The sequence below is a fragment of the Pseudomonas sp. EA_105y_Pfl2_R69 genome (assembly GCF_963970915.1).
Classification (GTDB): Bacteria; Pseudomonadota; Gammaproteobacteria; order Pseudomonadales; family Pseudomonadaceae; genus Aquipseudomonas.
On sequence record NZ_CAXAOO010000004.1, the window covers coordinates 342709 to 399256 of the forward strand.

Genomic DNA, 56548 nt, shown 5'->3' on the forward strand with positions numbered 1-56548 from the left:
TCACGTCGTTGAACTCGCTGTAGCACATATGGGTGTGGATCTGGGTTTCATCGCGCACACCCGAGGCGCACAGACGGAAGGCCTCGGTGGCCCAATCCAGATAACCCGGCCATTGCGCCTGACGCAGCGGCAGGCCTTCGCGGAACGCCGCTTCATCGATCTGCACGATCTTGATCCCGACCGCTTCCAAATCCTGCACCTCGTCGCGGATGGCCAGGGCCAGCTGGCGCGCCTGCACCTCGCGGCTGACATCCTCGCGCGAGAAGGACCACATCAGCATGGTCACAGGCCCCGTCAGCATGCCCTTCATCACCTTGCGAGTGAGACTCTGGGCGTACTTGATCCACTCCACCGTCATGGCCTTGGGCCGGCTCAGGTCGCCATAGATCAGCGCTGGCTTGACGCAGCGCGAGCCATAGCTCTGCACCCAACCGAAGCGAGTAAAGGCGTAGCCGTCCAGTTGCTCGGCGAAGTACTCGACCATGTCATTGCGCTCGGCCTCACCGTGCACCAGCACATCCAGGCCGAGGTTTTCCTGCACTTCGACGGCGTGGCGAATCTCGCTGTGCATGGCCTCTGTGTAGTCACCCACTGACAGTTTGCCGGCCTTGAATGACTGGCGCGCCAGACGGATCGAGGCGGTCTGCGGGAACGAGCCAATGGTAGTGGTCGGGAACGCCGGCAACTGCAGACGTGAACGTTGCTGTTCGATACGCGTGGCAAACGGCGACTGTCGCTGGCTGTCGGCGGCGCTAATGGCCGCCAGACGCGCCTGCACGGCCGGTTTGTGGATACGTGGCGACTGCGCGCGACTGGCCTGCACGGCGCGGCTTTCCGCCAGTGCGGCCTGCACCTGGACGTTCTGCGGGTCATTCAGGGCCGTCGTCAGCAACGCGACTTCCTCGCACTTCTGTACGGCGAAGGCCAGCCAGCTTTTCAGCTCATCATCCAGTGTGTCTTCACGATTCAGATCCACCGGGCTGTGCAGCAGCGAGCAACTCGGTGCCACCCACAGGCGCTCGCCCAGCCGCTCCTGGGCCTGTTGCAGGATATCCAGGGCCTGGTGCAGATCCGTGCGCCAGACATTGCGGCCGTTAACTACGCCCAACGACAGCACCTTGTAGGCCGGCAAGCGATCAAGGATGCTCGGGAACTGCTCCGGAGCGCGCACCAGGTCGATATGCAGACCATCCACCGGCAGGCTGGCGGCCAGACCGAGGTTGTCTTCAAGGCCGGCGAAATAGGTGGCGATCAGCTTCTTGCCCGGCTCACGCTGCAACAGGTTGTAGGCGCGCTCGAAGGCATTTTTCCAGTCTTGCGGCAAATCCAGCACCAGAATCGGCTCATCGATCTGCACCCACTCCACACCCTGGGCGGCCAGGCGCTGGAGGATTTCGCCGTAGACCGGCAGCAGACGCTCCAGCAGTTCAAGCCGGTCAAAATCGCTGCCCTTGGCCTTGCCCAGCCACAGATAGGTCAGCGGGCCGATCAGCACCGGTTTGACCTTGTGGCCCAGGGCCTGGGCTTCCTCTACCTCGTCAAACAATTGCTCCCAGCTCAGCTGGAACTGCTGATCGGCGGTGAACTCCGGCACCAGGTAGTGGTAGTTGGTATCAAACCACTTGGTCATCTCTTGGGCGTGGGCACCACCGCAACAGGCGTTCTGGCTGACGCCGCGCGCCATGCCAAACAGAGTATCCAGGGTCGGTTTGCCGTCTGCCGGGCGGAAGCGCTCGGGGATCACGCCGAAGGTCAGCGAGTGGCTCAGCACCTGGTCGTACCAGGCGAAATCACCGACCGGCAGCAACTCGATGCCGGCGTCCTTCTGCAACTGCCAGTGGGTGGCGCGCAACTCGCGGCCGACGGCACGCAGGCCGGCTTCGTCCAGTTCGCCCTTCCAGTGGGCCTCCAGGGCTTTTTTCAATTCGCGGTCGCCACCGATGCGGGGGAAACCAAGGGAATGGGCCAGGGCCATGTCGTAACGCTCCATAGATCAACAAGATGGGGGACATTCTCAACAACCCCGCTTCGTGAGACAAACTCAACATATTCGTCTTGATCTATAGTTCTACTCATGTAGGGTGGATGACGTTGTTTTCATCCACCACTTGAACAGACACCTCAATGGTGGATGGGTGAAGCGTCATCTACGCGCCCCGATCCACCCTACCCCGAGGCCCCCCATGCTCGAACTCCGCCACTTGAAAACCCTGCACGCCCTGCGCGAAAGTGAAAGCCTGGTGGACGCCGCCGAGCGTCTGCACCTGACCCAGTCGGCGCTGTCGCACCAGTTCAAGGAGCTGGAGGAACGCCTGGGCATGCCGCTGTTCGTGCGCAAGACCAAGCCGGTGCGCTTTACCAGCGCCGGCCTGCGCCTGCTGCAGCTGACCGATGCGGTGCTGCCCCTGCTGCGCAGTGCCGAACGCGACCTGGCGCGCCTGGCCGGCGGCACCGCCGGACGTCTGCATATGGCCATCGAGTGCCACAGCTGCTTCCAGTGGCTGATGCCGACCATCGACCAGTTCCGCGACGCCTGGCCGGAGGTGGAGCTGGACCTGGCCTCGGGCTTCTCCTTCGCCCCGCTGCCGGCCCTGGCCCGTGGCGACCTGGACCTGGTGGTGACCTCGGACCCGCTGGAGCTGGCCGGGATCACCTATGTGCCGCTGTTCACCTACGAGGCGATGCTCGCGGTGGCCAACCAGCACCCGTTGGCCAGCAAGCCGTTTATCCAGCCCGAAGACCTTGCCACGGAAACTCTGATCACCTACCCGGTGGAGCGCGACCGCCTGGACATCTTCACCCGCTTCCTCGAACCCGCCGACGTCGAGCCGGCCCAGGTACGCACCTCGGAGCTGACGGTGATGATGATGCAACTGGTGGCCAGCGGTCGCGGCGTCTGCGGCCTGCCCAACTGGGCGCTGCACGAATACAGCTCGCGCGGTTATGTCACGGCCAAACGCCTGGGCGACAAGGGCCTGTTCGCCACCCTGTATGCCGGCATCCGCAGCGACATGCTCGACTCGCCGTTCATGCGCGACTTCCTGCTCACCGCCAAGGACACCTCCTTCGCCAATCTGGAAGGGGTCAGTGTGGCGCGCTAAAGGGCCACACCACCCCCTAGGGTGCGCCGCGCGCACCAGCGGCCGCCGCCGTGCATTGGCATAATGCCCATCGCAAAGATCGCGGCCACGCCGGTGCGCAGGCATCCCCTCTCTGGCTCGGATGCCGGCGCGCCCTGGGTAAAAAACGCTCGCTACAGCCATGATCTGGATCAATTGCGCCGGAGCGCCCCTGCGCTTTAATCAAAGTGACAACAGCCAAACAGACGCGGAAACCGAATCCCATGATCCAGGCGATGCGCAGCCGCCACAGAGCACTCAGCAGACATCTGCTGGCGCTCTGGTGCGTGCTGCTTATCGCCTGTTCCTTTGCCCATATTCAGGTCGCCAGCGCTCACGCCCACGACGATGCCGGGATTGCCACCTACGGCAGCCACGAGCATAGCGCCCAGGATCAGGGCGCAACGGAAACCTGCAGCGCCGTGCAAAACGCGCCGCTCAACCAGCAACTGCTCACGCTCCTGGGATTGACCGCCCTGTTCGCCCTGGCCGGCCGCCTTGGCCTGCTCAGCGACCTGCTGCGGCGCATCGGCAGCGTGCAGGTCGTCCCGTTATTCTGTCCCGGCCTACCCGCGCCCATTCGCAAGCGGCTGCATCGCTATAACGAGTAGCGCCACTCTCCCCCGCTATAACCCGCAGCCGCACTGCACCGGCCCCACGCCGTGCATAGCGCTGCATTCCCCGGTTTTTGGAGAGTGCCTCATGTCCCATACCCCTCATCGCGCCTCAGCAGCCAACAACCCCTGGCGTTTCTGGCCGGCACTGGCGGTCTTCGCCGCCATCGCCCTGTTTCTCCTCTGGGAAGAGCACCAGGCCCATCTACTCGGGATTCTGCCCTACCTGATCCTGCTGCTCTGCCCATTGCTGCATCTGTTTATGCGTCGCGGCCATGGTCGGGACAAAGACGGCCCCCACGACCACCACTGACCGGGAGGCACAGCATATGCAACAGACAGCCTCGGCCTATGGCCTCTGGGGCCTGGTGATCGTCAACTCGCTGATGTTCATCATCTTCGCCTTCAACTTCTTCAAGCCCAGCAGCCCACGGGACTGGCCTACCTTCGCGGCCGTCGTGCTGATCATGCTGGGCTTTCTGCTGCAGTGGCCCACCTTGCTGACCCTGCTGATGTTCCCGGTGCTGGTGCTGATGTACGTGCACCTGGCGCGCCAGGAAGAGCGCTGGGCCGAAGCCAGCTTCGCTGGCCGCTGGCACGCCTACAGCGCCCGGGCACCAGCCTTTTTCCCGCATCTGGGCACCCCCTCTGTCGGCAAGGAGCAGCAGCCATGAACGCAGTCGAACCCGGACTCAAGCGGCAAAGCGCGGTACTCATAGTGCCCGGCATGGGCAGCGACCACTGCGCCGGTCTGGTCAGCCAGTCGCTCAAGCGCCTGCCGGGTATCGCCGGGCTGAGTACCAGCATCGCCAGCCACAAGGTGCGCATCGAATTCGATGCCGGCCAGACCGACCTGAATGCGCTCAAGCAGGCCGTGGAACAGGCCGGCTATCAGGTGGCCAAGGCGGTGCTGGCCAGCACCGCAGGCGAACCCACAGGGGCCGAAGAGGAAGAGCAGTACCTGCGCGACGCCTGGCGGCGCATGTGGGTCGCCGGCGTACCCACGACCCTGATCATGCTGTTGATGGCCTTGCCCATGGCCGGCGTAGCGGTGCCCGGCTACCTGGCCATCGTGGTGGCGCTCGCCGCCATCCCGGTGTTTATCGCCGGGGCCAGCACCCATGTGTCGGCCTGGAAGGCGCTGCGCAACCGCACCGCCAACATGGATGTACTGATCAGCCTGGGCAGCCTGCCGCCCTACTTTATCGGCCTGGTGGGGTTCTTCTACCCCATGACCTCCTTCGTCGAGATGGCCGCCACCATCACCACCTTTCACCTCATCGGCCGTTACCTGGAGGCCCGCGCCAAGGGTCGTACCTCCCAGGCGATTCGCAAGATGCTCGAGCTGGGGGCCAAGAGTGCGGTGCTGCTGCGCGAGGGCGTCGAGGTGCAGGTGCCGATCGAGGCGGTGGTGGTCGGCGACCTGATGCTGGTACGCCCCGGCGAAAAGGTCCCCAGCGACGGCGAGGTGGTCGAGTGTAACAGCCATATCGACGAGTCCCTGGCCACCGGCGAATCGCTGCCGAAGGAGAAGGGCCCGGGCGATCCGGTGATCGGCGCGACCCTGAACAAGGAAGGCCTGCTCAGAGTGCGTGCGACCAAGGTCGGCCAGGACACCTTCCTCGCCCAGGTGATCGACCTGGTGGAACATGCGCAGAGCTCCAAGGTGCCGATCCAGGAGTTCGCCGACCGCATGACCGGGCGCTTCGTGCCCGTGGTGATCGTCATCAGCCTGCTGAGCCTGGCCGTCTGGCTGATCGCCGGCGAATCCTTGCGCGGCATCCTGGTCTGGGGCGCTGCCTGGCTGCCCTGGGTCGATGCCGAGCTGTCGGCACCGCTGGTGGCGCTGCTGTCGGCGGTCGCGGTGCTGGTGATCGCCTGCCCCTGCGCCCTCGGCCTGGCCACCCCGACCGCGCTGATGGTCGGAGCCGGCCGCGGGGCCGAGCGCGGCATCCTCTACCGCTCCGGCAGCGCCATCCAGATGTTCAAGGACATCAGGGTGATGGTCTTCGACAAGACCGGCACCCTGACCCTGGGCAAGCCGGTGATCACCGACTGCCTGGCCGACGCTGGCGGTGAGGCCAACGAACTGCTGCGCCTGGCCGCCAGCGTCGAGTACGGCTCCGAGCACCCGATCGCCCAGGCCATGGCCGAACGCCTCAAGGAACTGGATCTGGCCCGGGGTGCGCTGAGCGAATTCCAGGCGCTCAACGGCCTGGGCGTGCAGGGCCAGGTGGATGGCCAACTGATCCGGATCGGCAACGCCCGCTGGATGCAGGACTGCCGGGTGGACACCGCCACCCTGGCCGGCCAGCTGGAAACCCTGGAGAACCAGGGCAAGACCGCGCTCTACGTCGCCAGTGGCGAGCAACTGATCGGCGTGATCGCCGTGGCCGACACGCTCAAGGAGGACGCCCGGGCGGCCATCGCCGCACTGCGCGACATGGGCATCCATACCGTCATGCTGACCGGCGACAACCCGCGCGCCGCCGCCCATATCGCCGCCCAGGTGGGCATCGACAGCGTGCACGCCAATGTCCTGCCCAGCGGCAAGGTCGAGGTCATCCGTCAACTACAGGGCGAATACGGCCAGTGGGTGGCCATGGTCGGCGACGGCATCAACGACGCCCCGGCGCTGAAGCAGGCCAATGTCGGCATCGCCATCGGCAGCGGGGCCGACGTGGCCATGGAGGCCGCCGACGTGATCCTTATCGGTGGACGCCTGGGCGGCCTGGTGGAGGCCGCGCAGCTGTCGCGCCTGACCTTCCGCAAGATCGTCGAGAACCTGATCTGGGCCTCGGCCTACAACGTCGCCGCCATCCCCATCGCCGCGGTCGGCCTGCTCCACCCGATGATCGGCGTGATCGCCATGACCGCCAGTTCGCTGTCGGTAATCGCCAATTCCCTACTGCTCAAGAGATCCCCCTTGAGCGTTATCCGCAAGACACCCTAAACCACCCAGGAGAAACACCATGAAAAACGTCACCTACAAGGCCCTGACCACCCTCGCCCTCGCCGGCGCACTGCTGGCCGCCCCGACCTTCGCCGAGGATGCCCATCACCCCGAGCAGCTGGCGCAGAACCAGCAAGACATGCCCATGGGCCAAGGAATGGGGCCAGGCAAGGGCATGATGGACTGGTCGCAGATGCAGGAGATGATGCGGCAGATGCACGGCACCACCAACCCCCAGGAACGCCAGAAGATCCGCAACGAACACCGCCAGGCCATGCGCTCGCAGATGGGCATGATGAATCAGCGCATGCAGCAGAGCCAATGCCCGCTGGCCAAGGATGCGCCCATGCAGCAGCAATGCCTGAAGGACATGCACCAGAACATGCAGAACATGCTGCAGATGATGGAGCAGATGCTGGAAAGCCAGGCCATGCCGAACGGCCAGTGAGCCCAGCTGCACCTGCCGGACGGCCTATCGTTGCAGCCGTGCAGCGGGGCCATCTGGCGGACCGGAGATCGTGCACAGGGACTCGCCACTCGGCGGTTATCCTGCTTTGCGCCGCAACGGCACAAGCCGATTGATTCGTTCTGGGCGGCGCGATTCTAACCACTGGCAAAGCGTGCCGGAGGGACAGCAGCATGAACACTTGGCGGATACCCCTGATACTCGCGAGCCTGACACTGGCCCTGGGGCTGGCCTGGCTGACCCAGGGCACGGGGGTGCTGCGTAACGACAGCACCCGCAACCTCTATATCCCCGAACCACTGACCATGCCCCTGCAGGTTCAGGTGGCGTACAACCCGCAGCACATCTTTTTCCGCTACCGCTGGCCAGCCGAGCGGGCCCATGTCTACCACGACATGCTGCGCTTTGCCGACGGCCAATGGATTCGCCATGGAGCCTCGCGCGCCGGTCCCGACCCCGACGGCACCTATGAGGACCGCGTGACCATGCTGGTGGACGACGGCAGCGTGCCCGAGTTCGGCCGTTACGGCGGCTATATCACGGTCGGTGCCAATGCCCGTTTCTTCACCGATGAGGCCGAACCGGCCGAAGTGGCCGCGCACCCGCACCTAGGCCAGACCCTCGGCGAGTCGGAGGTGCGCAAGTACCTGCCGGCCAGCCGCCACGACAGCGCCGACTGGCGCAGCGTGGTGGATGCCGCTGCCCTGCAGGATCAGCGCCAGGCGGGATATTTTCTCGATCTCTGGCACTGGCGCGCCGGGCGGGCCAATGCCCTGGGCCTGTCGGATGACCAGCTGGTCGCCGAACACCGCCTCTCCGATGGCGGCCGCGGGCCCTACACCAGCAACTGGGATGGCGAGGCCAAACAGCCACTGTGGATGTTCGCCGCGCATATCCGCCCCAGCCACGCCCTGCGCTGGGAAGAGGTGCAGACCGAGCGGGTCGACTTCGATGGCATCTACTACCTGGCCGAGTCCTTCGCCGTGCCCTTCGACCCAGACCATAACTGGCAGAACGGCGATGTTATACCGCGCAACCTGCTGCGCGAAGGCAGCGGCTCGCGCGGCGATATCCGCGTGCACGGCCAGGCGCGCTGGGCCGAGGGCTACTGGGACGTGACCCTGGTGCGCGAGCGCGATACCGGCCAGCCGCTGGAGGACAAGATGTTCCTCGACCAGAGCCGCTACGATGTCGGCTTTGCCGTGCATCGCAACGCCAGCGGCAGCCGCTGGCACTATGTTTCCCACCCCTACAGCCTTGGGCTGGGCCGCACGGCCGATATCCAGGCCGTGGCCTTTACCGGCGAGCAGCCACCCTGGTCGCAAAGCTGGTTCGAAACCACCCTGTTCTACCCCGGCCAGGTGAACTGGCCGCTGCTTAACAGCCGTGCCCACGCAGGCAGCCTCGATATTGCCGAAGGCAAACCGGTGCGCCCACGCCATAGCGAAGAGCAACTCGCCCACTATGGCGTGGAAATGGAATTCAATGACGCCATCATCCGCCAGTGGGGGCTGACCCTGCTGGTCGGCCTGTGGCTTCTGGCGGGGGCACTGATCGGGCTGTGGCCCGCCTTCTCGACCCGCAACTCGGGAGACCGCCCATGACCGGCATACACCATATGCTTGTGCATTTCCCCATCGCTTTCTGGGCCCTGGCCACCCTGCTAGTGTTGCTGGCCGTTCTGGGGCGCGGCCGAGCCGCGCAAATCGCCCAGGCCAGCCTGCTACCGCTGCTGCTATTGAGCCTGCTCGCGGCGGTGGTGGCCATCGTCAGCGGCTTTCTGGTATGGCCCTGGCAGGCCAACCTATACAGCCCGATGGTGCGCAACCATATCCTGATGGCGTTCTGGGCACTGGCGGTGTGGAGCATACTGGCCGCGCTGCTGTGGCGCGCCGGCAAGACGGCGTTCAATGGCAAGCAAGGCTGGACGCTGGTCTTTCTCGCCCTGCTCGGTAGCGGGCTGTTCGCCGTCACCGGCACCCTGGGCGGCCACCTGGCCGGTGCCCCCACCGCCTTCTCCCAGCTGATCGCGGCATTGGGCTGGAAGCTCTACAACACCTTCTACTTGCCTACCTGGGCGCTGCTGCTCCTGGCACTGGTCGGTCTGGGCTGCGCGCTGCTGGGCATGCTGGGCCGTCGCCGCAGCAGCTGAAGCGACTGGCTCAGGCTTCGGGCGACTCGGGAGCAGCCTGCTGCGCTCGGCGAAAAGGGCGCAGCAACTGCCCCAGATAGCTCCTGGGGTAGTCACGCTCGCGCAACCCGACCTCGGCGTTGCCGAGCCGATCGGCGCTGTCGTGGTAGCTGCCCAGTAACCTGTCCCAGATCAGCAGAAATTCGCCGAAATTCACCTGGGCGTCCTCGAAGTCGCGCTTGTGGTGCCAGCGGTGCATCTGCGCCACCGCCAGCAACCGCCGCAGCGGGCCGAGGTCGTAGTCCAGATTGGCGTGCTGGAAGGCCAGGTGCACGGTCAGCAGGGCGAACCAGGTGGCGCTCAGTTCAGCCGGTGCCCCGAGCAATGCCACCAGCAGCAGGCCGGGGCCGGCCAGCAACAGCGCGCTCAGGGGATGCCGACGCTCGCCATTGACCCAGTACAGCCGTTCGGCACTGTGGTGCGGGGCATGCAGCTGCCACAGCCAGGCGAACCTATGGCTGGCGCGATGCATCAGGTACAGGCTGCAATCGATCAGCAGCACCACCAGCAGCAACTGCGCCCACCAGGGCCAATGCCGGGGAAACAGCTCCAGACTCAGCCAGGGGCCGAACAGGCCCAGCAGCAGACTGCCGAGCTGGATCAGGCTGAGGTTGACCAGCAGGTGGATAAAGTCGGTCAGGCTGTCGTCGTGGTCTTCCAGCCAGGCCCGGCGAAAGGGCTGCAGGCGCTCCAGCAGGGCGACCGCCAGCACGGCCAGGGCGACGATCGGCAGGCTCGCCGGCCAGGCGGCAATGTCGCGGTAGAGCAGACTCAGCAACAGGACGGCGCTGCCGCCAAAGATCAGCGGGTAACTGCCCCAGCGGATCAGCAGGGTCAATGGGGTCGGGATTGTGGGCATGACGGGTTCCTCGCAGGTGATTGCAGTCACTGTGCAACCGGCGAGGTCCGGAACGCTTGAACGAAACGGCTAGGTGATGGCCTTGCTGACGATGCGAGAGGCGGTGCACCCTACGCGGCCAGGTGCTTTATGCACGCAGCTGCACCCGGCCCAAGGCCGAGGACGGGTCTAGGCCCAGCAGGCTGCGAAAACTGCGGGAGAAATGCGCGGCATCGGCAAAACCGGCGGCATGGGCCGCGGCCGTGAGGTTATGCCCGCCGCCAACGGCCTGCAGGGCGCGGATCAGGCGGTGCCACTTGCGGTAGCTGCGCAGCGGCAGGCCACTGCTGGCGGTGAACCAGTGGGAGAAACGACTGGGCGACAAATGCACCTGCTGCGCCAGCTGCTGCAGATTGCAGTCGGGATCGTCGAGCAGCGGCAGTAGCCGCAGCAGACGCGGATCGAGGGGTGCTGCGGGCGGCAGTTGCAGGTACAGGTTAAGCGCCTGGCGCAGCTCCGCTGCCGGCATATCCACCTGCTGCAGGGCCTCCAGCAGGACACCCGGATCACCCAGCGCGAGGCGTTGCAGTGGCTCGTTCAGGCGCAAGGCGCGCGCCTCGGCGCAGAACGGATCCAGGTAGATCGACAGCAACCGACTCGCCTCGATGCGGTGCTCCAGCCCGGCGCGGATTGCCACCGCCGGCGCGCACAACTCCCCGCCGGCACTGACAACCCGCACCGGTGCCTCCAGGCCGATAGCCAGTTGCACGGCCATATGCCGATGGCACTGGTTATTGCCGGCCTGGCCGAGGAACAGCCCTACGCCCGGGGTGATCCAGGCCTGACCGACCCAGGCGATATGGGCCTGCGTTCTCATCCCGACACTCCAACGGGCGTTCCGCCCACTTAACCAGGCCTACAGGCTACTCGGACCTTGGCGCTATTACTGCCCCCTCTAACCCAGTGATTTCGCCCTCGGTACCCATGCCCCGAGGCTGCAGCTTGCGGCGACGCATCAATCTATAGGCCGCCGGCAACACGAACAGCGACAGCAGCGGCGCGCTGAGCATGCCGCCGACCATGGGCGCGGCGATGCGGCTCATCACCTCGCTGCCGCTGCCGCCGCCGAGCAGGATCGGCAACAGGCCGGCGATGATCACCGCCACGGTCATGGCCTTGGGCCGCACCCGCTGCACCGCGCCTTCGCGGATCGCCTCGACCAGCGCCTGCTCGCTGCTGTCGCCGGCTGCCTCGCGTTCGGCCCAGGCGTTCTTCAGGTACAGCAGCATGATCACGCCGAATTCCGCCGCGACCCCGGCCAGGGCGATAAAGCCGACCCCGGTGGCCACCGACATGTGATAACCGAGCAGGTAGAGGAACCAGACCCCGCCGGTCAGGGCGAACGGCAGCGTGGCCATGATCAGCAGCGCCTCGCTGAAGCGGCCGAAGCACAGGTAGAGCAGGACGAAGATGATCAGCAGAGTGGCCGGCACCACCAGCTTGAGCCGCGCGTTGGCCCGTTCGAGGAACTCGAACTGCCCCGAATAGCTCAAGCTGATGCCCGGTTGCAGAGTGACCTGCTCGTCGATGGCGGCGCGCAGATCGGCCACCACCGAGGCCAAATCGCGGCCGCGCACATCCACATAGACCCAGCCCGAAGGCCGCGCATTCTCGCTCTTGAGCATCGGCGGGCCGTCGCTGACCCTGATTCGCGCCACCGTGCCCAGGGTGATCTGGCTGCCCCGGGGGGTGTAGATCGGCAACTGCTCGAGCCTGCCCAACGAGTCGCGCCATTCGCGCGGATAACGCACGCTGATGGGGAAGCGCGCCAGGCCTTCGATGGTCTCGCCGACATTCTCGCCGCCGATGGCGCTGGAAACGATCGACTGCACGTCGGCGATATTCAGGCCGTAACGCGCCGCCGCCGCCCGGTCGATATCGACATCGATATAGCGCCCGCCGGTCAGCCGCTCGGCCAGGGCCGAACTGACCCCGGGCACGTCTTTGGCGACCTTCTCGATGGCCTGGGTAGCGGCATCGATCTGCGCCAGGTCGCTGCCGGCGACCTTGACCCCGATCGGGCTCTTGATCCCGGTGGCGAGCATGTCGATGCGGTTGCGGATCGGCGGAATCCAGATATTGGTCAGCCCCGGCACCTGCACCACCCGGTCCAGTTCTTCCACCAATTTTTCCGCGGTCATGCCGGCGCGCCATTGCTCGCGCGGCTTGAACGCGATGGTGGTCTCGAACATTTCCAGCGGCGCCGGGTCGGTAGCGGTCTCGGCGCGGCCGGCCTTGCCGAACACATGGGCGACTTCCGGCACGGTCTTGATCATCCGGTCGGTCTGCTGCAGCAACTGCGCGGCCTTCTGCGCCGACAAGCCGGGCAGCGCCGAAGGCATATACAACAGATCGCCCTCGTCCAGCGGCGGCAGGAACTCGCCGCCCAGTTGCGACAGCGGCCACAGGGTGCTGAGAAACACCAGCGCCGCGACCGCCAGGGTGGCCTTGGGCCGACGCAGCACGGCGTCGAGTGCCGGCTGGTAGAGTCGGATCAGCCAGCGGTTCAGCGGGTTGCGCGCCTCATCGGGAATCCGTCCGCGAATCCAGTAGCCCATCAGCACCGGCACCAGGGTCACCGACAGTCCCGCGGCAGCGGCCATGGCATAGGTCTTGGTGAAGGCCAGCGGGCCGAACAACCGGCCTTCCTGGGCCTGCAGGGTGAACACCGGAATGAACGACAGGGTGATGATCAGCAGGCAGAAGAACAGCGCCGGGCCGACCTCCACCGCCGCATCGGTAATCACTCGCCAGTGCTGGGCGCCCTTGAGCTCCTCGCCGGGATGCTCCTGGCGCCAGGCTTCGATCTTCTTGTGCGCGTTTTCGATCATCACCACCGCGGCGTCGACCATGGCGCCGATGGCGATGGCGATGCCGCCGAGCGACATGATGTTGGCGTTGATGCCCTGCTGCTGCATGACGGTAAAGGCGATCAGCACGCCGACCGGCAAGGACACGATGGCCACCAGCGAGGAACGCAGGTGCCAGAGGAAGGCCGCGCAGACCAGCGCCACCACGATGAACTCCTCCACCAGCTTCTCGCCGAGGTTGCGCACCGCGCGGTCGATCAACTGGCTGCGGTCATAGGTGGTGACGATTTCCACCCCCTCGGGCAGGCTGCTTTTCAGTTCCTCGAGTTTGGCCTTGACCGCGTCGATGGTGCTGCGCGCGTTCTTGCCGCTGCGCAGGATCACCACGCCGCCGACCACCTCGCCCTCGCCATCGAGTTCGGCGATGCCGCGGCGCATCTCCGGGCCCAGCTGGATATGCGCCACCTCGCCGAGGGTCACCGGCACGCCGCCGACATCCAGGCGCAGCGGGATGGCGCGAAAGTCGCTGAGGGTTTGCAGATAACCCGAGGCGCGCACCATGAACTCGGTCTCCGCCAGCTCCAGCACTGCGCCGCCGGTTTCCTGGTTGGCCCGGCCGATGGCCGCCGTCACCTCGGCCTGGGTGATGCCCAGGCTGGCCAGCTTGATCGGGTCGAGTTGCACCTGGTACTGCTTGACCATACCGCCGATGGTCGCCACCTCGGCGACGTTGGCCAGGGTCTTCAGCTCGAACTTGAGAAACCAGTCCTGCAGCGCGCGCAACTGCGCCAGGTCATGCGTGCCGGTGCGGTCGACCAGGGCGTACTGGTAGATCCAGCCGACCCCGGTGGCGTCCGGCCCCAGCGACGGTTTGGCGCTGGCCGGCAAACGGCTCTGGATCTGGCTGAGGTATTCCAGCACCCGCGAACGCGCCCAATAGAGGTCGGTGTCGTCCTCGAACAGCACATAGACGAAGCTGTCGCCGAAGAACGAGTAGCCGCGCACCGTCTTCGCCCCCGGCACCGAGAGCATGGTGGTAGCCAGCGGATAGGTCACCTGGTTCTCGACGATCTGCGGTGCCTGGCCCGGATAGGGCGTGCGGATAATCACCTGCACGTCGGACAAATCCGGCAGCGCATCGATGGGCGTGTTTTGCAGCGACCAGATGCCCCAAGCGGTGGCGAACAGCGTCGCCAGCAGCACCAGGAAACGGTTGGCCACCGACCAGCGGATCAGCGCGGCGATCATGGCTGCGCCTCCTGGCGGCCGTCATGCACGGGTGCCAGGTGCTCGATGCGCTCGATCTGCATGCCCTCGTCGTCGGCGCGCACCCCGACCCGCACCCGGTCGCCGGCTTTGAAACCCTCCAGCAGCGCCGCATCGGCGACCGGGAAGAGCATGCTCATGCCCGGCATGCCCAGGGTCTTGAACGGGCCGTGGGTGAGCATCACCCCATCTGCTTCGATGGCGTCGATCTGTCCCTCGGCCTCGTGCAGTGCCGGCTGCAGCTTGACCTCGGCCGCCGGCGCGCCCAGCTCCTGGGCCAGGATGCCGCGCAGGCTGGCCTCGGAATCGAGCAGGAACTGCCCGGAGGCGACCACCTGCTGGCCCTCCTCCAGCCCCTCGAGGATCTGGGTATTGCCCTCGGCCTCCTGGCCCAGGCGGACTTCCACCGGGCGGTAGCGCCCTTCGCCATCGGCGAGCATCACCAGGGCGCGGCGACCGCTGCGAATCACCGCCTCGCTCGGCACCAACAGCGCATCGTCCTCGGCCGGGCGGGCCAGGCGTACCTGGGCGGTCAGGCCCGGACGCAGGCGGCCATCGGGGTTATCCAGCTCGACCCGTACGCGCAGGGTGCGGCTGTCGAGGTTGGCCTGGGGCAGAATGGCCTCGATGCTGCCGCCGAGCACTTCGCCGGGAAACGCCGGCAGGCGCGCCTCGACCACCTGGCCTTTATCCAGGCCCAGGGCTTCGGCCTCGGGCACCGCCACGTCCAGCCACACACTGCGCAGGCCATTGATGGTCGCCAGGGTGTCACCCGCCATCAGGCTCATGCCCTCGCGCACGTTAAGTTCTTGCAGCACGCCGGAGATGGGGCTGGTCACGGTCCACAGCGCCTGGACCTTGCCGCTGCGCTCGAACTGGGCGATCAGCGCCGCCGGCATGCCGGCCAGACGCAGGCGCTGACGCGCCGCCGCCAGCAGGCCAGGATCGCCGGCATCACGCAGGGCCAGATAGTCCTCCTGAGCGCTGACCCACGCGGGCACCAGCAGGTCGGCCAGTGGCGCGCCGACGACGAGCAGATCCTCCGCGGCGCGAGCGTAGACCCGCTCGACGAAACCGCCCGTACGCGCCTGGACCACGGCGATATCGCGGTTGTTGAAGGTCAGGTTGCCGACCACTTCCAGGCTGTTGGCCAGCGCCCCGCGGGTCACCGGGGCCAGGCGCATGCCGAGGTTCTGGGTGATGCTCGCATCGATGCTGATGGCGGCGCTGTCGCCGCCCTCCTCGGCATAGCGCGGCACCAGCTGCATGTCCATAAAGGGCGACTTGCCCGGCTGGTCGAATTTTTGCTGCGGCACCATCGGGTCGTACCAATACAGCACCTTGCGCTCGTATGCCGTACTGGCCTGCGTTTGCGCGTGAACGGCCTCAGGCCCGAGGCTTATCGATTGCTGGGCGAACCAGTAGCCACCGGCCGCACCTATCCCCAATACCAGCGTCGCCAACAGCGTAGTTTTTACCAGTCGAGCGCTCATTGGCTCACCTCTTCATAAGCGAAATGCAGGCGGGCGCTGGTCAGCGCGCGCGCTTGTTCGAAGTCGATGTGTTTCAGGCGCGCCTCGATCAGCTCGCGCCGGGCGGCGATCACGCTGGCCAGCTCGCCGTTACCGGCTCGATAACCGGCCAGGGTCAGCGCGACCTTTTCCTCGGCCAGCGGCAGCAGCAGTTCCTGGCTGCGGCGCAGTGCGCGGTCGAGGCGCTGGTACTCGGCCAGGTCATCGGCCAACTGCTGCGCATGCTCGCGCTCGGCGGCTTCGCGCTGGGCGTGCAACTGGCTGAGCGTGGCCTTCTTGGCGGCGATCCTGGGGTTCTGCCGGGAGCCCGGGAACAGCGGCAGATCGAAGCTGAACTGCACGCTCATCATGTCGCCGAACGCGTCATCACGTTTCTGGTAGGCCAGCTGCCAGCTCCAGTCGGACTTCTTGTCCGCTTCGGCCTGGCGCACCTCGGCTTGCGCTTGATCGGTCATGGGATCGAACAGCACCAGTTCGGGATGGCGTTGCAGACTGTGCCGATAATGCTCGGCATCCACCGGCCAGTTCGGCAGGCGACCGGTCAGGGGTTCATCGGCGCGCGGGCCGACCCAGCGGCGCAGGGCCGCGCGTTGTTGCGCCCGGCTTTGCTGCAGCTGGTCCTCCTGTTCGGCCAGCAGCGCCGCCTCCTGCTTGGGGCCAACGCTGTCGGCAGGCTGGCCGCGGCCACCGGCCAGGCGCGCGCGCACCGCTTTGACCAGCAGATCGTTTTCGCCATAGAGGGTCTGGAACAGCGCCAGTTTCTCCTCGACGGCGAGCGCCGAGATCCAGGCCAAGGCGGTTTGCCGGCGGACCTTGAGCCGTTCGACCCGCTGCTCCAGGGTCGCGCGCTCGACCCCGGCCTGGGCCACGTCGACCCGGGCTTGGCGCTTGGCGCGGTTGGGCACCTCCTGCATGAGCCCAACCATCTGCATGGTCATCGGCTCGCGGTCGAAGCGGCCACGGTTATCGCCCTCGACCGGCACATTCTGCAGGCCCAGCAACAACTTGGGATCGGGCAGCGCGCCGGCGGGGATGGCCGAATTGCGCAGGGAGTCGACTTGCGCGGCTTGCGCGGCCAGCGAGGGGGCCTCGCGTTCGGCCTGGCGCAAGGCTTCGTCGAGGGTCAGGGCCGCGACCGGCAGGCTGAACAAGGCAGCGGCCAGCGCCCCAGCCAGCAGACGGCCGGGGCAGGAAATAGAACGGTACATACGGGTGATTCCTGTCGATATCGCGCGCTATGGACGCGCAACGACCATCGAGCCGCCTAGGCCACACGATGGGGTTCGAAACGGGACGGGAATCAGGCGCGGGGGGGACGCCAGGGGGCAAGCGAGGGTCGAGACAGGGGTTCGGCCTGGCTATACAACGGGACGGCGGCGGCGGCCGGCAACAGCTTGAGTTTCAATCGGTAACCGTCGGCCAGGGGCAGGCCGGCGCTGGGGCATTTGCTCATATCCACGCACAGCTGGCCGCTGGCTTGCATCGCCGCGTCGTCGCAGCAATCGCTCGCCTGCGGCGTGTCCTGGCTCATCGGGCAGGGCTCGGCGACCAGCAGCACGCCCGCCAGGCTCTGCAAGGGCAGAACCAGGGCCAGGAGCACGACCAGACACAAGCGAGGGAAGGCGTTCATGCCGGGCAGTCTAGCCCTGCGTCGGGTCAGAGGCAATTGACCGGGGTCAAGGATCACGCCCTGACAAGCCGACCTCAGGGTAACAGCAGCTCGCGGCGGCCATCGGGGTGTTCGAGCCGTTCGCCCGGCAACCCCAGACGACAGTCCGCCAGGTAGTCGTAGTGCTGGCGGGCGGCCTGCAGGCGCTGAAAGTCCAGGCGCAGTGCCAGGCGACATTCGTCGCGCCCTGCCTCGCAGAGCACCTGACCGAAGGGGTCGACCACTGCGCTGCCGCCGGCGAACACCAGGCCGCCCTCGCCCGTTCCGACCCGGTTGACCATCAGGGCAAACACCTGGTTTTCCTGGGCCCGGGCGATCAGCGCATTGCGGTGAACCGGGCCGTAGGGGTCCATATTGCCGTTGCACAGCAGAATCAGCTCGGCCCCCAGGCTGGCCAGCGCCCGGGCGGTTTCCGGAAACTCGATGTCGTAGCAGATCAGCAAGCCGATGCGCCTGCCGCGCCATTCGACGGTGGCGAAACGGTCCCCCGCCGTGACCAGATCGCGCTCGTCCGGCCACAGGTGGGTCTTGCGGTAGCGCAGGGCCACCCCTTGCGGGGTGATCAGCAGGCTGCTGTTGTAGACCTGCCCGTCGTCGGCTTCGAGCATGCCGACCAGCACCGCCACATCGCGTTCGCGCACCGCACTCAGCAGCGCCTGGACGCTGGGGCCGTCGAGGGGTTCGGCCAGCTGCCTGACATTATCGGCATTGGGGAAACCGCACAGCTGGGTTTCGGCGAACACCAGCAGATCGCTGTCCGGCGCACAGTCGGCGATGGCCGCCAGGGTGCGTTGCAGATTGTGGGCGGTATCGCCATCGCGACCGGCCATTTGCACGAGTTCGACCTTCATAGGGGCTCCTGATTAGTTCGACCACGGCGCAGCTGGGCTGCGTCGATCTGGGGTGCAGCGAGTATCCATCCGCGGCTGCCGCCTGGGAATCACGCCTGCGGGGTAACCCATCGGGGGTAGCGCCGGGTCTGCCTGGCTGGCCGGACAGCGCCGCCGCGATCAGCGGTACAAGCCAGCGGATCCACAATGGCAGGCAAGCAGGCGCATGCGCTGTTACAACTCCTCGCTTGTTCGTCGTGACCAACAGTCATAGCATGACCACTGGTCACAATTCTGCAATCGGGCCGCCATGCGCTATCAGGATCAACTCTTCGAACAACGGGAACACGCCATTCTCGATGCCGCGCGCCAGCTGTTCGGCGCGCGCCCCTGGGACCGGGTGACCATCGCCGAGGTGGCGATTGCCGCCGCCATCGGCAAGGGCACGGTGTACAAGCACTTCCCCAGCAAGGAGGCGCTCTATGCACGCCTGGCGCTGGATCGCTCCCGCGCCGACCTGGCCGAGTTGCGCGCCCTGCATGCCACCAGCGCGCCGCAACAGGCCATGCGCCAGGTGATCCTGCGCGCCTTCGAGCAGATGCTGAGCAATCCGATCCAGGCCCAGCTGTGCCAGCACTGCGACCGACCGGAGTTCCAGGAGCGCCTGGATCCGTCCTCGCGCCAACAGTTCCTCGAGCTGGAGCGCGACTATCAGCGCTTCTTCGCCGAGATACTCAACCAAACCCTGGGCACCCACGCCCTCGCTCCGGCCGACTGCCAGAACCTGCTATGGGGCGTGGAGGCCTGCGTCAACGGGGTGATGGCGCGTATCGCCTCAGGCGGTTTCGCCCACTGGGCCGAACCTATCGCCCTGGATGAATACTTCGCCCGCGTCACCGATTTCATTATTGCCGGCCTGCGTACCCAGGCCGCCGATCTGCTCGCCCAACCACGCCGCCACGAGTAAGCCCCCATGTTCAGTCAGTTGTCCAAACGCCCCTGGTTGATCGCCGTCGCCATCAGTCTGCTGTTGCTGCTGTGGCTGCTCAGCGGCTCGCTGTTCAAGGCGCAGAAAACCGCCAGCGCCGATCAGCCCGCCGTGGAACAGGGCCTGGCGAAAGTCGAGATCCAGTGGCTGGAGGCGCAATCGATGCAGCGCCAGCACGTGGTGCAGGGGCAGATCGAGGCCTGGCGGCGGGTCGAATTGCGTTCGCAGATCAGCGCCAGCGTGGCGCGCCTGGATCAGGACAAGGGCAGCCCGGTCAAGTCCGGCCAGCTGCTGCTGAGCCTGTCCGCGGACAACCGCCCGGCCCAGGTGGCCAAGGGTGAAGCCGATGTGCGCCAGCGCCAGGCCGATGCCACGGCTGCCGCGCGCCTGCGCGAACGCAACCTGGTCTCGGCCAACGAACTGATCCGTTTGCAGAGCGAGCTGGCCAAAGCCCGCGCCGAGCTGGACATGGCCCGTATCCAGCTGGACAACACCAGCATCCGCGCGCCCTTCGCCGGAATCTACGACCAGCGCCTGGTCGAGCTCGGCGACTTCGTCCAGCCTGGCCAGAGCCTGCTGACCCTGGTGGATATCAGCCAGCTCAAGGTCAGTGCGCAGATCGCCCAGCAGGAGGTGATTCAGCTCAGGCTAGGCCAGAGAGTGCGTATCGAGCTGCTCGACGGCCGCGAGCTGGACGGCCAGTTGCACTTTATCGCCGCCGCCGCCGAGCCCGGCTCACGCAGTTTCCGTATCGAGGTCAAGGTCGACAATCCGCAGGCCCTGCGTCTGGCCGGGGCCAGCGCCACCCTGCATATCCAGACCGGCGAGACCCTGGCCCATCGCCTGTCGCCTGCCCTGCTGAGCCTGGACCAGGCCGGCCGGCACGGGGTCAAGTGGGTCAATGAGCAGCAACGGGTCGAGTTCACCCCGGTCACGCTGATCAGCGTCGACAATCAGGGGGCCTGGGTCAGCGGCCTGCCGCCCAAGGTGGCGCTGATCACCCTCGGCCAGGGCTTCGTCGAACCGGGCCAGCAGGTGCTCAGCCAGCCAGCCCAAGGGGGAAGTTGAGATGCATGGCCTGATCGCCGCGGCACTGGATCGCAGCCGCACCACCCTGCTGCTACTGGCCTTCCTGATGCTGGGTGGCCTGGGGGCGTATTTCGCCATTCCCAAGGAAGCCAACCCTGACGTCAGCATCCCGATCATCTATGTCTCGGTGACCCTCGAAGGCATCAGCCCGGAAGACGCCGAACGCTTGTTGGTACGACCGCTGGAGCAGGAGTTGCGCAGCCTTGAGGGCGTCAAGGAAATGCGCTCCATGGCCAGCGAAGGCCATGCCTCGGTGACCCTCGAATTCGATGCCGGCTTCAACGCCAAGCTGGCCCTGGCCGATGTCCGCGAGAAGGTCGATACCGCACGCAGCAAGCTGCCGGATGAGGCCGAGGAACCGACGGTCAATGAAGTCAACGTGGCGCTGTTTCCGGTGCTGTCGATCGGCCTGTCCGGGCCGATTGCCGAACAGGAGCTGGTGTATACCGCCCGCCGCCTGAAAGAGAACGTCGAAGGCATCGCCGAGGTGCTGTCGGTGGAGATCGGCGGTGACCGCGAAGACCTGCTGGAAATCGTCGTCGACCCGCAGGTGCTGGACAGCTACGGCATCGATTACAACGAGCTGTTCAATCTGGTCAGCCGCAACAACCGCCTGGTCGCCGCCGGCAGCCTGGACAGCGGTGCCGGGCGCATGAGCCTGAAAGTGCCCGGAGTCATCGAAAACCTCGAGGACGTGCTGAGCATGCCGATCAAGGTGGTGGGTGGCAGCGTGGTGACCTTTGGCGATGTCGCCAGCATCCACCGCACCTTCAAGGACCCCACCGGCTTTGCTCGGATCAATGGCCAGCCAGCGGTGGTGCTGGAGGTTTCCAAGCGTAGCGGCGCGAACATCATCGACACCATTGAGCAGGTCAAGGCGCTGATGATCAAGGCCCAGCCGCTGCTGCCCGAAGGCCTCAAGGTCAGCTACATCATGGATCAGTCGCAGGATGTCAAGGGCATGCTCGGCGACCTGCTCAACAACGTCATGACCGCCATCGTCTTGGTGCTGATCCTGGTGGTGGCGAGCATGGGCATGCGCTCGGCGCTGCTGGTCGGCCTGACCATACCAGGGGCGTTTCTGACCGGCATTTTGCTGATCTGGATGCTCGGTTTCACCCTCAATATCGTCGTGCTGTTCAGCCTGATCCTGGTCGCTGGGATGCTGGTGGACGGGGCCATCGTGATCTCCGAGCTGGCCGACCGTTACCTGCACCAGGGCCAGAGCCCGCGCCAGGCCTGGGCCAACGCGGCCACACGAATGGCCTGGCCGGTGATTGCCTCCACGGCCACCACCTTGGTGGTATTTCTGCCGCTGCTGTTCTGGCCCGGGGTGGTCGGCCAGTTTATGAAGTACCTGCCGGCCACGGTAATTCTCTGCCTGCTGGCTTCCCTGTCCATGGCCCTGGTGTTCCTGCCGGTGCTCGGCGCAGTCACCGGCGGCCAACCGCTGCCGCAAACCACGCAGCCCGGCCGTGGCGCAGTGGGTTATCGCCGCCTGCTGGGCACCTTGCTGAAACGCCCCGGCCTGACCCTGCTGGGCATGCTGGCCCTGATCGCGCTGATCTACACCGCCTATGGCCGCTTCAACCATGGCGTGGAGTTCTTCCCGGAGGTCGAGCCGGAAAGCGCGCAAATCTGGCTGCGAGCCCGTGGGGACCTGTCGGTGCAGGAGAAGGATGTCCTGCTGCAGCAGGTGGAAAAACGCCTGCTCGGCATGAGCGAGGTCAAGGCGCTGTATGCCCGCTCCCTGGCGCAACCGGACGGCCAGCTCGGCGCGGATGTGATCGGCACCCTGCAGTTCCAGTTCGTCGAGTGGCATGAACGCCGTTCAGCCAGCCAGATCCTCGCCGACATGAGCACCCGCACGGCGGACATCCCCGGGATCATCCTGGAGTTCCGCAAGCAAGAGGAAGGCCCGAGCAGCGGTAAACCGGTCAAGCTGCAGATCAGCTCGCTGGACCCGGCTAAGGCCGACCAGCTGGTCGAACAGGTGCGCGCGACCATGCTGCGCATTGGCGGGTTCAAGGACATCGAGGACGACCGCGCCCTGCCCGGCATCGAGTGGCGGGTCAAGGTCGACCGCGAGGCCGCCGCGCGCTTCGGTGCGGATGTGCTCAGTGTGGGCAACGCGGTGCAGATGATCACCAACGGCCTGAAACTGGCCACCTACCGCCCGGAAGACGCCACCGACGAGGTGGACATCCGCGTGCGCCTGCCGGGCAACTGGCGCTCCCTCGACCAGCTCGGTCGCCTGACCCTGAACACGCCGAGCGGCCAAGTACCGCTGTCGAACTTTGTCGACCTGCAACAGGCACCCAAGGTCGGCACCCTGCGCCGGGTCGACGGCAACCGCACCATCACCCTGCAGGCCGACATGGCCGAAGGCGCACGCCTGGATGAACGCCTGCAAGCCCTGCGCGAAGCCATGGGTGAGGTGCCCGGCGATGTGCAGGTGACCTTCGCCGGCGAGGACGCCGACCAGCGCGAGGCGGCCACCTTCCTGATGACCGCCTTCGGCGTGGCGATCTTCCTGATGTTTATCATCCTGGTGACCCAGTTCAACAGCATCTACCAGGCGATTTTGGTGCTTTCGGCCATCGTCCTGTCCACCGCCGGGGTGCTGATGGGCCTGCTGGTCAATGGCCAGTCGTTCGGCATCGTCATGGTCGGCATGGGCCTGATCGCCCTGGCCGGCATCGTGGTGAACAACAACATCATCCTGATCGACACCTACAACCAGCTGCGCCGCCAGGGCCTGGAGCCGCGCGCGGCCGCGCTGGAAACCGGCAGCCTGCGCCTGCGCCCGGTGCTGCTCACGGCGGTGACCACCATTCTCGGCCTGATGCCCATGGTGCTCAGCGTCAACGTCGACCTGCTGACCCCGAGCCTGGGTGTCGGCGCGCCCTCGACCCAGTGGTGGACGCAGCTGTCCAGCGCCATCGCCGGAGGCCTGAGCTTCGCCACCGTGCTGACCCTGTTGCTGACCCCCTGCCTGTTGGTGCTAGGCTCGCGCTTCGAACGCCGCCCGCCGCCGCTGGAGACCTTCGACGACGACCTGCTCGACCTGCCGGAACACCTGCTTGCGGCAAAACCGGCCAAGGCCAGCCTGAACCATTAGCGATCAAGGACATAACGGCATGGACATAAGCAATATCCCTTTCGGCACCACCGACTGGAGCCAGATCGAGCCCAGCGAACATGCCGGCGAAACCGGCATGGCCTACTGGCGCACCCAGGTCTTCTGCAACATTCGCGTGCGCATGGTCGAATACAGCGCGGGCTATCTGGCTGATCACTGGTGCCATAAAGGCCATATCCTGCTGTGCCTGGAAGGCGAACTGCACACCGAGCTGGAAGACGGACGCCAGTTCGTGATGACCGCCGGCATGAGCTATCAGGTCGCCGACCAGGCCGAGGCGCACCGCTCCTCGACCAGCACAGGCGCACGCCTGTTTATCGTCGACTAAGGAGGGCAGTGAGCAGCGCTGTGGTAGCCCGGATAAGCGTCAGCGCAATCCGGGACGCTCTCAGAACGATGCGGAATCATTCATACCATCTGCAAATGCCGCTTACCCCCGGGCGGCGGATAGGCCGTATCGATCAACGCCAGGTCCTCGGCGCTCAACTGTAAACCCGCCGCGTCGGCATTCAGCTGCAGGTGCGCTGGCTCGATTGCCTTGGGAATGGCAATCACCCCGGGTTGGCGCACGACCCAGGCCAGAGCGACCTGCGCCGGGGTAACGGCATGGCGCTCGGCCACCTCAAGCAACGCCGGGTTGCTCAGCAGCTGGCCGGCCTGGCCCAGCGGGCAGTAAGCCATCAAGGGCATGCCCTGTTGCTGCTGCCACGGCAGCAGATCGAATTCGATACCGCGCGCCTCGGGATTGTAGAGCACCTGATTGCTGGCACAGGCCGGCGCGTCCAGCTCCTGCAGGTCGTCCAGGTCGAAGTTGGAGACGCCCCAGCGGCGGATCTTGCCGTGCGCGCGCAGACGCTCGAACGCCTCGACGGTTTCCGCCAATGGATACTGGCCACGCCAATGCAGCAGGTAGAGGTCGATCACCTCGGTCTGCAGGCGCTGCAGGCTGCGCTCGCAGGCCGCCATCACGCCGCGCCGGCTGGCATTGTGCGGGTAGACCTTGCTGACCAGAAACACCTGCTCGCGCCGCCCGGCAATCGCCTCGCCCACCACCGCTTCGGCACCGCCTTCGCCGTACATCTCCGCGGTATCGATCAGACGCAGGCCCAGTTCTATACCCAGACGCAAGGCCGCCACTTCCGCACGGTGCTGCGCGGCATCCTCGCCCATGCGCCAGGTACCCTGGCCGATCACCGGCACCCGGGTAGCGGCTAATTCAAGCGTACGCATCGTCTTCAAAGCCCTCCAGAGTTGTGTTCACCAGGGGGCATAAGCGCCCCTTCAGTCATCTTGAGTCTCGCTCACCTCGGCGTAACCCTGGCCCTGCCATTGCAGCAGACAGCAGCCATGGCCGAAAGGGTCGCGCAAACCGACCAGGCGACCCCACGGCTGGTTGTGGATCGGCCCTTCCTGCCGCGCACCAGCCGCCAGGGCGCGGGCCAGGGCGACATCCAGATCCTCGACCAGCAGATCCAGGTGCAGCGGGGTCCAGTGCGGCTGATAGCTACGCCCTGCGGCACTGCCGGCGAAGGGCGCACTGCCTTCGACCTTGGCCAGCAGGTAAATGGGCAGCGGTGCGCCCAGCAGTTCGCGCACCTGGCCGGCAAACAGCCGCCGCCCCAGTTGCAGGCCAAAGGCCCGAGTATAGAAGGCGCAAGCTGCGTCGATATCCGGCACATCGATATTCAGCAATAGCTGCATGCTCCCTCCCTAGGGTCTGTTGCCGTTTCGTCGCGAGCCGCGTTGCTGCGCAAAATCTCGCCAGGCTAGGCGGAGGACGCAGGCAATGGTTGTTCCCTTGCCAAGTCCTCCAACACCGCATGGCGAGATTTTGCGCGCAACCCGAAGGGCCGGGCCTGTTTTAGCGCGATACTTCGTTTCTCGACACTCATTTGGAACAACCAAACTTCGTGTCTCGTGCCTTGCCTCGCGCTAAAACAGGCTCCGGCGCGACCGCGAACGAAACGGCAACAGACCCTAGCGCTCGCCACTCAATAGCAACAGCAGCGACACCGGTTGCTCGCTTTCCGGATGCAGGGGCTCCTGCAACCACTGCAAGCGCCAGCCGGTTTCAGTGAACAGGGCCAGCCAGGACTCCAGGGTGCGGAAGAACCAGGGCATGGGCTCGGCAAAGCCCTCGCCGAACCCGGCAAAACGCTCCACCCGCCAGCCATCGCGGTAGCCGGCGTCGTTACAGGCCCGCCAGGGATGCAGGGTCTGGACCAGCAGACGGCCGCCCTCAGCCAGCAGGCCGTGCAAGGCATTCAGGGTCGGAGCCAGGGGCTCTTCGAGCAGGGCAAAGTTGCACACCAGCAGATCGAAACGCCCCAGTTGCGCCGCCTGGCTTTCCAGCTCGGCATAGCCGCAGACGCGGTACTGCGCACGCGCGCAGCCGGCCTGACGGGCGACGGCGATCAAGGGCGCACAAGCATCCACGCCGACCGCCTCGATACCATGCTCGGCCAGGCCGCGGCACAGCCAGCCTTCACCGCAGCCGAGGTCGAGCACACGTCCCGGGGCCAAGGCCAGAATGGCCTGGACAATGGCCGCATCGGTGACCAGGCGGCGGCTTTCGATACGCCGTTCGCGTACCGCCGCGGTCCAGGCATCGGCATTGGCCTGCCAGCTGAGGCCGAGTTGCTCACGATGATCACGCTGCATGGATCACCTCCTACGGTGTCTGCGTGGTTCGATTCTAGGCCCTGTAAATAAATTCGTGTCGACCCAATACTCCCTGCCAGAGCGCCCGCCCAACCGCTAGACTGATTGGCAAGCGGTGCTAAGCGCGAAATCCGGCACTTGGGCCCGCTACGGTTATCCGGCCCCATACACCTACGGATGAGTACAAGGGCGAGATGAATATGGGCACATCCTGGCAACCTCAGATCACCCAACTGCCCAGCGACAGCCAGCCCAGCGCGCAACCCAAGGCTGACAAGCGCCGCAGTAAGGTGAAAGTCGTCTTCTGGCTGTCGCTACTGTTGCTGCTGATAATCGCTGCCCTGCTGCTCGCCTATGAAATGCACAGTTCGCGCTTGCAGGCCCAAGAGCTTAGTCGCTATGCGCAATCGCTGAGTTATCAGGTCAGGCCCGGCCCCAGCCCGGCGATCAGCTACCCCAAGGAAGGCCCCTTCGATAAGCGCCTGGGCTATACCTATATCCCGCTGATGCTCGAACGCCTCGCACAACGTGGTTTCAACGTGCAACAGCAGGCGCAGTTCTCGCCAGCGCTGCTCGACTATGCACAACGCGGCTTCTTTATTCCTTACCCGGAAAAGATCCAGGCCGGACTGCGTATCAGCGATTGCCGCGGCACACCCTTCTACGAATTCCGTTATCCCCAGCAGCGCTACCCGAGCTTCAGCGCCATCCCGCCACTGGTCGCCGGCAGCCTGCTGTTTATCGAGAACCGCCATCTGCTCGACCCGCAGCAGCCCCTGGCCAACCCGGCCGTGGACTGGCCGCGCTTTATCATGGCGGCAGTGTCCCAGGTCGGCAAAATGCTCGACATGCAGGATCAATCCTCAGGCGGCAGTACCCTGGCCACCCAGCTGGAGAAATACCGCCACTCGCCGGATGGCCTGACCCTCTCGGCCACGGAAAAGCTCCGGCAGATGATTTCCGCCAGCATACGCGCCTACCAGAGCGGCCCGCAGACCCTGGCCGCGCGGGAAAACATCGTCCGCGACTACCTCAACAGCGTGCCGCTCTCGGCGGCACCGGGGCATGGCGAGGTGCATGGTCTGGCGGACGGCCTGCGCATCTGGTTTGGGGCCGACTTTGCCCGGGTCAACCACCTGCTCGACCCGGACCGCTCGCCCGAGGCCAGCGTGGCAGAGCGCGGTCTGGCCCTGCGCCAGGTACTGGCCCTGATGATCGCCCAGCGCCGCCCCTCCTATTACCTGGCCCAGGGACGCCATGACCTGGCCGAGCTGACCGACAGCCATATCCGCGTGCTGGCCAACGGCGGCCTGATCGACCAGCCGTTGCGCGATGCCGCCCTCAGCCAGCCCCTCGGCTACCGCGACTGGGTGCTGGAACCCAACCTGCAGACCGTGGACGGCAACAAAGGCATCAGCGTCTCGCGCTCACGCCTCTCGGCCATGCTCAATATGCCGCTGTACGACCTCGACCGCCTCGACCTGAGCGTCACCAGTACCCTGCACGACGAACTGCAGCAGGCCGCCAGCCAGTATCTGCAACAGCTGGCCGACCCGGAGTTTGCCGGAGAGATCGGCCTGTTCGGCGAGCGCCTGCTGTCGCCGGAGAAAACCGCCGAAGTGCGCTACAGCTTCAACCTGTTCGAGCGCACGGCCACCGGCAGCCGGGTGCGGGTGCAGACCGACAGCACCGACCAGCCCTTCGACATCAATGAAGGCAGCAAACTGGAGCTGGGCTCCACCGCCAAGCTCAGGGTACTGGCCACCTATCTGGAAATAGTCGCCGAATTGCACGCGCGCCATGCCGGGCAAAGCAGCGCCGAACTGCGCACGGTCAACGGCCAGGACAACCTGACCCGCTGGGCAGTCGGCTACCTGTTGAGCAATCCGCAGGCGAATCTGCCGGCCATGCTCGACGCCGCCCTGGAGCGCAAGTACTCGGCCAGCCCCCATGAGCGCTTCTTCACCGGCGGCGGCATCCATACCTTTGCCAACTTCCGCCGCGAGGACAACCAGCGCATCGCCACCCTGCACGAAGCCCTGCGCGAGTCCCTCAACCTGCCGTTTATCCGACTGATGCGTGATCTGGTGCGCTACAGCACCTACCAGGGCCCGGAAAACAGCGCCGAACTGCTGAAGGACGACAAGGACCCCAGGCGCCAGGCCTACCTGATGGACTTCGCCGATCGCGAAGGCAAGACCTTCCTGCTGCGCTTCTGGCGCAAGTATCAGGGGCAAGCCGAGCAGCAGCGTCTGGAAACCTTCCTCAACGGCCTGCGCCACACCCCGGCCCGCCTGGCCGCCGTGCATCGCTACCTGTCGCCCCAGGCCGACCCGGCCACCTTTGCCGCCTTCCTGCGCACCTATCTGCCGCAGGCCGCGCTCAGCGACACGCGGGTCGCCGAGCTGTACCGGACCTATGGCCCCGGGGCCTACGATCTACCGGACCAGGGCTATATCGCCCGGGTTCACCCGCTGGAGCTGTGGCTGCTCGGCTATCTGATCGAAAATCCCCAGGCCACCTTCAACGATGCGGTGCAGGCCAGCCTGGACGAGCGCCAGGAAGTCTATGGCTGGCTGTTCCGCAGTCGGCACAAGAGCGCCCGCGACAGCCGCATCCGCATCATGCTGGAGGTCGAGGCCTTCCTCGATATTCATCAGCGCTGGCAAAACCTGGGCTACCCCTTCGCCCATCTGGTGCCCTCTCTCGCCACCGCCATCGGCAGTTCCGGCGACCGTCCGGCGGCCCTGGCCGAGCTGATGGGGATCATCCAGAACGACGGTATTCGCCAACCCAGCATGCGCATCGACAGCCTGCACTTTGCCGCCGACACCCCCTACGACACCCTGGTCGGGCGCAATCAGGTGGTGGGCACCCGGGTCATGGCCTCGGAGGTGGCCGCCGCCTTGCGCAACGCCCTCGCCGAAGTGGTCGACAACGGCACCGCACGCCGCCTGCAGGGCAGCTTCAAGCTGGCCGACGGGCAGGTGCTGAGGGTCGGCGGCAAAACCGGCACCGGCGACAACCGCATCGAAACCGTCGGGGCCGGTGGCCGGGTGCTCAGCTCCCGGGCCATGAACCGCACGGCAACCTTTGTCTTCTACCTGGGGCCGCGCCATTACGGCACCCTCACCGCGTTCGTCCCTGGGCGCGCTGCGGAAAACTTCCATTTCACCTCGGCGTTGCCGGTGCAGGTACTCAAGGGCATGGCCCCGATCCTTATGCCGTATCTGCAGCCTGGCCATAACAGCCGGTGCCAGGAGCCGCTGCCGGCGGTACAGGCCAGCTGGAGGTAAACAGCGGATCTGGGCACGGCGACAATAAAAAACGGGAGACCAATGGCCTCCCGTTTTTTATTATCGCCGCGCTTATTTCGCCTTGTAGATGATCCCCGGGCTGCACTGCACCATCTGATAATGGCTGGGCAAGCCGTTCAGGGCCTCCGAGGCTCCGAGAAACAGATAACCGCCCGGCTTCAACATCGCATGGATACGCGTGAGGATGTCTTTCTTCACCTCGGCCGAGAAATAGATCAGCACGTTGCGGCAGAACACCACATCGAATTTGCCGAGGCTGGCATAGCTGTCGAGCAGGTTGAGCGGACGAAAGTCGATACGGCTGCGAATAGCCGGTTTGATCACCCAGCGCCCCGGCCCCTTTGGATCGAAGTAGCGCTGCAGGCGTTCCTGGGACAGGCCGCGCCCCATCGCCAGACTGTCGTACTCGCCGGACTTGCAGTTGGCCAGCATGGTCGGCGACAGGTCGGTGGCGACAATCTGCACGCCGGCCTTGAGCTGGCCGATATTGGTTTTCTCGAATTCGTCGATGCTCATCGACAACGAGTAGGGTTCCTGTCCCGAGGAACAGGCGGCCGACCAGATGCGGATGCGCTGCCCCGGGCTGGCCTTGATCATCTCCGGCAGCACCCGGTTCTTCAGCACCTCGAAAGGATAGGTATCGCGAAACCACAGGGTTTCGTTGGTGGTCATGGCATCCACCACCTGCTCGCGCAGCCCGCTACGCGGCTGGGTTTGCATACGCTGGACCAGCTCCCCCAAGGTCTTGATGCTGTTCTGCTCCATCAGCTTGTTGAGCCGGCTGGAAACCAGATACTGCTTGTTGGTACCCAGCAGGATGCCACAGGCTTTTTCCAGAAATATCCGGAACTGCTCGAAATCCAAATTACCTGTAGACACTCGCGAGGCCTCGACGATCATGTTGTTCACTGCGGGCCAAGCCCTCAGTCCCCTGCCGAAAGATTGATGCGTTCGGCCACCCGCCCCGCCAGATCATCGGGGCGGAACTTGGCGAGAAAGTCATCCGCGCCTACCTTCTTGACCATGGCCTGGTTGAACACACCGGAAAGCGAAGTATGCAGGATGATGTGCAGCTTTTGCATGCGTGGATCGGCGCGGATCTCCGCGGTCAGGGTATAGCCATCCATCTCGGGCATCTCGATGTCGGAAATCAACATCAGGAATTCCTCCTCCGGCTTGCGCCCCTCCTCGACCATGGCCTTCAGGTAATCCAGCGCCTGACGGCCATCGTTGAGCGCCACCACCTCGACGCCCACAGTCTCCAGGCAACGGGTCACCTGCTTGCGCGCCACCGAGGAATCGTCGCAGGTCAGTACCCGCTTGCTGACAGCACGGGCCTGGGTCCGTGCATCGAGAATGCCTGCGGAGATCACCTCGGAGGTAGGTGCGACTTCGGCCAGCACCTTCTCGACATCGATGATCTCGACCATCTTGTCGTCCAGATGGGTCACGGCGGTCAGATAGTGATCCCGTCCAGTGCCCTTGGGTGGCGGATGAATCGCCTCCCAGTTCATGTTGACGATGCGTTCGACCGACTGCACCAAAAAGCCCTGAACCTTGGTGTTGTACTCGGTGATGATCACGAAACTGCTGCCGATATTCTCCAGCGGAGCGCTACCGGTCGCCATGGACAGGTCGAGGATGGGGATGGTGCCGCCACGGATATTGGCCACACCGCGAACCACCGGGCTGGATTTGGGCATGATGGTGAGTTTCGGGCACTGCAGCACCTCTTTCACCTTGAACACGTTGATCCCGTACAACTGGTTGCCGTTAAGACGAAACAGCAGCAGTTCCAAACGATTCTGCCCAACCAACTGAGTTCGCTGGTTAACCGAATCCATCACACCGGCCATACCCAAACTCCTTATTTGAGTAACAGGTTTTTGTCAGCGTAGCAGGCGGCACGCGCCTTGCTACCAAACGCATATGAACACAGAAACGACAACTATCCGACACTTACTGGCAAACTGCCGCTACTGGCTGGCAGTTTTACCTGCTTTGCTGGCGCTCGGCTATGGCCCCCCGGTTTCGGCGGCGACCATGCGTACCGATGACCTTATCGGCGCAAGCGAGACCTTTCTTGAGCAGGCGGTGGGCGATTATCTCCAACGTAGCAACATAGCCGGCCGTCACGAGATCCAGATCAACCGGCTCGACCCGCGGCTGCGCCTGCCGCTGTGCGATCAGGACCTGACCACCAGCCTGGAAAGCCCGGCGCAGCCCATAGGCCGCGTCACCCTGCGGGTACGTTGCGATGGCAGCTCGCCCTGGACGGTTTTCGTCCCCGGGCAGGTGCGCCTATACCGTGAAGTCGTCACCGCCAACCGCCCGCTCAAGCGCGACAATGTCGTGACGGAAATGGATGTCAGCCTGGCCGAGCGCGATATCGGCCTGCTCAACCAAGGCTACCTGACCAGCCTGCAACAAGCTCTCGGCAAAAAATTGACGCGGGCCTTACTGCCCGACCAGGTATTGGCCCCCGTGCACGTCCAGCAGGCCGAGGTTATCCGCAAGGGCGACCAGGTGATAATCAGCGCTCGCAGCGGCGGCATCAGCGTACGCATGCCCGGTGAAGCCCTGTCGGACGGGGCCCTGGGCAAACAGATCAGCGTGCGCAACCAGCGCTCCAAGCGGGTGGTCAAGGCCCGGATCACAGGGCCTGGGCAGGTTGAAGTGGCCATGTAGGCATGATTCTTGTTTAGACTATGCCTAACGATTTTCCACAAGGTGTTTTAGACTCATGCCTGACGCAGATTTTTTCTAAAGTTCTATTGGCTGGTGCCGATAAGCAAGGCAAGCGTCCAAACACTGTTCGAGGTTTTGCATCATGGTCATCGACTTTAACCGGCCCAATAATGCCGCCACCCCCGCCAACTCGGGGCGTACCGGCAGTGCCCAGTCCGGTGGACAGAATGAAGCCATCACGGCCAAGCAGACCACCAGCGTGCCCGCACCCGCCGAGCAGGCCCAGGCCAGCAAAAGCGGTGAATCGGTGCAACTCAGCCGTGAAGCACAACAGCTGCAGAAGATCGGCGAGAAGCTGCGCGACCAGCCGATTGTCGACAAGGAGCGCGTCGCCCAGCTTAAACAGGCCATCGCCGACGGCAGCTACCAGGTCGACAGCCAGCGTGTGGCCAGCAAGCTGCTGAATTTCGAATCCCAGCGTTAGCCCCAGGGCTACGCTGGGGGTAATGGTCGCCCGCCAGATCATCGACGGCCGCAGCGCCCCGAGTGATCCGCCACCCCCAAGAGCCCGCCATGCACGACATCACCCTGCTTGAGCTATTCACCGACGATATCGGCACCGCCGAGCGTTTGCTTGAATTGATCGAACACGAATTCCAGGCCCTCGGCGAGCGCGACCTGCCGCGCCTGCAGAGCCTGCTGACGGAAAAGCAACCGCTGCTCGGCCTCCTCGAAGAGCATGGCCGAACCCGCAGCCAGCTGTTGCTTGACGCCCACCTCAGCGCCGACCGCGCCGGCCTGCAGGCGCTGGCCGCGCACTCCAGTCAGGGTGCACTGCTGCTCGAACGCGGCGACCAGCTGAGCGCCCTGCTCGAGCGCTGCCAACAGGCCAACCTGCGCAATGGCCGCCTGATCCGCGCCAGCCAGGCATCAACCAGCAGCATGCTGGGCATCCTGCGCGGCAACGAAACCCCCGGCCTCTATGACAGCCGTGGCGCTGCCGCTAGAATTGGCCAACAGCGTCCTCTAAGCCAGGCCTGATACCTATAACAAAGCACAGGGACATGCTGCCATATTGACAGTATGCTGGTGCTCAAGCTTTTGCCCGGAGAGTTACGGACCGTGTCCAATCCTTTTAGCCAGGAAGAGGGCCCGCAACCGCCTAAGGTGCTCAAGGCACCCGTGGAAATAGTTGCCAACCTGCGCCTACTGCAACAAAACCACGACCCACTGATCATCACCTTCCAGGAACGCAGCCAACGCTTCCAGAGCTATGTGATCGAGGTCGATCGCGACAAGCGGCTAGTGATCCTGGATGAAATGATTCCCCGCGATGGCGAACGCTTCCTGCTCAACGGCGAGGCGTTCCGCATCGAAGCCTTCCACGAAGGCGTGCGCGTGGCCTGGGAGTGCGAACAGGATGTGCGCATCACCGAACATGAAGGGGCACGCTGCTATCTCAGCCCGCTGCCCAGCGAAGTACTCTACCACCAGCGCCGTAGCGCCTTCAGGGCCCCTCTCAAGCAGACCGAACTGATCAAGATCGAACTGGCTGGCGACAAGCTGCGCACCGCCCTGAGCGGACAACTGCTGGATATTTCCGCAACCGGCTGCAAATTGCGCGTCCCCGGCAATGTCACCGCCAGCCTGCAGACCGGACAGGTCTACGAACGCTTTACCGTACAGTTTCCCTTTGGGGCCATGACTTCGGCCCTGGAACTGCGCCACACCCAGTATGACGAAAAGCTCGATATCACCTTTATTGGCGCGCGCTTCCACCGCATGAGCGGGCTCGAGCAGCGCCAGGTCGAACGCTTCGTCTACCAGCTGCAGCGCGAGGCTCGTCGCTTCGAAAGCGATGGGTTGTTCTAGATCTTGATGCCCAGCGCCGCCAGGCGCGGCAGGTCTTCGGGACGGTCGACGTCCCACAGGGTGGGCAGCAGGTGATGGCTCCAGTCCAGTTGCAGCAAGCGTTCCTGGGTCATCGACAAAACCTGCTCCGTGCCCCAGGGCATATCGCTGAACAGCGATGAGGTGATGCAGCGCAACCCCAGCAGCACATAACCGCCATCCTCGGCCGGACCGATGACCACCGACTGTTTCTGCAGAGCCGCACAGGCACTGCCCAGATAACCGCCATCCAGCGCCGGACAGTCATTGCCGATCAGGATCACCCCGTCGCTGTCCGCCAGCCCCAGGGCGGCGATGCGCCGCATGCGCTCGCCGAGATCCCCCGCAGGCTGCTCGACCAGGGTCCAGCCCAACTCTTCGGCCAAGGCCTGCAGAGGCCTATCGGCCTCATCGTCGAGCCACAGGAAGCGCTCGCTGAAACCCTCCCCGGGCAGTTGCAGGGCGCGTTCCAGCAGCAGCCGTTGCAGATCGCACGCGCCCTCCCTGCCCAGCGCCGGAATCAGCCGCGTCTTCACCCGCCCCGGTACGGGCGCGCGCGCCAGCATGTGCAGGGAAATCGACAGACTCATGGTGGTGTTCCTCGTTGATACTGGCGCGCCAGCTTCTCCGGGCTGACCCCGCAGTAGTAAGCCAGGCGCAAACGCCACATAAGCAACAAGGTACGCCAAATTCCCTGCTGCTCCCAGCGCCGACTCGAGGTGGTCAGGGCCGGGCGCAGACAGCACGGCCAGGCCAGGCGCTTGAGCCGGCGGCAGAGCTCCAGGTCTTCCATCAGGGGAATATCGGCATAGCCGCCGAGCGCCTCGAAGGTCGCCCGGGCGACAAAGATCCCCTGATCGCCCGAGGCGATGCCGCTCAGGCGCGAACGCAGGCTGATCATGCCGCCGATCAACCTGAACATCGGGCCACGCGCGGACAGGCGCACATCGAAACGCCCCCACAGCGGACGCTCGATCAAGACATCGAGCAGATGCCGAATGGCTTCGGGGCTGACCCGGGTATCGGCATGCACAAACCACAGGTAGTCGCCAGCCGCGGCGGCGGCCCCGGCATTCATCTGCCGCGACCGCCCGGCGGCGCAACTGAGCAACTGATCGACATGGCCGGCGGCCAGCTCAAGGCTGGCGTCGCTGCTGCCGCCATCGACCAGCAGCAACTCGGCCCCGGCCTCGCGCAAGGCCGCCAGATCGGCCAACAGCAGGGGCAAGGCCTGGGCCTCGTTGCGAGCCGGGATAATCACGCTCAGCAGCGGGTTCATGGCCGCGCCTCGACCTCAGCGCCCCGGGCCTCGGCCTTATCGTCCGCCGGCTGTTCGCTATCGTGCATCTGTTCGTGCACCACCTGCTCATCGACCCGCGGATCGAGCGCCGCAGTCAGGGGCGAGCTGGTCGTACTGTCGGGCATCGGAATATGGTGCAGCGGTGCATCCTCGACCTGATGCAGGTGGGTGACCCGCTCCGGCCGCACGCGGACAACCAGGATCATCGCGCAGGCACAGACGAAGGCGTAGAGCATATTGGCACCGAGAAAACGCATCAGCACGCCCGCCAGCAGCGGGCCGACACTGGCTCCCACGCCGAAGGTCACCAACAGCATGGCCGTCAGCGACACCCGGCGCTCGCCCTCGACATGGTCATTGGCCAGGGCCACCGCCAGAGGATAAAGGCTGAATTGCAGGGCGCAGACCAGAAAGCCCACGGCAAACAGCAGCGCCAGTGTCGCCTCCGTCAGTAGCGCCAGCGGCAAGGCGGCCAGCACCAGCAAGGCCGCACAGCCACGGATCAACTGAACGCGATCATAGCGGTCCGACAGCCAGCCCAGCGGCCACTGCACCAGCAGCCCCGCGAGGATGCTGAAGCCCATAAACAGGCCGACCTGCTCGGTGGACAGCCCCATGCGCGTGCCATAGAGCGGAGCCAGGCCATAGAAGGCCCCGATCAACAAGCCGGCCACGGCAATGGTGGTCAGCGACAGCGGCACCCGCCCGATAAAGAAACGCAACTCCAGTGGGGCCGGATGCAGGGGGGACGGGTGCAGCTTGTGGGTCAGGGCCACGGGCACCAGGCACAGGGCGAAGCACAGCGCCACCAGCATCAGCAGCTCCAGACCCAGCGCGGGATGCACCACCAGCACCAACTGGCCCAGGATCAGGCCCAGGTAGGAGGCCGCCATATAACCGGCGAACACCTGGCCGCGCTGGTTGATATCGGCCTGCTCATTGAGCCAGCTCTCGATCACCATGTACTGGCACATCATGCACAGGCCAAACAGCATCCGCAGCAGCAGCCAGGCCGGCAGCCAGTCGCTCAGGCCATGGCCGAGCACCGTCGCCGTAACCACGCCGGCGCAGGCCACATAGGCGCGAATATGACCCACCCGCGCGATCAACCGATGCCCCAACTTGCCGCCCAACACCAGCCCCAGGTAGTTCGCCGTCATCAAGGCCCCCACCCACAAACCGTCGGCGGTTTGCGACAGGCGCAACCCCAGGTAAGTGCTGAGCAGGCCGGAACCGAGCAGCATCAACAGGCTGGCGAAATACAGCGAACGGAACGACTTGAGAATCAGACTCATAAGGCAGCACTTGGATCCGTTAAGGGCCGCCGAAAGCCTATCCGGCGGCAGAACATGGGCAGACGACCGAGTGGCTCAGCCGCGGGCCACCCGCCTATACCTGGGCGGCCAGCACCCGGCGCTCCCAGGGCGTGATCTCATCCTGGAAGCTCGCAAGCTCCAGGGCCTTGCTGGCCAGATAGCCGGCGATAAACTCCTCGCCGAACAACTCCCGCGCCAGATGGCTGCGCTTCAGACGCTCGATAGCGGCATGCAGGGTACAGGGTAGCGTCAATTCATCCGGCACTTCGAACTCCCCCTGAATCGGCGCACTGGGTTGCAGCTGCTGCTCGATCCCGTACAGACCTGCCGCCAGGCTGGCCGCCAGGGCCAGATAGGGATTGGCATCGGCACCCGGCAGACGGTTCTCCACCCGCCGCGCCACGGGCGCACTGGCTGGAATCCGCAGTCCGGCGGAGCGATTATCCTCGGACCAACAGGCATTGTTCGGCGAAGCAAAGGGATGGCACAGGCGCTGATAGGAATTCACATGGGGCGCGAACAGCAGGGTGAAATCCGCCAGAGCTGCCTGCTGACCGCCGATAAAGTGATAGAAGGCCGGCGTCGCCTGGCCATCGGCGGCGCTGAAGATATTCTGCCCACTGCCCTGCTCCACCACGCTCTGATGCAAATGCATGGAGCTGCCCGCCGTATGCGCCAGGGGCTTGGCCATGCACAGCACATTCAGGCCATGCTTGAGACCGACCTCCTTGAGCAGGTGCTTGAACAGAAAGGTCTGATCGGCCAGCAGCAGCGGGTCGCCGTGCAACAGGTTGATCTCGAACTGGCTGACGCCCATCTCGTGCATAAAGGTGTCGCGCGGCAGACCCAGGGCTGCCATGCAGGTGTAGACCTCGTTGAAGAAAGGCCGCAGACCGTTACCGGAGCTGACGCTAAAGGCTGCTGCGCCATCCTCGCGCCGACCATCCAGGCCCAGGGGCGGCTGAAATGGCTGGCGCGGATCGGCGTTGGGGGCGCAGACGAAGAACTCCAGCTCGGTCGCCACCACCGCCTGCCAGCCATGTTCGGCATAGCGAGCCAGTACGCGCTTGAGCAGGCCTCGGGTGGACAAGCCGGAGCTGCGCCCGTCCAGCTCATCGGCATCGCAGATCGCCAGCGCTCGCGGCGTGTCGCTCCAGGGCAGCCGGTAAACCTGCCCCGGCGCGGCGTTCAGGGCCAGATCGCCGTCGTCACTGCCATAGAAGCGCGCGGCCGGATAACCGCCCATGATGCATTGCAGCAGCACGCCACGGGCCAGCTGCAGACGCCGCCCCTCGAGAAAGCCCTCGGCGGTCATCACCTTGCCGCGCGGCACGCCATTGAGATCGGGGGTCACGCATTCAACTTGATCGATACCCCGCAGTAATTCGGCCATGGCGGTGCGGTTGAGGGCGTTCATCTGCTGTTGTCCTTATATGCGCAAGAGCCGTATGCGAACGGCGAGGCGTACAAAATACGCAGCGGCCGTTCAGTATTTCAAGCAAAGCCCCGAGTTCGATCAAACGTCGCCCTGTGCCCGAACCAACATATCAAATAATTAGATAATAAAGAGCCTACAAAAATAATCCATAACCCCGCACAAAAGAGCCGGACAAACAATCTGAAACACCTTTTCTAGAGCGGTAAAAACCCACTATCAAGCGCATCGATTATTACCATGCCCAGGCTCAACTTCTTCATCAATTTTTCATCAGTAATATGGGCTCCGTAGTCACTTACCGCCCTCACGAGGAGCCTGAACATGAAAAAGCAAATGATCACCGCACTGTTCCTGACCAGCCTGTCCGCTGGTGCATTCGCCCTGCCACAAGGCAGCCCACAACCCCTGCTTGGCGAAGCCCAGGACAGCAGCGTTAAAACGGTTATCGGTTTTGGCAGCACTCCGCTGGCCGAAGGTGGTGCCGAACGCCTGCAACAGCGTCTGCGTATCGCCGCTGACGGCTCCGACCGGGTAGGTCCTGACCGTCTCGCCGAAGGTGGTGCCGAGCGTCTGCAACAGCGCCTGCGTATCGCCGAAGACGGTGCCGACCGGGTAGGTCCTAATCGTCTCGCCGAGGGTGGTGCTGAGCGCCTGCAACAGCGTCTGCGTATCGCCGAAGACGGAGCCGATCGGGTAAGCCCTAATCGCCTGGCCGAAGGTGGGGCCGAGCGCCTGCAACAGCGCCTGCGTGTCGCCGAAGACGGAGCCGATCGGGTCGGTCCCAACCGCCTCGCCGAAGGCGGTGCCGAGCGCCTGCAACAGCGCCTGCGTATCGCGGCAGACGGTGCCGACCGGGTAGGTCCTGACCGCCTCGCCGAAGGTGGTGCCGAGCGCACCCCGGGGCAGCGCATTGGCTAACCCCCGGGCTACAGATACATCCCCAGCAAAGGTGCCCAAAACGGGCACCTTTGGCGTATCTGGAGGCTTACTCCAGCTGCGCCAGACGCTCCTCAAGGGCAGCCAGCCGAGCCTCCAGAGCGTCCAGACGGCTCTCGTACTGAGCACTGCTGCTGGCCCGAGCAGGCTCACTTGCCCGCGCCTCAATGGCCGCCTGCAGATCCGCCGGATCACCCAGCACATGCATATAGCGCTCTTCGCGCTGCCCCGCCTGGCGCGGTAACTGGCAAACCAGGCCGCGACTGATCAGGCGCTCCAGATTGTGCTGCACCTGCTCGGCCTCCTCAAAGTCATGCATGCGACTACTGCGCGTCAGCAGCTCATTGACCGTCTGCGGGCCCCGCAGCAACAGCAGACCGATCAATATCTGCTGGGCCGCAATCAACTCCAGGCCCTTGTCGGCGCGATGCTCCCAGCGATCGGCGCGGCTGCCCATCACCAGCCGCGCCAAGCCGCGGCCTTCGAGGCTGCGCAGGGCCTGACCGACCTGACCGGGGCTCAGGTTCAGCACCGGCTCGCGACTGGTCTTCTGGTTGCACGCCAACACCAGCGCATTGAGGGTCAGGGGATAGGCCTCCGGGGTAGTGGCCTGCTTTTCGATCAGGCATCCCAGGGTTCTGGCTTCGACTGCTGTCAGGGGCACACCGTCTGATTCGTTAACGCTTTCACTGGACATGACAACCTCATTTACATGGACGTGGTACCAGGGGCTGTTGCCGTATCAATGGGCGCGCGAATAAAACGGCAACAGCCCCTAGCCTAGCCTGACTGACCGCGGCTTGATATCAGCGCCAGCGGCAACGGCCGAAATCGCCCGCCCAGCTGCCAGTCCGGGTGCATAACGCCCGCGAACAAAACACTGTGCTAAAGTCGCGCGCTATTTTTTGCCGCGGAGCCCTGGCCCCGGCAAAGGCCTGACCCACCGCCACGCAGCCAACGCATCCGGGCGTACCCGCTACGCCACAGAAGAGATTGCCGGCTCACCCGCACATTATTGAGATGCATGCCATGACTGCTGCCCAACGCCCACTCTTGCAGATATTCAACCGCACCAGTCTGGTGCTACAGATCTTTATCGGCCTACTCGCCGGCATCGCCCTGGCCCTGTTCTTGCCCGAAGCGGCAAGCCGCGTCAGCTTCCTCGGCACGGTGTTCGTTTCGGCCCTGAAAGCCGTGGCTCCGGTGCTGGTGTTTATCCTGGTCACCGCCTCGATTGCCAACCACCAACGCGACCAGCAAACCCATATCCGGCCGATTCTGCTGCTCTACCTGTTCGGCACCTTCAGCGCCGCCCTGATTGCCGTCAGCGCCAGTTTCATCTTCCCCTCGAGCCTTACCCTGGTCAGCAACAGCGCCGACCTGACGCCCCCCGGCGGTATCAGCGAGGTGCTGCAGACCCTGCTGCTCAATGTGGTCGACAACCCGGTCAATGCGCTGCTCAGGGGCAACTTTATCGGCATCCTGGCCTGGGCCATCGGCCTAGGCCTGGCCTTCCGCCATGCCAGCCCGAGCAGCAAGCTGATGCTCGCCGACCTTTCCACCGGGGTCACCGCCATCGTCAAGCTGGTAATCCGTCTGGCTCCCCTGGGGATCTTCGGCCTGGTGGCCGCAACCCTGGCCGAATCGGGCATGGCGGCGCTGCTCGACTACCTGCACCTGCTGCTGGTGCTGGTCGGCTGCATGCTGTTCGTCGCCCTGGTGGTCAACCCGGCCATCGTCTTCTTCAAGCTGCGGCGCAACCCCTACCCACTGGTTTTCACCTGCCTGCGCGAAAGCGGCCTGACCGCCTTCTTCACCCGCAGCTCGGCGGCCAATATCCCGGTCAACCTGCAGCTGTGCCAGCGCCTGGGCCTGCATGAGGAAACCTATTCGGTGTCGATCCCCCTGGGGGCCACCATCAATATGGCCGGGGCAGCCATCACCATCAGCGTGCTGACCCTGGCCGCAGTGCATACCCTGGGTATCGCCGTGGACCTGCCCACCGCCCTGCTGCTCAGCCTGCTGGCCTCGATCAGCGCCTGCGGGGCCTCGGGCGTGGCCGGCGGCTCGCTGCTGCTGATCCCCCTGGCGTGCAGCCTGTTCGGCATCCCCAACGAGGTGGCCATGCAGGTGGTGGCGGTCGGCTTTATCATCGGCATCGTCCAGGATTCGGCGGAAACTGCGCTGAACTCCTCCACCGACGCACTGTTTACCGCCGCGGCCTGTATCAGCGAGGAGCAGCGCCAGGCCTGACAGGCCGCTGCAACGAAAAAAGGCTTACGCAGTGCGTAAGCCTTTTTATGACCTGCCGTCGCGGTGCGACGTTGAAGATTGCTCTCGGCAATGTTCTAGGTTTGGCGTCCCCTGCTGGAATCGAACCAGCATCTAGCCCTTAGGAGGGGCTTGTTCTATCCGTTGAACTAAGGGGACCTGTTCTGGGCCGGTTGCACAAGCCACCAGCCGGGCCGCATCTTAGCGAGCCTGCGCGGTTTTGTCATGCCGCTGCCATCAAGCCTTGGCCATACTTCTGCTGGATCAGCACGGAGATCGCCATGAAACCGCTCAAGCCCTCGCCAGACTCGCCTTTCGCCACCCTCAGTCTGCGCGCCGCCAGCGTCGCCGACGCAACCGCCCTGGCCGCATTGCTGCAGCAACTGGCCCCACAAGAACCGCGCACCGACGCCAAGCTGCTGGCCTTGCGCCTGGCCGAGCTGCCGGCCAGCCGCGCGGTGCTGGTGGCCGAGCGCAATGGCAAGCTGCTGGGCACCTGCACGGTCAATCTGATCGAACACCTGGCGCACAACTTCGCCCGTTCGGCGATCCTCGAGGATGTGGTGGTGGATGCCGACGCCCGCGGCCTGGGTATCGGCCAGGCGCTGCTGGGCAAAGCCGTGGAGCGCGCGCGCGGCTGGGGTTGCTACAAGCTGGCGCTGTCCAGCAACCAGAGCCGCGAGGCCGCCCATCGCTTCTATGAGCAACAGGGCTTTCAGCTGCATGGCGTCAGCCTGGCGCTAACGCTGGACTGAAAGCCCGTGATGGATAAGCTGCGCATCATCCACCCTACGCCAAGCCGGGTAGGGTGGAAAACCGCGCAGCGTTTTCCACCGAGCATTTACCGACTCAGAACAGCCCGAGGGTATGCAGAAACACGATCAGAATGCCCAGCGGCGTCAGCCAGCGCAGCAGCAGCCACCACAAGCCGAACAACTGCGGATGCTCGACACCCAGGGCCTCCTGCACGGCCTTGCGGCTTAACGCCCAACCGGTAAACAGCACGGTACCCAGCCCGCCCAGAGGCATCATCAGGTTGGTGGTCAGGTAGTCCAGGCTGTCGAAGAAGGTCTTGCCGAACAGGGTGATCTCGCTCCAGGCATTGAAGGAAAACACCGTCCCCAGACTCAGCAGCCACAGCGCCACGCCGCTCAGCAGCACCGCCTTGAAACGGCTGATGCCGAACTTCTCCGACAGCCAGGCGATGGTCGGCTCGCTGAGGGAGATCGCCGACGTCAGGGCGGCAATCGCCAGCATGATAAAGAACAACCCGCCGACCAGCTGACCCAGGGGCATCTGGCCGAAGGCGATCGGCAGGGTGACGAAGATCAGCCCCGGCCCGGCACCTGGCTCCAGACCATTGGCGAACACCAGCGGAAAGATCGCCAGACCCGCCAGCAACGCCACCAGCGTATCGGCCAGGGCCACCATCAGCGAGGTGCGGGCAATCGAGGTACCGGCGGGCAGGTAGGAGCCGTAGACCATCATCGCGCCGCTGGCCAGGCTCAGGGTGAAGAAGGCATGCCCCAAGGCTACCAGTACTCCGGTGCCGCTAAGCTTGCTGAAGTCGGCGTCGAAGAGAAAATGCACGGCCTGCATAAAATGCCCGGTGGTGGCGGCATAGCCCACCAGCACCAACAACAGAACGAACAGCCCGGGCATCAGAAAGCGCAACGAACGCTCCAGGCCCTCGCGCACGCCCAGGCCAACGATGCCCAGGGTCAAGATCAGCACTAGGGTGCCGTAACCGGCCAGCTTCCAGGGGTCCGCCAGCAACGCGCCGAACAACGCGCCGCTGCTCTCGCCATCCAGGCCGGCAAAGCCACCGCTGAGCGCCGCCGGTGCATAGGCCAGGGCCCAGCCGGCCACCACCGCATAGAAACTCAGGATCAGAAAGCCGGTCAGCACTGCCACGGTCCCCAGCCAGCGCCAGTGCCGGCTTGCGCCGGCGGCCTTGGCCAATAGCGCAAACGCCCCTTCCGGGTTGGCCCGGCCGCGACGGCCGATCATCACCTCGGCCATCAGCAGCGGAATGCCGATCACCAGGATGCAGGCCAGGTAGACCAGAACGAAGGCACCGCCACCGTTCTCCCCGGTGATATAGGGAAACTTCCAGATATTGCCCAGCCCTACAGCCGAGCCCGTGGCGGCGAGAAAGAATACCCAGCGCGACGACCATAGGCCGCGCGCGCCTGAACTGCTGTTGCCGTCGACACTGCTGGTGGCGGCGATACTGTCTTGACTCATCGATCATGCCCTCTTGTTGTTGTAATGGCTGACATCGGCTGGTGCGCTTTACTCACCGCCGTTGAGGCGTTCCAGGGCCAAGCGGTCGGCGATCTGGGTGGTGCTGCAGCCGTCGGCCGCGGCCCGCTGGAAGATCTGCTGCAGGGTGTCGCCTATGCCTTCGATATGCGCCTTGAGCTGCGCGGCGCTGCCGCCGGTGCGCTCGTAGCAGACATCGATAATGCCGCCGGCGTTGATCGCGTAATCCGGCGCGTACAGACACTCGTTGCGGCGCAGGGTTTCCGCCAGGCTGGCATCGGCCAACTGGTTGTTGGCGGCCCCGGCGATAATCGGCGCACGCAGGGTCTCCAGGGTTTGCAGGTTGATGATGCCGCCCATGGCGCAGGGCGCGAAAACATCCACCTCCAGGGCGAAAATCTCCTGCTGCGTCACGGCGGTTGCGCCCAGCTGCTCCACCGCGCGGCGCACATTGGCCGGAACTATGTCGGTGACCCACAACTCGGCCCCTGCCTCCTTGAGGTGCCGCGCCAGGCTGAAGCCGACCTGGCCCACGCCCTGGATCGCCACCCTCAGGCCGCGCAGGTCGTCACGCCCCAGGCGGTGTTTGACCGCCGCCTGGATGCCGATAAACACCCCATAAGCCGTGGAGGGCGAAGGGTCGCCATTGCGCAAGCCACCCTCAAAGCCTTCGCGCTGTCCGGCCCCGGCCACATGGCGAGTGCGCTCGGCCATGATCTGCATCTCGGCGACCCCAGTGCCGGAGTCCGCCGCGGTGATATAGCGCCCGCCCAGGCTGTCGACGAAATCGCCCATGGCCTGGAACAGCGCGGCGCTCTTGCCGCTATGCGGGTCGCCGATGATCACTGCCTTGCCGCCACCGAGCGGCAGCCGGGCGAGTGCCGACTTGTAACTCATGCCGCGCGACAGGCGCAGCACATCGCGCAGCGCTTCATCGTCATTGGCGTAGGGCCACATGCGGCAACCGCCGAGGGCCGGGCCGAGGTTGCTGTTGTGAATGGCGATAATCGCCTTCAGGCCGCTGGCCTGGTCGTGGCCATAGACCACCTGTTCGTGGTGGTCGAAATCGATATGGGAAAACACGGACATGCTGTACCTCGGTTTTTTTCTTGTAAGAAGCCGCCCTCTTCCAGTGAAGGGAGAGGGTCAGCGCTATAAGTGACGGCTGGTGTTAAGCAGCGGGTTCGAACAATTGCACCGCAGCAATCTCGCTGACGACCATGCGCGCCTTGAGCTGGCTGCTCTGCTCGCGCACCTTGGCCAGGCTGCGTTCCTTGACGTGACCATAGCCGCGGATCTGCTCCGGCAGCTCGGCCAGGGCCAGCGCCGTGCGGTAGTTGTCGGCGTTGAGTTCCTTGAGCAGGTACTTGAGGTTCTGCTCGTAGTCGTCGATCAACTGCAGCTCAAGCCGGCGTTCGACGCTGTAGCCGAACAGGTCCAGCGGCGTGCCGCGGAGGAACTTGAACCTGGCCAGTACACCAAACGCCTTGAGCATCCAGGCACCAAACTGACGCTTGCGCGGCTCGCCGGTGCTGGCATCCGGCTTGCTCAGCCAGGACGGTGCCAGATGGAACTCCAGACGGTAATCACCGCTGAACTGCACCTCCAGCTGACGGATAAAACTGCCATCGCTGTACAGCCGCGCCACTTCGTACTCGTCCTTGTAGGCCAGGAGCTTGAAGTAGTAACGCGCCACGGCCTTGCTCAACGCCTGGTCGGCGCTGTTGTCGACCTGCTGCATCCGCGCCACCTGCTCACGATAGCGCTCGGCGTAGGCCGCGTTCTGGTAGGCGGTCAGGCGCACCACGCGGTCGGCGACTATTTCTTCCAGGGTCTGGCAGTGGGCGGCTTCGATCACCTCAGGCTTGGCCAGACGTTCCACCGAGGCCGCATCATGGGCGGCGCGACGGCCCCAGAGAAATGCCTGCTGATTAAGCTGCACGGCCACGCCGTTAAGCTCGATGGCCTTGTTGATGGCTTCGGCGGAAACCGGCACCAGGCCCTTCTGGTAAGCGAAACCGAGCATAAACAGGTTGGTGGCGATGCTGTCGCCAAGCAGGCGGGTGGCCAGGCGGCTGGCGTCGACGAAGTGGGTCTTGCTCGCACCCACCGCTTCGATCAGCGCCTCGCGCATGGCCGCACCGGGTACCTGGGCATCCGGGTTGCGGGTGAATTCGGCGGTGGCGGCTTCATGGCTGTTGACCACCGCATGGGCGATCTTGTCATTGAGCTTGGCCAGGGCCTCTTCGCTGGCGGCCACCACCAGATCGCAGCCGAGCAGCAGGTCGGTTTCACCGGCAGCGATGCGCACGGCAAAGATGTCGTCCTGCTTGGCGGCGACGCGGATATGGGTGATCACCGGGCCGAACTTCTGCGCCAGGCCAGCCTGATCCAGCACGCTACAGCCCTTGCCCTCGATATGCGCAGCCATGCCCAGCAGCGCTCCGACGGTGGTGACGCCGCTACCGCCAACACCCGGCAGAAGGATGTTCCACGGCCGCTCCAGGGTCGGCTGCTTGGGCTCCGGCAGGGCGATAAACAGCGCGCTCAAACCCACGGCTTCCGGCTTGCGCAGGCTGCCGCCGTGTACGGTGACAAAGCTTGGACAGAAGCCATCCACACAGCTGAAATCCTTGTTGCAGGAGTTCTGATCGATCTCGCGCTTGCGCCCCAGTTCGGTTTCCAGCGGCAGCACCGACAGGCAGTTGGACTTGACGCTGCAATCGCCGCAACCCTCGCACACCGCCGGGTTGATAAAGGCGCGTTTCTGCGGGTCGACCAGCTTGCCGCGCTTGCGCCGACGACGCTTCTCGGTGGCGCAGGTCTGGTCGTAGATGAGCACCGAGCAGCCCTTGAACTCGCGCAGCTCACGCTGCACGGCATCCAGCTCGCTGCGGTGATGGAAGGTCACGATAGGCGCGAAGGTCTCGCGGCTCGGGTATTTCTCCGGCTCATCGCTGACCAGGGCGATGCGTTTGACGCCCTCTGCGAATACCTGCTGGCTCAGTTGATCGACGCGCAGCTCGCCGTCGATCGGCTGGCCACCGGTCATAGCCACCGCGTCGTTATAAAGAATTTTGTAGGTGATATTGACCCCGGCGGCGACTGCCGCACGCAGGGCCAGTTGGCCGGAATGGAAGTAGGTACCGTCGCCAAGGTTCTGGAAGATGTGCGGGGTGTCGGTGAACGGTGCCTGGCCGATCCAGGTCGCACCCTCGCCACCCATCTGGGTAAAGGTGTCGGTGTTGCGGTCCATCCACTGGGTCATGTAATGGCAGCCGATGCCGCCCTGGGCGCGACTGCCTTCCGGCAGTTTGGTCGAGGTGTTGTGCGGGCAGCCGGAGCAGAAATGCGGGGTACGTACGGTGCTGTGCTTGGGCGCGGCCAGGGACGCTTCCTTGGCGGCGAGAAAGGCCAGACGCTCCTCGATCTGCGGGCTGCTGTAGATCGGCGCGAGGCGCTTGGCGATGGCGCGAGCAATCATCGCCGGGGTCAGTTCGGAGAGGTTCGGCAAAAGCGAGTGGCCCGCCTCGTCGAACTCGCCGACCACCACCGGGCGCTTGCCCACCGGCCAGTTGTACAGCTGGCCGGTCAGCTGGTCTTCAATAATGCCGCGCTTCTCCTCGACCACCAGAATCTCGTCCAGCCCTTCGGCGAACTCGTGCACCGAGACCGGCTCCAGCGGCCAACTCATGCCAACCTTGAACACGCGCAAGCCAACCTCGGCGCACAGCGCTTCATCCAGACCGAGGTCATCCAGGGCCTGGCGCACGTCCAGATAGGACTTACCGGTGGTGATAATGCCCAGGCGCGGGTTGGCCGAGTCGAGCTTGATCTGGTTGAGGTTATTGGCCAGCGCAAAGGCACGCGCCGCGTAGATCTTGTAAGTGTTGAGGCGCGCCTCCTGAGCCAGGGGCGGGTCGGGCCAGCGGATATACACGCCGTCCTGCGGCAGTTCGAAGTCCTCGGGAATTTTCACCTCGATGCGCAGCGGATCGACCTCCACCACCGCCGAGGAGTCGACGTTTTCGGCGATGGTTTTCAGCGCCACCCAGCAACCGCTGTAGCGCGACAGCTCCCAGCCGATGATGCCGTAGTCGAGGATTTCCTGGACGTTGGCCGGATTGAGCACCGGAATCGAAGCAGCGATAAATGCATGCTCGCTCTGGTTGGCGATACTCGAAGACTTGCAGCCATGGTCGTCGCCGGCCAGCAGCAGTACGCCGCCATGCTCGGAGACCCCGGCCGAGTTGCCGTGCTTGAACACGTCGCCGCAGCGGTCGACGCCCGGGCCCTTGCCGTACCACATGGCGAACACGCCGTCGTAACGCGCACCGGGGAACAGGCTGGTCTGCTGGCTGCCCCACACCGAGGTGGCGGCCAACTCTTCGTTGACGCCCGGCTGGAAGTGGATGTGATTCTCTTTGAGGTACTGCTTGGCGTCCCACAGGCTCTTGTCGAGGTTGCCCAGCGGTGAGCCACGGTAGCCGGAAATAAAGCACGCGGTATTCAGGCCATGGGCGGCGTCGCGTTGCTTCTGCAGCATGGGTAGGCGGGTCAGCGCCTGGGTGCCGGTGAGGTACAGATGACCAGTGGCAAGGCGGTACTTGTCATCCAGGCGGATCTCGGCCAGAGACATGCGGTCGCTCCTTTTATTTTTATGAGAGCAAGGCTGGCAACGGTGAATGCCAACCGGATTCTGTTTCGCCCGGGATCTCCGTGCGCAACGACTGGCTAAAAATATGACTGAGCGGTACCGAGAAATTCTTTCTATTTGCTGGCCGTTTTGCAGATACTGCGCATGATCAATCCAACAAAAACAAAAAAGCAGAAACAGTCATGCAAGAAAAACTCAGCCCCATCGACCGCAAGATTCTTCGCCTGCTGCAGCATGACGCCGACCTCTCCGCCGCCGAGATCGCCGAGAAGGTCGAGTTGTCACAATCGCCCTGCTGGCGGCGGATTCACCGCATGCAGGAAAACGGCATTATCGAACGCAAGGTCGCCCTGCTCAGCCATCGGCAACTGGGCTTCAGTATCACCGTGTTTGTCGATATCAAGCTGTCGGCCCATGGCAGGGGCAACCTGGAAGAGTTCGAGCAGGCGGTGGTCGGTTACCCTCAGGTGCTGGAGTGCTACACCATGGCCGGCGGCTCGGACTACCTGCTCAAGGTAGTGGCCAAGGACATCGCCGACTACGAGCGCTTTCTGCGCGACCACCTGCTGCAGCGCCCGCATGTGCAGGAGGCACACTCCAATATCGCCATGAGCGAGGTCAAGCGCACCACCGAGTTGCCGCTGGATTGAAGGGCCATGGTGGAAAACGCTGCACGGTTTTTCCGCCCTAGGTTGTGGTGAATATTCGTAGGGTGGACAACGCGCAGCTTGTCCACCGTTTTGCCCTATGGTTCCAGGGCAGATCCGGCTTGCACCGCAGCTACCTTAGCCCCCTCGCCCTGCGCCCTTCCCGCCCACCACAGCGCCAATGGGCCGAGCAACAAGATCACTCCGACCAGAGCAAAGGCAGCCCACCAGCCGAGCAGGCTCTTGTCGCCCAATAAATCCAGGCTGATGCCGAATAGCAGTGGGCCGAGAAAGGCACCGCTAAAGCCGGTGCAGGAATACAGCGCCATCGCCGCGCCACGGTGGCTGGCCGGGGCAACCTCGATCAGGCCAGCCGTCAGGGATGACGAATCGGCAGTCACTGTGACGCTGTAGAGCAACACCAGCACCAGCATCAACCAGAATGGCAAGGCCGCACTCAGGCCGATAAGCCCAGCCAGCACGGCCGAGCTAAGCATCACCGCAATCAGCCAGCGCTGCCGACCAAAACGCAGCGCCAGCTCGTTGCCGAAGATGCTCGCAGGCATACCGATCAGCGTCACCAGCATCGCCACCCAGGTGCCGGACAGCCAGGGATCGCTGCCCTGCAACTGCCCGGAGAACACCACAAAGGCCACCACCCAGGCTCGCAGCGCAAACAGCTCAAGGTTGTGCACCGCATAGGCCAGGCAATAGGCAGCCACCGCACGGTTTCTCAGTGGTGCCAGGTCCAGCAGTTTGCGCGGCTCATGCTGCACCACCGCCTTGGGCTGCAACCCCCAATAGACCAGGGCCCAGGCCAGCAAGGCGCAGACGCCACTGAGCAGGGTCGGCAGCTGCCAGCCGGCGAACTTGGCCAGCTCGCCGGCGAGGATAAACGACAGCGCCGTGCCCAAGCCGAAGCTGGCCGTATAGAAGGCCACCGCGCGCGACTGCGCCGGCCCCTCAATCCGTTCGGACAAGGCCTTGAGCCCCGGCATATAGGTGCCCGCCAAACCAACGCCCGCCAGCACTCGCCAGGCCAGGGCCGACCAGAAGCCATCGGCGAAGACGAAACCGGCATTGGCCACCGCCGTCAGCAGCATCGCCGCCAGGTAGATCAGCCGCGCATCGTATTTATCGGTCAACCCGGTAAGGATCGGCACCGCGACCATATAGCCAAGAAAGAAACCGCCACCGATCCAACCCGCCTGGGTATTGCTCAACCCCCATAGCGCCTGGAAATCCGGCAGCAACGCGGCAAACAACGCAAAACCGGCCATGCCCAGGGTTTCCGCGCCGCACAGCAGCAGGGTTATGCGGCGAGCGTTATTCATAACACCACCAACTCGTAGGGTGGGTTAGCGACGCCGAACCGCGCTCGATAATCCAACTGCGATAATGGAGCGGCGCGTAACCCACCAAGCGATGGAACGCGTTGCGCCGATGGTGGGTTACGCCGCGCCCCAAGTCGCGTGACGCCTGGCAAGCGCGGTAGGCGGCTAACCCACCCTATGAATGCAGGTTGCAGCAGCCTGCTCATAACACCTGCCCATCAGAGGCCGAACTAACCCCCGCCGGCAAGGCATTGGGGTTATCCAGCAGCCAGGCGTCGAAGCTATGGCCGATATGGGTCAGCACGGTTTGCCTTGGTTGCAGCTGCAGGGCCACCTCCAGGGCGCGGGTCAGGTCGTTGTGATTGCGCGGGGCGATGGGCTGCGGCGCGGTGGAGCAGTCCAGCACCAGCAGATCCAGCGGCTGTTGTCGCAGTACCTCGGCACTGGCGTCCGGCACACCGAGGGTGTCGGTCAGATAGGCTAGACGCCGCTGTTCGCCACTCGCCGTCAAGCCCTCCAGCAGATAGCCGAAGGTCAGCTTGGAGTGATTAAGCGGCAGGGCCGTCACGCTCAACTCACCCAACTGCCGCCGCTCGAAGGCGGCAAACGGCTGGCTGAAATCGAGAATGCCGGGGTGTTTGTACAGGTCGGCCAGGCCTTCGGGATCATCCGGGCCATGCACCGGAATCACCAACCCCTGGCCCCAGCGCAGGTGCAGCAGACCCTGGGCATGATCGGCGTGGTAATGGGTTTGCAGGATGCCGCTCAGACTATGGGGCGCGAAGCGCTCGCACAGATCGCTCAGACCTGAGTCGATCAGCCAGCGCTGCGTGCCGCATTCGATCAGCGCGCTGCAAGGCCCACGGCGGCGCGCTGGATTTACCCGCGCACTATCGCAGGCCGGGCAGCTGCAGTTGTACACCGGCACCTGCCGCGCATCGCCCGTGCCGAGCAAGGTCAAGCGCATGTTTGGTTGGCTCCGACCAGCATCAATAGATTGTCTCGTGCGAGCTCAATCGAGGTGGAGTTGTCCAGTAAATGCAGACCATCGCGCTCGGCGGCGGCGGCATCAAACTGAGCGTTGCGCGCCAGGCGTTGCTCAATTTGCTCAATGCTTTCACGACCGCGCCTGAGCAAGCGCTCACGCAACACCGCTGGCTCGACCGTAAGCAACACGCCGATCAGCTGCGGGTAGCGTTGCCGAGCCTGAGCCAGGTGCCCGCGCGAGCCATTGACCAGCACATCCTGCCCCGCTGCCAACCAATCATCGATCTGCTTGGGAATTCCGTAAGCCAGACCATTGGCGCGCCAGCTCAGGGCAAAACCACCGGCCGCTTCCTGGGCATCAAACTCGGTTGGGGAAACGCCAATGGCGTCCTCGCCCACCGACTCCGCAGAGCGGGTAATCACCCGCCGCACGATCACGCAATCACGCTCGGCCAAACGCTCTCGCGCGGCTTGCAGCAGGCTGTCCTTGCCCGAGCCCGAAGGCCCCATCAGATAGATCAGCTGGCCGCTCATCAGAACACCCTTTTCGCTTGTCGCCAGACCTGCTGGATCACCGTCTGGCCTTCGTGAACCTGCGCCTGCACCAGGTCGGCGCGCAGGCCGACACGGATCTCGCCACGATCATCCAGTCCCGCCGCCCGCGCCGGTAACAGACTGACGGTGGCGATCGCCCGCGGCAGATCATAACCGTTGTCCTGCCCGGCCAGTAACCAGGCGGCCTGCAACAGGCTGGCCGGGTAGTAATCGCTGGAAAGGATATCCAGCACACCATGCCGGGCCAGTTCGGCGGCGGCGACATTGCCCGAGTGCGAGCCGCCGCGGACAATATTTGGCGCGCCCATCAGCACCTTCAGGCCCAGCTCATGACTGGCCCTGGCGGCGTCCAGGCTAGTGGGGAATTCGGCGATGGCCATGCCGAAGCCTGCCGACTCCTGCACATGCTCCAGGCTCGCATCGTCGTGGCTGGCCACGGAGATGCCACGGGCCTGGCAGTCGGCGACGATGGCGCGGCGCTGACGGTCGCTATGTTGCCGGGAGTTGACCACCTGCTCCCGAATAAAGGCATCCATTTCCGCCTCGCTCAGGTGGTACTTGCCTATGTAGTACTCACGGTATTTATCTTCCTTGGCGAACTGGCGCTGGCCCGGCGAATGGTCCATCACCGACACCAGCTGTACCAGCGGGTGCTCCACCAGGTCGCGAAACACCGCGAGGGTATCCGGGTGGCAGACCTCGCAGCGCAGGTGCAGGCGGTGATCGGCGCGCATCTGCCCGGCCTGTGCTGCGGCCGCGATGGCCTCCAGCATGGCCGGCAACTGCTGCATGCGTTTGCCGCGCGGGTTGACGTCGCCGATGGCCAGGGCGTCGAACACCGTGGTGATGCCGGCGGAGACGATCTGTGCATCGTGGGTCAGCACTGCCGAGGCCGACGGCCAGTCCACCCCCGGCCGTGGGCTCATGTACTTTTCCAGGTTGTCGGTGTGCAACTCGACCAGGCCAGGCAGCAGGTAATCGCCGCCCAGATCCTGTGCCTGAGGCAAGCCGCTGACGCCCTCGTCCACCTGGACGATCAGGCCGTCACGCAGCAGCAGGGTGCCGACAAACTCCTGCTCGGCGGTGACGATCCGCGCGTTGGTCAGAATCTGTTCAACCGGCATACACATACTCCTGCTGCGCCGCGGCGCTGATGTCCTGGCTCATATCAAGAAAGCGATCGGCCACCGCTTCACGGGCGGCACGGTCGTGGAAGATGCCGATCAGCGCTGAGCCGGCGGCCTTGGCTTCTTCGATCAGCTGCAGCACCACCTGACGGTTGGCCTCGTCCAGCGAGGCGGTGGGTTCATCCAGCAGCATCAGCGGCCAGGCGACCATAAAGCCGCGGGCGATATTCACCCGCTGCTGCTCGCCGCCGGAGAAGGTGCCGGGCGCTAGTTGCCATAGAGCCTGAGGAATATTCAGACGACTGAGCAGGCTTTTCGCCCGCGCCTGTGCGTCCGTCTTGCTCCAGCCTCGGGCCAGGGCCGGCTCCATCACTACATCCAGGGTCGCCACACGCGGGATCACCCGCAGAAACTGGCTGACGTAACCCAGGGTCTGCCGGCGCACCGCCAGCACCTGGCGCGGTTCGGCACCGACCAGTTCGACCCAGTCGCCCTGATGGAGCACGCGGATGCTGCCGCCGGCGGCCAGGTAGTTGCCGTACAGGGTGCGCAGCAGGGTCGACTTGCCCGCCCCGGACTGGCCATGCAGCACCAGGCACTCGCCGCCGCGCACACTGAAATGCAGCCCACTCAACACATTCAGCACCACGCCGTGCTGCTGATGCAGGGTGAAGGTCTTGCTGAGGTCGGAGACCTCGATAAGCGTATTCATTTAAACCTCGAACTACGTACGGCCGGATGCGATCCGGCGCGAGAGTCGTTTCGTAGGGTGGATGGCGCTTTACCCATCCACCATGGCAACGCGTAGGTGGATGAAAACAGCGTCATCCACCCTACTCAGCGTCAGGGCTGCAGGACGGACGAGACCAGCAGCTGCGAATAGGGATGCTGCGGGTCGTCGAGAATCTGATCGGTCAGCCCGGCCTCGACCACATGGGAGCGGCGCATCACCATCAGCCGGTCGGCGAGCAAACGCGCCACGGCCAGGTCGTGGGTGACGATCACCACCGCCAGATCCAGCTCACGCACCAGACCGCGCAACAGGTCGAGCAAACGCGCCTGCACCGACACATCGAGGCCGCCGGTGGGCTCGTCCATAAAGATCAGCCGTGGGCTGGAGACCAGGTTGCGAGCAATCTGCAAACGCTGCTGCATGCCGCCGGAGAAGGTGCGCGGCAGGTCGTCGATGCGCAGCGGGTCGATCTCCACCTGGCTCAGCCAGTCGATACCCGCCGCGCGCAGTTCACCGTAGTGGCGCACGCCCTGGGCCATCAGCCGCTCGCCGATATTGGCCCCGGCCGACACACCCATGCGCAGGCCGTCACGCGGGTTCTGCTCGACAAAGCCCCATTCGGTGCGCAGCAGCGTGCGCCGCTGCGCCTCGCTGGCGCTGTACAGATCGAGCCAGTTGCCAGCCGTATCGCGATAACTGACCGCGCCGCGATCCGGCGGGCAGCGCCCGGAGAGCAGGCTGAGTAGGGTCGACTTGCCCGAGCCGGACTCGCCGACGATGCCCAGCACCTCGCCCGGATATAGATCGAACGACACGCCCTGGCAGCCCTTTTCCGGGCCGTACAGGCGGGTCAGGTCACGCACGCTAAACAGCGGCTGCGCCGTGTCGGTGTGCAGGTGCAACTTCTCGGCAGCACTCATTGCGCGCCCTCCTCTTCAAGATCGCGGCGTTGCATGCAGTAATCGGTGTCGGAGCAGACGAAGCGTTTGCTGCCGGCGTCGTCGACGATCAGCTCGTCCAGGTAAGAATCCTCGCTGCCGCAGAAGGCGCAGCACTCATCCCAGCGCTGGATCTCGAAGGGGTGGTCATCGAAATCCAGACTCACCACCCGGGTGAACGGCGGCACGGCGTACAGGCGCTTCTCGCGCCCCGCACCGAAGAGCATCAGCGCCGGGCTCATATGCAGCTTGGGGTTGTCGAATTTGGGGATCGGCGAAGGGTCCATCACATAGCGCTCATCCACCGTCACCGGGTAGGCATAGCTGGTGGCGATATGGCCGAAGGTGGCGATGTCCTCGTACAGTTTGACGTGCATCACGCCGTAGTCTTCCAGCGCATGCATGGTTCGGGTCTCGGTTTCCGAGGGCTCGATAAAGCGCAGCGGCTCGGGAATCGGTACCTGATAGACCATGATCTGATCGCCACTCAGCGCAGTTTCCGGAATCCGGTGACGGGTCTGAATCACTGTCGCCTCGGGCGTGCGGGTGGTGGTTTTGACCCCGGCGGTGCGGGCGAAGAAGCGCCGGATCGACACCGCGTTGGTGGTGTCATCTGCGCCCTGATCGATCACCTTGAGCACATCATCGGCACCGAGAATCGCCGCGGTCAGCTGCATGCCGCCGGTGCCCCAGCCATAGGGCAACGGCATCTCGCGGCCACCAAACGGCACCTGGTAACCGGGGATGGCCACGGCTTTGAGCAGGCCACGGCGGATCATGCGTTTGGTCTGTTCGTCCAAATAAGCAAAGTTGTACCCGGCTTCCGGGGCGCGGGTGATCTGGCTTTGGGCATTCACGGGCGTTGCTCCTCGGCGGCGGACTGCTCACAGCTCTGCTTGCGCAGTTTGCGAATCAGCTCCAGCTCGGATTGGAAGTCGACGTAGTGCGGCAATTTCAGGTGCGAGACGAAGCCCGCAGCCTCGACGTTGTCGCAGTGCATCAGCACGAACTCTTCCTGCTGCGCCGGGCCTTGCACTTCCTCGGCGTATTCGTCGACGCGCAAAGAACGGTCGACCAGGGCCATGCCCATGGCCTTGCGCTCGGCATAGCCGAAGGCCAGGCCGTAGCCCCGGGTAAATTGCGCCTGCTCAGGCGCATCGCCGACAAACTGGTTGACCATCTCGCACTCGGTCACCTCGATATCGCCCAGCGGCACGGCGAAGCCGAGTTCTTCCGGCTCCAGCCAAACCTCGACCTCGCCGATGCGTATCTCCCCGGCAAAGGGGTGGTTACGCCCGTAGCCGCGCTGGGTCGAATAACCCAGGGCCAGAAGGAAGCCTTCATCACCGCGAGCCAATGCCTGCAGGCGTTGAGCGCGGCTGGCGGGAAAATCCAACGGCTCGCGGGTGATATCCGGCACCGCCGCGCCGTCATCGGCCTCGCGGGCCATCAGGCCTTCGTCGGCGAGAAAATCCAGCACCCGCGGACACGGCGACAGTTCAGCCTGCGGATCGACTTGCGGCCCCGGTTGCTCACCTTCGGCGAGCAGGGCGAAGTCCAGCAGGCGGTGGCTGTAGTCGAAGGTCGGGCCGAGCAGCTGGCCGCCGGGCAAGTCCTTGAAGGTTGCAGAGATGCGCCGAGTCAGCTGCATCTGCGTGGTCTCCAACGCGGCGCTGGCAGCGAAACGCGGCAGCGTGGTGCGGTAGGCACGCAGCAGGAAGATCGCCTCCATCAGGTCGCCGGCCGCCTGCTTGATCGCCAGTGCAGCCAACTGCGGGTCGTACAGCGAGCCTTCGCTCATCACCCGGGCCACGGCCAGGGGCATCTGCTCGCGCACCTGTTCGACGCTGAGTTCGGGAATGCGGATATCGCCACGGCGCTTCTTGGCCAGCAGCAAATGGGCGTTGTCGATGGCGCGTTC

General features: G+C 64.6%; 49 protein-coding genes, 1 tRNA gene and 1 pseudogene (2 of these 51 running past the window's edge). 21 read left to right on the forward strand and 30 right to left on the reverse strand.

Annotated features, from left to right (window positions below; all coding sequences use genetic code 11):
* Positions 1–1975 carry the 5' portion of a 5-methyltetrahydropteroyltriglutamate--homocysteine S-methyltransferase gene (gene metE, locus AACY13_RS13705; protein WP_339462131.1) on the reverse strand. Its footprint begins 317 nt before the window's first position, so 1975 of the gene's 2292 nt are visible here — the first part of the coding sequence; it begins with the start codon at positions 1973–1975; the stop codon falls past the left edge of the window.
* 208 nt (positions 1976–2183) lie between these two features.
* Here metE and metR point away from each other — a divergent pair, with 208 nt between their 5' ends.
* The 8 genes from metR to AACY13_RS13745 all read left to right on the forward strand — a co-directional run bounded on the left by metR (position 2184) and on the right by AACY13_RS13745 (position 9304).
* Positions 2184–3101, forward strand: coding sequence for a transcriptional regulator MetR (metR, locus tag AACY13_RS13710; protein ID WP_339462132.1), 918 nt, complete (start codon positions 2184–2186; stop codon positions 3099–3101).
* Between the two features lie 254 nt (positions 3102–3355).
* Entirely contained in the window at positions 3356–3730 is a 375-nt protein-coding gene (locus tag AACY13_RS13715; RefSeq protein WP_339462133.1) for a hypothetical protein, read from the forward strand.
* Positions 3731–3821: 91 nt separating this feature from the next.
* Complete coding sequence (locus AACY13_RS13720; RefSeq protein WP_339462134.1) at positions 3822–4046, forward strand: DUF2933 domain-containing protein; 225 nt, start codon at positions 3822–3824, stop codon at positions 4044–4046.
* Positions 4047–4062: 16 nt separating this feature from the next.
* The gene (locus AACY13_RS13725; RefSeq protein WP_339462135.1) at positions 4063–4407 is read left to right on the forward strand and encodes a methyltransferase family protein; all 345 of its coding nucleotides are present in this window, start codon (positions 4063–4065) and stop codon (positions 4405–4407) included.
* Positions 4404–6686 (forward strand): heavy metal translocating P-type ATPase, encoded by a 2283-nt coding sequence (locus AACY13_RS13730; protein ID WP_339462136.1) that lies wholly within the window; start codon positions 4404–4406, stop codon positions 6684–6686. Before AACY13_RS13725 ends, AACY13_RS13730 begins: the two co-directional genes overlap by 4 nt.
* Positions 6687–6705: 19 nt before the next feature.
* Complete coding sequence (locus tag AACY13_RS13735; protein WP_339462137.1) at positions 6706–7134, forward strand: hypothetical protein; 429 nt, start codon at positions 6706–6708, stop codon at positions 7132–7134.
* Positions 7135–7325: 191 nt separating this feature from the next.
* On the forward strand, positions 7326–8756 hold the full coding sequence (locus AACY13_RS13740; RefSeq protein ID WP_339462138.1) for an ethylbenzene dehydrogenase-related protein: 1431 nt from the start codon (positions 7326–7328) through the stop codon (positions 8754–8756).
* Positions 8753–9304, forward strand: coding sequence for a DUF2231 domain-containing protein (locus AACY13_RS13745; protein WP_339462139.1), 552 nt, complete (start codon positions 8753–8755; stop codon positions 9302–9304). Before AACY13_RS13740 ends, AACY13_RS13745 begins: the two co-directional genes overlap by 4 nt.
* A 10-nt stretch (positions 9305–9314) precedes the next feature.
* Here the strand turns inward: AACY13_RS13745 and AACY13_RS13750 are convergent, their stop codons facing one another.
* The 7 genes from AACY13_RS13750 to AACY13_RS13780 form a co-directional block, all read right to left on the reverse strand.
* On the reverse strand, positions 9315–10202 hold the full coding sequence (locus AACY13_RS13750; RefSeq protein WP_339462140.1) for a sterol desaturase family protein: 888 nt from the start codon (positions 10200–10202) through the stop codon (positions 9315–9317).
* Positions 10203–10329: 127 nt separating this feature from the next.
* Complete coding sequence (locus AACY13_RS13755) at positions 10330–11058, reverse strand: helix-turn-helix domain-containing protein (protein WP_339462141.1); 729 nt, start codon at positions 11056–11058, stop codon at positions 10330–10332.
* 46 nt (positions 11059–11104) lie between these two features.
* Entirely contained in the window at positions 11105–14299 is a 3195-nt protein-coding gene (locus AACY13_RS13760) for an efflux RND transporter permease subunit (protein WP_339462142.1), read from the reverse strand.
* Complete coding sequence (locus AACY13_RS13765) at positions 14296–15810, reverse strand: efflux RND transporter periplasmic adaptor subunit (protein WP_339462143.1); 1515 nt, start codon at positions 15808–15810, stop codon at positions 14296–14298. Before AACY13_RS13765 ends, AACY13_RS13760 begins: the two co-directional genes overlap by 4 nt.
* On the reverse strand, positions 15807–17057 hold the full coding sequence (locus AACY13_RS13770; protein ID WP_339462144.1) for a TolC family protein: 1251 nt from the start codon (positions 17055–17057) through the stop codon (positions 15807–15809). Before AACY13_RS13770 ends, AACY13_RS13765 begins: the two co-directional genes overlap by 4 nt.
* A gap of 92 nt (positions 17058–17149) precedes the next feature.
* On the reverse strand, positions 17150–17479 hold the full coding sequence (locus tag AACY13_RS13775) for a hypothetical protein (protein WP_339462145.1): 330 nt from the start codon (positions 17477–17479) through the stop codon (positions 17150–17152).
* Positions 17480–17553: 74 nt separating this feature from the next.
* Positions 17554–18369, reverse strand: coding sequence for a carbon-nitrogen hydrolase family protein (locus AACY13_RS13780; protein WP_339462146.1), 816 nt, complete (start codon positions 18367–18369; stop codon positions 17554–17556).
* A gap of 289 nt (positions 18370–18658) precedes the next feature.
* On the opposite strand from AACY13_RS13780, the gene AACY13_RS13785 reads away from it, so the two are divergent.
* Genes AACY13_RS13785 through AACY13_RS13800 form a run of 4 tightly spaced genes read left to right on the forward strand, consistent with a single transcriptional unit; the run spans position 18659 to position 23895 of the window.
* Positions 18659–19315, forward strand: coding sequence for a TetR/AcrR family transcriptional regulator (locus AACY13_RS13785; protein WP_339462147.1), 657 nt, complete (start codon positions 18659–18661; stop codon positions 19313–19315).
* 6 nt (positions 19316–19321) lie between these two features.
* Entirely contained in the window at positions 19322–20404 is a 1083-nt protein-coding gene (locus tag AACY13_RS13790) for an efflux RND transporter periplasmic adaptor subunit (protein WP_339462148.1), read from the forward strand.
* 1 nt (position 20405) lies between these two features.
* Complete coding sequence (locus tag AACY13_RS13795; protein WP_339462149.1) at positions 20406–23546, forward strand: efflux RND transporter permease subunit; 3141 nt, start codon at positions 20406–20408, stop codon at positions 23544–23546.
* 19 nt (positions 23547–23565) lie between these two features.
* Positions 23566–23895 (forward strand): DHCW motif cupin fold protein, encoded by a 330-nt coding sequence (locus tag AACY13_RS13800; RefSeq protein ID WP_339462150.1) that lies wholly within the window; start codon positions 23566–23568, stop codon positions 23893–23895.
* Positions 23896–23975: 80 nt separating this feature from the next.
* Here the strand turns inward: AACY13_RS13800 and AACY13_RS13805 are convergent, their stop codons facing one another.
* The 3 genes from AACY13_RS13805 to AACY13_RS13815 form a co-directional block, all read right to left on the reverse strand.
* Entirely contained in the window at positions 23976–24797 is an 822-nt protein-coding gene (locus AACY13_RS13805; protein ID WP_339462151.1) for an aldo/keto reductase, read from the reverse strand.
* 51 nt (positions 24798–24848) lie between these two features.
* The gene (locus AACY13_RS13810; protein ID WP_339462152.1) at positions 24849–25268 is read right to left on the reverse strand and encodes a VOC family protein; all 420 of its coding nucleotides are present in this window, start codon (positions 25266–25268) and stop codon (positions 24849–24851) included.
* Between the two features lie 276 nt (positions 25269–25544).
* On the reverse strand, positions 25545–26228 hold the full coding sequence (locus tag AACY13_RS13815) for a class I SAM-dependent methyltransferase (protein WP_339462153.1): 684 nt from the start codon (positions 26226–26228) through the stop codon (positions 25545–25547).
* A gap of 200 nt (positions 26229–26428) precedes the next feature.
* Here AACY13_RS13815 and AACY13_RS13820 point away from each other — a divergent pair, with 200 nt between their 5' ends.
* Positions 26429–29524 (forward strand): transglycosylase domain-containing protein, encoded by a 3096-nt coding sequence (locus AACY13_RS13820; RefSeq protein ID WP_339462154.1) that lies wholly within the window; start codon positions 26429–26431, stop codon positions 29522–29524.
* Between the two features lie 72 nt (positions 29525–29596).
* Here AACY13_RS13820 and cheR read toward each other — a convergent pair whose 3' ends face one another.
* Together cheR and AACY13_RS13830 are read right to left on the reverse strand one after the other, a co-directional pair.
* Positions 29597–30424 carry a protein-glutamate O-methyltransferase CheR gene (gene cheR, locus AACY13_RS13825; protein WP_339462155.1) on the reverse strand — a complete coding sequence of 276 codons (828 nt, stop codon included), beginning with the start codon at positions 30422–30424 and terminating at the stop codon, positions 29597–29599.
* Between the two features lie 44 nt (positions 30425–30468).
* Positions 30469–31401, reverse strand: coding sequence for a chemotaxis protein CheV (locus AACY13_RS13830; RefSeq protein WP_339462156.1), 933 nt, complete (start codon positions 31399–31401; stop codon positions 30469–30471).
* Positions 31402–31474: 73 nt separating this feature from the next.
* On the opposite strand from AACY13_RS13830, the gene flgA reads away from it, so the two are divergent.
* The 4 genes from flgA (at position 31475) to AACY13_RS13850 (ending at position 34105) form a co-directional block, all read left to right on the forward strand.
* Positions 31475–32233: a flagellar basal body P-ring formation chaperone FlgA gene (gene flgA / locus AACY13_RS13835; protein WP_339462157.1), complete on the forward strand. Its 759-nt coding sequence runs from the start codon at positions 31475–31477 to the stop codon at positions 32231–32233.
* A gap of 142 nt (positions 32234–32375) precedes the next feature.
* Complete coding sequence (gene flgM / locus AACY13_RS13840; RefSeq protein ID WP_339462158.1) at positions 32376–32717, forward strand: flagellar biosynthesis anti-sigma factor FlgM; 342 nt, start codon at positions 32376–32378, stop codon at positions 32715–32717.
* An 89-nt stretch (positions 32718–32806) separates the two neighbouring features.
* Complete coding sequence (locus tag AACY13_RS13845; RefSeq protein ID WP_339462159.1) at positions 32807–33274, forward strand: flagella synthesis protein FlgN; 468 nt, start codon at positions 32807–32809, stop codon at positions 33272–33274.
* Between the two features lie 42 nt (positions 33275–33316).
* Positions 33317–34105: a flagellar brake protein gene (locus tag AACY13_RS13850; protein ID WP_445262578.1), complete on the forward strand. Its 789-nt coding sequence runs from the start codon at positions 33317–33319 to the stop codon at positions 34103–34105.
* Here the strand turns inward: AACY13_RS13850 and AACY13_RS13855 are convergent.
* From AACY13_RS13855 to AACY13_RS13870, 4 genes are all read right to left on the reverse strand, one after another.
* Positions 34102–34713, reverse strand: a complete 612-nt coding sequence (locus AACY13_RS13855; protein WP_339462161.1) for a TIGR04282 family arsenosugar biosynthesis glycosyltransferase — start codon at positions 34711–34713, stop codon at positions 34102–34104. The genes AACY13_RS13850 and AACY13_RS13855 overlap by 4 nt on opposite strands.
* Positions 34710–35402 (reverse strand): TIGR04283 family arsenosugar biosynthesis glycosyltransferase, encoded by a 693-nt coding sequence (locus AACY13_RS13860; protein WP_339462162.1) that lies wholly within the window; start codon positions 35400–35402, stop codon positions 34710–34712. Before AACY13_RS13860 ends, AACY13_RS13855 begins: the two co-directional genes overlap by 4 nt.
* Positions 35399–36718, reverse strand: coding sequence for an MFS transporter (locus AACY13_RS13865; protein WP_339462163.1), 1320 nt, complete (start codon positions 36716–36718; stop codon positions 35399–35401). Before AACY13_RS13865 ends, AACY13_RS13860 begins: the two co-directional genes overlap by 4 nt.
* Before the next feature lie 94 nt (positions 36719–36812).
* A complete protein-coding gene (locus tag AACY13_RS13870) occupies positions 36813–38054 on the reverse strand; it encodes a glutamine synthetase family protein (protein WP_339462352.1) in 1242 nt (413 codons plus the stop codon).
* Between the two features lie 444 nt (positions 38055–38498).
* On the opposite strand from AACY13_RS13870, the gene AACY13_RS13875 reads away from it, so the two are divergent.
* Positions 38499–39095 (forward strand): phage infection protein, encoded by a 597-nt coding sequence (locus AACY13_RS13875; RefSeq protein WP_339462164.1) that lies wholly within the window; start codon positions 38499–38501, stop codon positions 39093–39095.
* Positions 39096–39162: 67 nt separating this feature from the next.
* Here the strand turns inward: AACY13_RS13875 and AACY13_RS13880 are convergent, their stop codons facing one another.
* Complete coding sequence (locus AACY13_RS13880; RefSeq protein WP_339462165.1) at positions 39163–39810, reverse strand: YceH family protein; 648 nt, start codon at positions 39808–39810, stop codon at positions 39163–39165.
* 332 nt (positions 39811–40142) lie between these two features.
* Between AACY13_RS13880 and sstT the strand changes: the two genes are divergently transcribed.
* Positions 40143–41366, forward strand: coding sequence for a serine/threonine transporter SstT (sstT, locus tag AACY13_RS13885; RefSeq protein ID WP_339462166.1), 1224 nt, complete (start codon positions 40143–40145; stop codon positions 41364–41366).
* A gap of 102 nt (positions 41367–41468) precedes the next feature.
* Here the strand turns inward: sstT and AACY13_RS13890 are convergent.
* Positions 41469–41543, reverse strand: a tRNA-Arg gene (locus tag AACY13_RS13890).
* Between the two features lie 122 nt (positions 41544–41665).
* Between AACY13_RS13890 and AACY13_RS13895 the strand changes: the two genes are divergently transcribed.
* Positions 41666–42139 (forward strand): GNAT family N-acetyltransferase, encoded by a 474-nt coding sequence (locus AACY13_RS13895; RefSeq protein WP_339462167.1) that lies wholly within the window; start codon positions 41666–41668, stop codon positions 42137–42139.
* Between the two features lie 94 nt (positions 42140–42233).
* On the opposite strand, the gene AACY13_RS13900 is transcribed toward AACY13_RS13895, so the two are convergent.
* From AACY13_RS13900 to AACY13_RS13910, 3 genes and pseudogenes are all read right to left on the reverse strand, one after another.
* Positions 42234–43631 carry a sodium-dependent transporter gene (locus AACY13_RS13900; protein WP_339462168.1) on the reverse strand — a complete coding sequence of 466 codons (1398 nt, stop codon included), beginning with the start codon at positions 43629–43631 and terminating at the stop codon, positions 42234–42236.
* A 48-nt stretch (positions 43632–43679) separates the two neighbouring features.
* On the reverse strand, positions 43680–44738 hold the full coding sequence (locus tag AACY13_RS13905) for a Glu/Leu/Phe/Val dehydrogenase dimerization domain-containing protein (RefSeq protein WP_339462169.1): 1059 nt from the start codon (positions 44736–44738) through the stop codon (positions 43680–43682).
* Positions 44739–44918: 180 nt separating this feature from the next.
* A pseudogene (locus tag AACY13_RS13910) lies at positions 44919–48288 on the reverse strand (indolepyruvate ferredoxin oxidoreductase family protein); the annotation flags it as partial.
* 200 nt (positions 48289–48488) lie between these two features.
* Here AACY13_RS13910 and AACY13_RS13915 point away from each other — a divergent pair.
* The gene (locus tag AACY13_RS13915; RefSeq protein WP_339462171.1) at positions 48489–48956 is read left to right on the forward strand and encodes an Lrp/AsnC family transcriptional regulator; all 468 of its coding nucleotides are present in this window, start codon (positions 48489–48491) and stop codon (positions 48954–48956) included.
* A 95-nt stretch (positions 48957–49051) separates the two neighbouring features.
* On the opposite strand, the gene AACY13_RS13920 is transcribed toward AACY13_RS13915, so the two are convergent.
* From AACY13_RS13920 to AACY13_RS13955, 8 genes are all read right to left on the reverse strand, one after another.
* Positions 49052–50287: an MFS transporter gene (locus AACY13_RS13920; protein WP_339462172.1), complete on the reverse strand. Its 1236-nt coding sequence runs from the start codon at positions 50285–50287 to the stop codon at positions 49052–49054.
* Positions 50288–50489: 202 nt separating this feature from the next.
* Positions 50490–51254, reverse strand: a complete 765-nt coding sequence (gene phnP / locus AACY13_RS13925; RefSeq protein WP_339462173.1) for a phosphonate metabolism protein PhnP — start codon at positions 51252–51254, stop codon at positions 50490–50492.
* Positions 51245–51808, reverse strand: coding sequence for a phosphonate metabolism protein/1,5-bisphosphokinase (PRPP-forming) PhnN (phnN, locus tag AACY13_RS13930; protein WP_339462174.1), 564 nt, complete (start codon positions 51806–51808; stop codon positions 51245–51247). Before phnN ends, phnP begins: the two co-directional genes overlap by 10 nt.
* Positions 51808–52953 (reverse strand): alpha-D-ribose 1-methylphosphonate 5-triphosphate diphosphatase, encoded by a 1146-nt coding sequence (locus AACY13_RS13935; protein WP_339462175.1) that lies wholly within the window; start codon positions 52951–52953, stop codon positions 51808–51810. The genes phnN and AACY13_RS13935 overlap by 1 nt, the downstream gene beginning before the upstream one ends.
* A complete protein-coding gene (phnL, locus tag AACY13_RS13940) occupies positions 52943–53668 on the reverse strand; it encodes a phosphonate C-P lyase system protein PhnL (protein WP_339462176.1) in 726 nt (241 codons plus the stop codon). The genes AACY13_RS13935 and phnL overlap by 11 nt, the downstream gene beginning before the upstream one ends.
* Positions 53669–53799: 131 nt before the next feature.
* Entirely contained in the window at positions 53800–54609 is an 810-nt protein-coding gene (gene phnK, locus AACY13_RS13945) for a phosphonate C-P lyase system protein PhnK (protein WP_339462177.1), read from the reverse strand.
* Positions 54606–55484, reverse strand: a complete 879-nt coding sequence (locus tag AACY13_RS13950; protein WP_339462178.1) for an alpha-D-ribose 1-methylphosphonate 5-phosphate C-P-lyase PhnJ — start codon at positions 55482–55484, stop codon at positions 54606–54608. Before AACY13_RS13950 ends, phnK begins: the two co-directional genes overlap by 4 nt.
* On the reverse strand, positions 55481–56548 hold the 3' portion of the coding sequence (locus AACY13_RS13955) for a carbon-phosphorus lyase complex subunit PhnI (protein ID WP_339462179.1). It continues 24 nt past the right edge of the window; the window shows 1068 of its 1092 coding nt (coding positions 25–1092); its start codon lies beyond the right edge, outside the window; the stop codon is at positions 55481–55483. Before AACY13_RS13955 ends, AACY13_RS13950 begins: the two co-directional genes overlap by 4 nt.

Bases quoted from the DNA above. Each gene is read 5' to 3' on its own strand.
- metR (WP_339462132.1), top strand. From the start codon at position 2,184: ATGCTCGAACTCCGCCACTTGAAAACCCTGCACGCCCTGCGCGAAAGT.
- AACY13_RS13715 (WP_339462133.1), top strand. From the start codon at position 3,356: ATGCGCAGCCGCCACAGAGCACTCAGCAGACATCTGCTGGCGCTCTGG.
- AACY13_RS13720 (WP_339462134.1), top strand. From the start codon at position 3,822: ATGTCCCATACCCCTCATCGCGCCTCAGCAGCCAACAACCCCTGGCGT.
- AACY13_RS13725 (WP_339462135.1), top strand. From the start codon at position 4,063: ATGCAACAGACAGCCTCGGCCTATGGCCTCTGGGGCCTGGTGATCGTC.
- AACY13_RS13730 (WP_339462136.1), top strand. From the start codon at position 4,404: ATGAACGCAGTCGAACCCGGACTCAAGCGGCAAAGCGCGGTACTCATA.
- AACY13_RS13735 (WP_339462137.1), top strand. From the start codon at position 6,706: ATGAAAAACGTCACCTACAAGGCCCTGACCACCCTCGCCCTCGCCGGC.
- AACY13_RS13740 (WP_339462138.1), top strand. From the start codon at position 7,326: ATGAACACTTGGCGGATACCCCTGATACTCGCGAGCCTGACACTGGCC.
- AACY13_RS13745 (WP_339462139.1), top strand. From the start codon at position 8,753: ATGACCGGCATACACCATATGCTTGTGCATTTCCCCATCGCTTTCTGG.
- AACY13_RS13750 (WP_339462140.1), bottom strand. From the start codon at position 10,202: ATGCCCACAATCCCGACCCCATTGACCCTGCTGATCCGCTGGGGCAGT.
- AACY13_RS13755 (WP_339462141.1), bottom strand. From the start codon at position 11,058: ATGAGAACGCAGGCCCATATCGCCTGGGTCGGTCAGGCCTGGATCACC.
- AACY13_RS13760 (WP_339462142.1), bottom strand. From the start codon at position 14,299: ATGATCGCCGCGCTGATCCGCTGGTCGGTGGCCAACCGTTTCCTGGTG.
- AACY13_RS13765 (WP_339462143.1), bottom strand. From the start codon at position 15,810: ATGAGCGCTCGACTGGTAAAAACTACGCTGTTGGCGACGCTGGTATTG.
- AACY13_RS13770 (WP_339462144.1), bottom strand. From the start codon at position 17,057: ATGTACCGTTCTATTTCCTGCCCCGGCCGTCTGCTGGCTGGGGCGCTG.
- AACY13_RS13775 (WP_339462145.1), bottom strand. From the start codon at position 17,479: ATGAACGCCTTCCCTCGCTTGTGTCTGGTCGTGCTCCTGGCCCTGGTT.
- AACY13_RS13780 (WP_339462146.1), bottom strand. From the start codon at position 18,369: ATGAAGGTCGAACTCGTGCAAATGGCCGGTCGCGATGGCGATACCGCC.
- AACY13_RS13785 (WP_339462147.1), top strand. From the start codon at position 18,659: ATGCGCTATCAGGATCAACTCTTCGAACAACGGGAACACGCCATTCTC.
- AACY13_RS13790 (WP_339462148.1), top strand. From the start codon at position 19,322: ATGTTCAGTCAGTTGTCCAAACGCCCCTGGTTGATCGCCGTCGCCATC.
- AACY13_RS13795 (WP_339462149.1), top strand. From the start codon at position 20,406: ATGCATGGCCTGATCGCCGCGGCACTGGATCGCAGCCGCACCACCCTG.
- AACY13_RS13800 (WP_339462150.1), top strand. From the start codon at position 23,566: ATGGACATAAGCAATATCCCTTTCGGCACCACCGACTGGAGCCAGATC.
- AACY13_RS13805 (WP_339462151.1), bottom strand. From the start codon at position 24,797: ATGCGTACGCTTGAATTAGCCGCTACCCGGGTGCCGGTGATCGGCCAG.
- AACY13_RS13810 (WP_339462152.1), bottom strand. From the start codon at position 25,268: ATGCAGCTATTGCTGAATATCGATGTGCCGGATATCGACGCAGCTTGC.
- AACY13_RS13815 (WP_339462153.1), bottom strand. From the start codon at position 26,228: ATGCAGCGTGATCATCGTGAGCAACTCGGCCTCAGCTGGCAGGCCAAT.
- AACY13_RS13820 (WP_339462154.1), top strand. From the start codon at position 26,429: ATGGGCACATCCTGGCAACCTCAGATCACCCAACTGCCCAGCGACAGC.
- AACY13_RS13830 (WP_339462156.1), bottom strand. From the start codon at position 31,401: ATGGCCGGTGTGATGGATTCGGTTAACCAGCGAACTCAGTTGGTTGGG.
- flgA (WP_339462157.1), top strand. From the start codon at position 31,475: ATGAACACAGAAACGACAACTATCCGACACTTACTGGCAAACTGCCGC.
- flgM (WP_339462158.1), top strand. From the start codon at position 32,376: ATGGTCATCGACTTTAACCGGCCCAATAATGCCGCCACCCCCGCCAAC.
- AACY13_RS13845 (WP_339462159.1), top strand. From the start codon at position 32,807: ATGCACGACATCACCCTGCTTGAGCTATTCACCGACGATATCGGCACC.
- AACY13_RS13850 (WP_445262578.1), top strand. From the start codon at position 33,317: ATGCTGGTGCTCAAGCTTTTGCCCGGAGAGTTACGGACCGTGTCCAAT.
- AACY13_RS13855 (WP_339462161.1), bottom strand. From the start codon at position 34,713: ATGAGTCTGTCGATTTCCCTGCACATGCTGGCGCGCGCGCCCGTACCG.
- AACY13_RS13860 (WP_339462162.1), bottom strand. From the start codon at position 35,402: ATGAACCCGCTGCTGAGCGTGATTATCCCGGCTCGCAACGAGGCCCAG.
- AACY13_RS13865 (WP_339462163.1), bottom strand. From the start codon at position 36,718: ATGAGTCTGATTCTCAAGTCGTTCCGTTCGCTGTATTTCGCCAGCCTG.
- AACY13_RS13870 (WP_339462352.1), bottom strand. From the start codon at position 38,054: ATGACCGCCGAGGGCTTTCTCGAGGGGCGGCGTCTGCAGCTGGCCCGT.
- AACY13_RS13875 (WP_339462164.1), top strand. From the start codon at position 38,499: ATGAAAAAGCAAATGATCACCGCACTGTTCCTGACCAGCCTGTCCGCT.
- AACY13_RS13880 (WP_339462165.1), bottom strand. From the start codon at position 39,810: ATGTCCAGTGAAAGCGTTAACGAATCAGACGGTGTGCCCCTGACAGCA.
- sstT (WP_339462166.1), top strand. From the start codon at position 40,143: ATGACTGCTGCCCAACGCCCACTCTTGCAGATATTCAACCGCACCAGT.
- AACY13_RS13895 (WP_339462167.1), top strand. From the start codon at position 41,666: ATGAAACCGCTCAAGCCCTCGCCAGACTCGCCTTTCGCCACCCTCAGT.
- AACY13_RS13900 (WP_339462168.1), bottom strand. From the start codon at position 43,631: ATGAGTCAAGACAGTATCGCCGCCACCAGCAGTGTCGACGGCAACAGC.
- AACY13_RS13905 (WP_339462169.1), bottom strand. From the start codon at position 44,738: ATGTCCGTGTTTTCCCATATCGATTTCGACCACCACGAACAGGTGGTC.
- AACY13_RS13915 (WP_339462171.1), top strand. From the start codon at position 48,489: ATGCAAGAAAAACTCAGCCCCATCGACCGCAAGATTCTTCGCCTGCTG.
- AACY13_RS13920 (WP_339462172.1), bottom strand. From the start codon at position 50,287: ATGAATAACGCTCGCCGCATAACCCTGCTGCTGTGCGGCGCGGAAACC.
- phnP (WP_339462173.1), bottom strand. From the start codon at position 51,254: ATGCGCTTGACCTTGCTCGGCACGGGCGATGCGCGGCAGGTGCCGGTG.
- phnN (WP_339462174.1), bottom strand. From the start codon at position 51,808: ATGAGCGGCCAGCTGATCTATCTGATGGGGCCTTCGGGCTCGGGCAAG.
- AACY13_RS13935 (WP_339462175.1), bottom strand. From the start codon at position 52,953: ATGCCGGTTGAACAGATTCTGACCAACGCGCGGATCGTCACCGCCGAG.
- phnL (WP_339462176.1), bottom strand. From the start codon at position 53,668: ATGAATACGCTTATCGAGGTCTCCGACCTCAGCAAGACCTTCACCCTG.
- phnK (WP_339462177.1), bottom strand. From the start codon at position 54,609: ATGAGTGCTGCCGAGAAGTTGCACCTGCACACCGACACGGCGCAGCCG.